The 56234-nt window shown below is 72.4% G+C and carries 52 protein-coding genes and 1 pseudogene (1 of these 53 running past the window's edge); 26 read left to right on the forward strand and 27 right to left on the reverse strand.

The genetic code is table 11. The annotated features are described in order from the left end of the window. The coding region (locus Apa02nite_RS36050; RefSeq protein ID WP_203829040.1) for a hypothetical protein at window positions 1–651 on the forward strand (651 nt) is incomplete at its 5' end. Window positions 652–728: 77 nt separating this feature from the next. On the opposite strand, the gene Apa02nite_RS36055 is transcribed toward Apa02nite_RS36050, so the two are convergent. Genes Apa02nite_RS36055 through Apa02nite_RS36065 form a run of 3 tightly spaced genes read right to left on the reverse strand, consistent with a single transcriptional unit; the run spans window position 729 to window position 2807 of the window. Beyond that, the gene (locus Apa02nite_RS36055) at window positions 729–1805 is read right to left on the reverse strand and encodes a hypothetical protein (protein WP_203829041.1); all 1077 of its coding nucleotides are present in this window, start codon (window positions 1803–1805) and stop codon (window positions 729–731) included. Between the two features lie 49 nt (window positions 1806–1854). Further along, window positions 1855–2361: a hypothetical protein gene (locus Apa02nite_RS36060; RefSeq protein ID WP_203829042.1), complete on the reverse strand. Its 507-nt coding sequence runs from the start codon at window positions 2359–2361 to the stop codon at window positions 1855–1857. Beyond that, window positions 2358–2807, reverse strand: a complete 450-nt coding sequence (locus tag Apa02nite_RS36065) for a hypothetical protein (protein WP_203829043.1) — start codon at window positions 2805–2807, stop codon at window positions 2358–2360. The genes Apa02nite_RS36060 and Apa02nite_RS36065 overlap by 4 nt, the downstream gene beginning before the upstream one ends. A gap of 63 nt (window positions 2808–2870) precedes the next feature. Between Apa02nite_RS36065 and Apa02nite_RS36070 the strand changes: the two genes are divergently transcribed. Then, window positions 2871–3860 carry a helix-turn-helix transcriptional regulator gene (locus tag Apa02nite_RS36070; protein ID WP_203829044.1) on the forward strand — a complete coding sequence of 330 codons (990 nt, stop codon included), beginning with the start codon at window positions 2871–2873 and terminating at the stop codon, window positions 3858–3860. On the opposite strand, the gene Apa02nite_RS36075 is transcribed toward Apa02nite_RS36070, so the two are convergent. Beyond that, window positions 3848–4585, reverse strand: a complete 738-nt coding sequence (locus Apa02nite_RS36075) for a class I SAM-dependent methyltransferase (protein WP_203829045.1) — start codon at window positions 4583–4585, stop codon at window positions 3848–3850. The genes Apa02nite_RS36070 and Apa02nite_RS36075 overlap by 13 nt on opposite strands. A 22-nt stretch (window positions 4586–4607) precedes the next feature. On the opposite strand from Apa02nite_RS36075, the gene Apa02nite_RS36080 reads away from it, so the two are divergent. Both Apa02nite_RS36080 and Apa02nite_RS36085 read left to right on the forward strand, forming a co-directional pair. Then, window positions 4608–5588 (forward strand): hypothetical protein, encoded by a 981-nt coding sequence (locus Apa02nite_RS36080; RefSeq protein ID WP_203829046.1) that lies wholly within the window; start codon window positions 4608–4610, stop codon window positions 5586–5588. A 109-nt stretch (window positions 5589–5697) separates the two neighbouring features. Then, complete coding sequence (locus tag Apa02nite_RS36085) at window positions 5698–6873, forward strand: PP2C family protein-serine/threonine phosphatase (protein ID WP_203829047.1); 1176 nt, start codon at window positions 5698–5700, stop codon at window positions 6871–6873. Window positions 6874–6877: 4 nt separating this feature from the next. Here the strand turns inward: Apa02nite_RS36085 and Apa02nite_RS36090 are convergent, their stop codons facing one another. The 5 genes from Apa02nite_RS36090 to Apa02nite_RS51365 all read right to left on the reverse strand — a co-directional run bounded on the left by Apa02nite_RS36090 (window position 6878) and on the right by Apa02nite_RS51365 (window position 11468). After that, window positions 6878–7441: a DUF305 domain-containing protein gene (locus tag Apa02nite_RS36090; RefSeq protein ID WP_203829048.1), complete on the reverse strand. Its 564-nt coding sequence runs from the start codon at window positions 7439–7441 to the stop codon at window positions 6878–6880. Window positions 7442–7469: 28 nt separating this feature from the next. Then, entirely contained in the window at window positions 7470–8777 is a 1308-nt protein-coding gene (locus Apa02nite_RS36095; protein WP_239164777.1) for a copper amine oxidase, read from the reverse strand. Window positions 8778–8785: 8 nt separating this feature from the next. Continuing rightward, window positions 8786–9535, reverse strand: coding sequence for a hypothetical protein (locus Apa02nite_RS36100; protein ID WP_239164778.1), 750 nt, complete (start codon window positions 9533–9535; stop codon window positions 8786–8788). Between the two features lie 413 nt (window positions 9536–9948). After that, a complete protein-coding gene (locus Apa02nite_RS36105) occupies window positions 9949–10857 on the reverse strand; it encodes a S1 family peptidase (protein ID WP_239164779.1) in 909 nt (302 codons plus the stop codon). 71 nt (window positions 10858–10928) lie between these two features. Then, entirely contained in the window at window positions 10929–11468 is a 540-nt protein-coding gene (locus tag Apa02nite_RS51365) for a hypothetical protein (protein WP_239164780.1), read from the reverse strand. Between the two features lie 105 nt (window positions 11469–11573). Here Apa02nite_RS51365 and Apa02nite_RS51370 point away from each other — a divergent pair, with 105 nt between their 5' ends. Next, on the forward strand, window positions 11574–12710 hold the full coding sequence (locus Apa02nite_RS51370; protein ID WP_239164781.1) for an NAD(P)-binding domain-containing protein: 1137 nt from the start codon (window positions 11574–11576) through the stop codon (window positions 12708–12710). Here Apa02nite_RS51370 and Apa02nite_RS36115 read toward each other — a convergent pair. Next, complete coding sequence (locus Apa02nite_RS36115) at window positions 12674–14074, reverse strand: LysM peptidoglycan-binding domain-containing protein (protein ID WP_203829051.1); 1401 nt, start codon at window positions 14072–14074, stop codon at window positions 12674–12676. The genes Apa02nite_RS51370 and Apa02nite_RS36115 overlap by 37 nt on opposite strands. Before the next feature lie 207 nt (window positions 14075–14281). On the opposite strand from Apa02nite_RS36115, the gene Apa02nite_RS52040 reads away from it, so the two are divergent. Beyond that, entirely contained in the window at window positions 14282–18577 is a 4296-nt protein-coding gene (locus Apa02nite_RS52040) for an FtsK/SpoIIIE domain-containing protein (RefSeq protein WP_275412565.1), read from the forward strand. 45 nt (window positions 18578–18622) lie between these two features. Here Apa02nite_RS52040 and Apa02nite_RS36125 read toward each other — a convergent pair whose 3' ends face one another. Genes Apa02nite_RS36125 through Apa02nite_RS36135 form a run of 3 tightly spaced genes read right to left on the reverse strand, consistent with a single transcriptional unit; the run spans window position 18623 to window position 19854 of the window. Continuing rightward, entirely contained in the window at window positions 18623–18919 is a 297-nt protein-coding gene (locus Apa02nite_RS36125; RefSeq protein ID WP_067697096.1) for a WXG100 family type VII secretion target, read from the reverse strand. Between the two features lie 29 nt (window positions 18920–18948). Beyond that, window positions 18949–19551, reverse strand: a complete 603-nt coding sequence (locus Apa02nite_RS36130) for a hypothetical protein (RefSeq protein WP_067697099.1) — start codon at window positions 19549–19551, stop codon at window positions 18949–18951. Window positions 19552–19554: 3 nt separating this feature from the next. Continuing rightward, window positions 19555–19854, reverse strand: a complete 300-nt coding sequence (locus Apa02nite_RS36135; protein ID WP_203829052.1) for a hypothetical protein — start codon at window positions 19852–19854, stop codon at window positions 19555–19557. 136 nt (window positions 19855–19990) lie between these two features. On the opposite strand from Apa02nite_RS36135, the gene Apa02nite_RS36140 reads away from it, so the two are divergent. Continuing rightward, window positions 19991–24475, forward strand: coding sequence for a DUF6531 domain-containing protein (locus Apa02nite_RS36140; RefSeq protein WP_203829053.1), 4485 nt, complete (start codon window positions 19991–19993; stop codon window positions 24473–24475). A 10-nt stretch (window positions 24476–24485) separates the two neighbouring features. Next, on the forward strand, window positions 24486–24944 hold the full coding sequence (locus Apa02nite_RS36145) for a type VII secretion system-associated protein (RefSeq protein WP_239164782.1): 459 nt from the start codon (window positions 24486–24488) through the stop codon (window positions 24942–24944). 4 nt (window positions 24945–24948) lie between these two features. On the opposite strand, the gene Apa02nite_RS36150 is transcribed toward Apa02nite_RS36145, so the two are convergent. The 3 genes from Apa02nite_RS36150 to Apa02nite_RS36160 are packed head-to-tail and all read right to left on the reverse strand — an operon-like array spanning window position 24949 to window position 26496. Further along, window positions 24949–25329, reverse strand: a complete 381-nt coding sequence (locus Apa02nite_RS36150) for a PPOX class F420-dependent oxidoreductase (protein WP_067697105.1) — start codon at window positions 25327–25329, stop codon at window positions 24949–24951. A gap of 10 nt (window positions 25330–25339) precedes the next feature. Further along, window positions 25340–25675, reverse strand: coding sequence for an STAS domain-containing protein (locus tag Apa02nite_RS36155; protein WP_203829054.1), 336 nt, complete (start codon window positions 25673–25675; stop codon window positions 25340–25342). Then, window positions 25672–26496, reverse strand: coding sequence for an ATP-binding protein (locus Apa02nite_RS36160; protein ID WP_203829055.1), 825 nt, complete (start codon window positions 26494–26496; stop codon window positions 25672–25674). The genes Apa02nite_RS36155 and Apa02nite_RS36160 overlap by 4 nt, the downstream gene beginning before the upstream one ends. 263 nt (window positions 26497–26759) lie before the next feature. Between Apa02nite_RS36160 and Apa02nite_RS36165 the strand changes: the two genes are divergently transcribed. From Apa02nite_RS36165 to Apa02nite_RS36190, 6 genes are all read left to right on the forward strand, one after another. Further along, window positions 26760–28118, forward strand: a complete 1359-nt coding sequence (locus Apa02nite_RS36165) for a YcaO-like family protein (protein ID WP_203829056.1) — start codon at window positions 26760–26762, stop codon at window positions 28116–28118. An 8-nt stretch (window positions 28119–28126) separates the two neighbouring features. Continuing rightward, entirely contained in the window at window positions 28127–28756 is a 630-nt protein-coding gene (locus Apa02nite_RS36170; protein WP_203829057.1) for a TOMM precursor leader peptide-binding protein, read from the forward strand. Further along, on the forward strand, window positions 28753–30375 hold the full coding sequence (locus tag Apa02nite_RS36175) for a hypothetical protein (protein ID WP_203829058.1): 1623 nt from the start codon (window positions 28753–28755) through the stop codon (window positions 30373–30375). Before Apa02nite_RS36170 ends, Apa02nite_RS36175 begins: the two co-directional genes overlap by 4 nt. After that, window positions 30372–31094 (forward strand): nitroreductase family protein, encoded by a 723-nt coding sequence (locus Apa02nite_RS36180; RefSeq protein ID WP_203829059.1) that lies wholly within the window; start codon window positions 30372–30374, stop codon window positions 31092–31094. The genes Apa02nite_RS36175 and Apa02nite_RS36180 overlap by 4 nt, the downstream gene beginning before the upstream one ends. A 221-nt stretch (window positions 31095–31315) precedes the next feature. Beyond that, window positions 31316–31492 carry a hypothetical protein gene (locus tag Apa02nite_RS36185; RefSeq protein ID WP_203829060.1) on the forward strand — a complete coding sequence of 59 codons (177 nt, stop codon included), beginning with the start codon at window positions 31316–31318 and terminating at the stop codon, window positions 31490–31492. 75 nt (window positions 31493–31567) lie between these two features. Beyond that, the gene (locus Apa02nite_RS36190) at window positions 31568–32680 is read left to right on the forward strand and encodes a site-2 protease family protein (RefSeq protein ID WP_203829061.1); all 1113 of its coding nucleotides are present in this window, start codon (window positions 31568–31570) and stop codon (window positions 32678–32680) included. A gap of 777 nt (window positions 32681–33457) precedes the next feature. On the opposite strand, the gene Apa02nite_RS36195 is transcribed toward Apa02nite_RS36190, so the two are convergent. Together Apa02nite_RS36195 and Apa02nite_RS36200 are read right to left on the reverse strand one after the other, a co-directional pair. Continuing rightward, window positions 33458–36196: an ATP-binding protein gene (locus Apa02nite_RS36195; protein ID WP_239164783.1), complete on the reverse strand. Its 2739-nt coding sequence runs from the start codon at window positions 36194–36196 to the stop codon at window positions 33458–33460. Then, complete coding sequence (locus tag Apa02nite_RS36200; RefSeq protein WP_203829062.1) at window positions 36163–36366, reverse strand: hypothetical protein; 204 nt, start codon at window positions 36364–36366, stop codon at window positions 36163–36165. The genes Apa02nite_RS36195 and Apa02nite_RS36200 overlap by 34 nt, the downstream gene beginning before the upstream one ends. A gap of 186 nt (window positions 36367–36552) precedes the next feature. Here Apa02nite_RS36200 and Apa02nite_RS36205 point away from each other — a divergent pair, with 186 nt between their 5' ends. Continuing rightward, window positions 36553–37308: a GNAT family N-acetyltransferase gene (locus Apa02nite_RS36205; RefSeq protein WP_203829063.1), complete on the forward strand. Its 756-nt coding sequence runs from the start codon at window positions 36553–36555 to the stop codon at window positions 37306–37308. Between the two features lie 310 nt (window positions 37309–37618). Here the strand turns inward: Apa02nite_RS36205 and Apa02nite_RS36210 are convergent, their stop codons facing one another. Together Apa02nite_RS36210 and Apa02nite_RS36215 are read right to left on the reverse strand one after the other, a co-directional pair. After that, the gene (locus tag Apa02nite_RS36210; RefSeq protein ID WP_203829064.1) at window positions 37619–38329 is read right to left on the reverse strand and encodes a CPBP family intramembrane glutamic endopeptidase; all 711 of its coding nucleotides are present in this window, start codon (window positions 38327–38329) and stop codon (window positions 37619–37621) included. Further along, window positions 38326–39237 (reverse strand): NAD(P)H-binding protein, encoded by a 912-nt coding sequence (locus Apa02nite_RS36215; RefSeq protein WP_239164784.1) that lies wholly within the window; start codon window positions 39235–39237, stop codon window positions 38326–38328. The genes Apa02nite_RS36210 and Apa02nite_RS36215 overlap by 4 nt, the downstream gene beginning before the upstream one ends. Before the next feature lie 169 nt (window positions 39238–39406). On the opposite strand from Apa02nite_RS36215, the pseudogene Apa02nite_RS51385 reads away from it, so the two are divergent. After that, a pseudogene (locus Apa02nite_RS51385) lies at window positions 39407–39790 on the forward strand (Ig-like domain-containing protein); the annotation flags it as partial. Here the strand turns inward: Apa02nite_RS51385 and Apa02nite_RS51390 are convergent. After that, window positions 39772–39909 (reverse strand): hypothetical protein, encoded by a 138-nt coding sequence (locus Apa02nite_RS51390; protein ID WP_239164787.1) that lies wholly within the window; start codon window positions 39907–39909, stop codon window positions 39772–39774. The pseudogene Apa02nite_RS51385 and the gene Apa02nite_RS51390 overlap by 19 nt on opposite strands. 212 nt (window positions 39910–40121) lie before the next feature. On the opposite strand from Apa02nite_RS51390, the gene Apa02nite_RS51395 reads away from it, so the two are divergent. Genes Apa02nite_RS51395 through Apa02nite_RS36230 form a run of 3 tightly spaced genes read left to right on the forward strand, consistent with a single transcriptional unit; the run spans window position 40122 to window position 42057 of the window. Then, window positions 40122–40583, forward strand: coding sequence for a PQQ-dependent sugar dehydrogenase family protein (locus tag Apa02nite_RS51395; protein ID WP_239164788.1), 462 nt, complete (start codon window positions 40122–40124; stop codon window positions 40581–40583). A gap of 44 nt (window positions 40584–40627) precedes the next feature. Continuing rightward, on the forward strand, window positions 40628–40984 hold the full coding sequence (locus Apa02nite_RS36225) for a PadR family transcriptional regulator (RefSeq protein ID WP_203829066.1): 357 nt from the start codon (window positions 40628–40630) through the stop codon (window positions 40982–40984). After that, a complete protein-coding gene (locus Apa02nite_RS36230; RefSeq protein WP_203829067.1) occupies window positions 40981–42057 on the forward strand; it encodes a hypothetical protein in 1077 nt (358 codons plus the stop codon). The genes Apa02nite_RS36225 and Apa02nite_RS36230 overlap by 4 nt, the downstream gene beginning before the upstream one ends. 141 nt (window positions 42058–42198) lie before the next feature. On the opposite strand, the gene murQ is transcribed toward Apa02nite_RS36230, so the two are convergent. Continuing rightward, on the reverse strand, window positions 42199–43185 hold the full coding sequence (gene murQ, locus Apa02nite_RS36235; RefSeq protein WP_307872013.1) for an N-acetylmuramic acid 6-phosphate etherase: 987 nt from the start codon (window positions 43183–43185) through the stop codon (window positions 42199–42201). Then, complete coding sequence (locus Apa02nite_RS36240; RefSeq protein ID WP_203829068.1) at window positions 43182–44036, reverse strand: MurR/RpiR family transcriptional regulator; 855 nt, start codon at window positions 44034–44036, stop codon at window positions 43182–43184. The genes murQ and Apa02nite_RS36240 overlap by 4 nt, the downstream gene beginning before the upstream one ends. Window positions 44037–44084: 48 nt before the next feature. Here Apa02nite_RS36240 and Apa02nite_RS36245 point away from each other — a divergent pair, with 48 nt between their 5' ends. Next, window positions 44085–45164, forward strand: a complete 1080-nt coding sequence (locus Apa02nite_RS36245) for an N-acetylglucosamine kinase (protein WP_203829069.1) — start codon at window positions 44085–44087, stop codon at window positions 45162–45164. On the opposite strand, the gene Apa02nite_RS36250 is transcribed toward Apa02nite_RS36245, so the two are convergent. Continuing rightward, complete coding sequence (locus tag Apa02nite_RS36250; protein ID WP_239164785.1) at window positions 45143–46408, reverse strand: exo-beta-N-acetylmuramidase NamZ family protein; 1266 nt, start codon at window positions 46406–46408, stop codon at window positions 45143–45145. The genes Apa02nite_RS36245 and Apa02nite_RS36250 overlap by 22 nt on opposite strands. Beyond that, window positions 46405–48087, reverse strand: coding sequence for a glycoside hydrolase family 3 protein (locus Apa02nite_RS36255; protein ID WP_203829070.1), 1683 nt, complete (start codon window positions 48085–48087; stop codon window positions 46405–46407). Before Apa02nite_RS36255 ends, Apa02nite_RS36250 begins: the two co-directional genes overlap by 4 nt. Window positions 48088–48196: 109 nt before the next feature. Between Apa02nite_RS36255 and Apa02nite_RS36260 the strand changes: the two genes are divergently transcribed. Genes Apa02nite_RS36260 through Apa02nite_RS36275 form a run of 4 tightly spaced genes read left to right on the forward strand, consistent with a single transcriptional unit; the run spans window position 48197 to window position 53123 of the window. Continuing rightward, a complete protein-coding gene (locus Apa02nite_RS36260) occupies window positions 48197–49978 on the forward strand; it encodes a serine hydrolase domain-containing protein (protein ID WP_203829071.1) in 1782 nt (593 codons plus the stop codon). Next, window positions 49975–51384, forward strand: a complete 1410-nt coding sequence (gene ngcE / locus Apa02nite_RS36265; RefSeq protein ID WP_203829072.1) for an N-acetylglucosamine/diacetylchitobiose ABC transporter substrate-binding protein — start codon at window positions 49975–49977, stop codon at window positions 51382–51384. Before Apa02nite_RS36260 ends, ngcE begins: the two co-directional genes overlap by 4 nt. Continuing rightward, window positions 51385–52290: a carbohydrate ABC transporter permease gene (locus Apa02nite_RS36270; protein WP_067697139.1), complete on the forward strand. Its 906-nt coding sequence runs from the start codon at window positions 51385–51387 to the stop codon at window positions 52288–52290. It begins immediately after the preceding gene. Continuing rightward, complete coding sequence (locus Apa02nite_RS36275; RefSeq protein ID WP_203829073.1) at window positions 52287–53123, forward strand: carbohydrate ABC transporter permease; 837 nt, start codon at window positions 52287–52289, stop codon at window positions 53121–53123. Before Apa02nite_RS36270 ends, Apa02nite_RS36275 begins: the two co-directional genes overlap by 4 nt. A gap of 956 nt (window positions 53124–54079) precedes the next feature. On the opposite strand, the gene Apa02nite_RS36280 is transcribed toward Apa02nite_RS36275, so the two are convergent. After that, window positions 54080–54508 carry a hypothetical protein gene (locus Apa02nite_RS36280; RefSeq protein ID WP_203829074.1) on the reverse strand — a complete coding sequence of 143 codons (429 nt, stop codon included), beginning with the start codon at window positions 54506–54508 and terminating at the stop codon, window positions 54080–54082. A 153-nt stretch (window positions 54509–54661) separates the two neighbouring features. Here Apa02nite_RS36280 and Apa02nite_RS36285 point away from each other — a divergent pair, with 153 nt between their 5' ends. After that, window positions 54662–55480: an ATP-grasp domain-containing protein gene (locus tag Apa02nite_RS36285; protein WP_203829075.1), complete on the forward strand. Its 819-nt coding sequence runs from the start codon at window positions 54662–54664 to the stop codon at window positions 55478–55480. After that, a complete protein-coding gene (locus tag Apa02nite_RS36290; RefSeq protein ID WP_203829076.1) occupies window positions 55477–55986 on the forward strand; it encodes a GNAT family N-acetyltransferase in 510 nt (169 codons plus the stop codon). Before Apa02nite_RS36285 ends, Apa02nite_RS36290 begins: the two co-directional genes overlap by 4 nt. Here Apa02nite_RS36290 and Apa02nite_RS36295 read toward each other — a convergent pair. After that, window positions 55981–56234: the 3' end of an FxsB family cyclophane-forming radical SAM/SPASM peptide maturase gene (locus tag Apa02nite_RS36295; RefSeq protein WP_203829077.1), read on the reverse strand. 919 nt of this gene lie beyond the right edge of the window; the window shows 254 of its 1173 coding nt (coding positions 920–1173); its start codon lies beyond the right edge, outside the window; it ends in the stop codon at window positions 55981–55983. The two genes, Apa02nite_RS36290 and Apa02nite_RS36295, sit on opposite strands and share 6 nt — an antisense overlap.

Here is a 56234-nt window from a genome sequence, read left to right on the forward strand (position 1 = left end):
GGGCGGAGAGGATGTCAAGACCTGCTGAACAACCCGGAGGCCGCCCGCTTCCTCAACGCGCCGGACCGGCAGACCAACGCCGTGTTCATGGCCCTGCTCAACCGGGCACCCGACCCGAGCGGCTGGGCGACGTACCTGGCCATGAACCGGGCGGAGGGCATCGACCGGTCCACCGTCGACATCATGAAGTCACCCGAGTACCGCAGCCGCCTGAACGCGATCTGCGCCGGCCGGACCTCGCCCAGCCGGGTCGGTGTCTACAACGGCGCCGAGGTGGCCGACATCGTGCAGAACCTGCTCACCGCCGCGTCGATCGGCATGCTCAACTGCGGGGTCACGTCCGTCGTCAACAAGATGAAGAAGAAGGCCAAGGGCGCCGTGGGCCTGCCCGCGATCGCCGCCTACTCCGCCGAGATCAGCTCGATGGCCGCCGGCACCAGCGCGTCCTGCAAGCTCGCGAAACAGCTGGCCCTCGGCGCGGCCTGGGCCGCCTACATCGGCAGTCGCAACCACCCGGTCTACGTGTACGACCTGCAGACCGAGGACAAGGCCGGCACCATCAGCAAGACCGTCCGGTCCACCTACAAGATCGGTTGGACTCCCGCCGACACCCGGACCTTCGCCGGAAGCGTCAAGGTAGCCCCGTTCTGAGCAGCACCCCGCCACCCGGGCCGGCCGTCCTCGACGGCCGGCCCGGGTGGCGCCGTGTCCTGGATCGGGAGGGGCGCCTACTCGGTGGGGACCACGGCGCGGAACGCCGTGGGGTCGTCGGTGGGGTAGAGGGCCCAGCGGCGGATCGGGCCGGCTGCTCGGGTGAGGAAGGACGGGATCCGACGGGGGTTGATCTCCTGGTACCAGAGGGCGCCGTTCTCCCGGCCCTCCAGGAAGCCGTGGTACTCCTGCGCCTTGACCGGGGAGTATCCCTCCGTGGGGCGTTCGACCGGCGGGTCGGTGAAGACCGTGACGACGGTGCCGGGCCGCAGTGTCGTCCGGATCGAGGTCAGGTCGGCGCCGGCCGGCGCGAGCCGCCATTTGTGCGCTCGGGCGCCGGTGGTGACCAGCAACGCCAGGTCCGCGGCGGCCGCCGCTGTCCGAATCTGATCCCAGAACGCGTCGTCGGCCGACGGGAGTCCGTCCGATCCGGGCACCGGCTCGAGGGGCTGGAGCGCAGCCGGGGTGACGTCTGCGGGCGCCACGCCCTGGCCCGCACCGACCGCGCCTGCGCCGGCCGCTACCGGGGCGGGTGCTCGGACGGGGGTGAACGGGAGGATCGGGCGGGGCGTGGCGATTGCCTGGCGGACCTGGTCGCTGATCTGGATCACGCCGGTCAGCAGCACGACCAGGCCGGTGATGCGCAGGGCGCACCGGAGGGCGTCGACTCCCAAGGCGTAGACGAGCTCGTCCAGGGTGTCGGGCTGGTCGCCGAGGCCGGCCAGGGTGACGACCGCGGCGGTGCCGATCGCCGCGTTCCAGGCGGGGATCGACCAGTGCCGCATCGGGGTGTGCGCGTCGGCCACGTAGCGGCCGAGCATGTCCCTGGTGCGGTGGCGCCAGAGCAGGAAGCCGCCGAGGTAGCCGACGATCAGGAACAGGTTCAGCGAGGAGAGGCCGTCCTGGTGGTCGCCGACCCAGAGCAGCGCCGGGGAGACGCCGTCGACGCCGCCGGTCTGCAGGGCGTGCCGCAGGGCCAGGTCGCAGATGAGGTAGAGCACGCTCAGCACGGTGGTCGCCCCGACCGCCAGGAGCAGGGCAAACGTGCCCAGCTCCCAGCCGCGCGGCGGTCGTACGACGGCGGTGTTCGTCATGGATCTTCCCGGTGATCGATGAAAGACGATCACCCTAGTTGATCAACGGTCAGATCGTTCCGGTGCGGAGGGACTCGGTGTAGGCGCGCTTGGCGGCGGTGTCCCGGGTGGAGCGCAGGTATCGGGTCCACGCCGCGTGCTCGTGCGCCACCACCCCGAACTCCCACACGCAGATCACCCCGCGGTGGGTGGTCGGCGGCATCAGGGCGAACGTGTCGTCCCGCCGGATGTCCCGGACATAGACCGTCTCCCACATCTCGTTGTCGTCGCGCCACGTGCACACCAGCAGCAGGTGGACGTGCTCGCCGGAGCGGTGGTGGATGACAAAACCGAGATCGCCCGAGATCGGCAGCCGCCCGGCGGTGATCTCCGCGGTGAGGAAGGCCCGCGCCCCCACCTCGTGCACGGCCTGATCCGTCCGCCGCAGGTCGTACCACTTGAGGTAGGTGGCCGGCAGGGCCAGCGGGGCACCGGGCGAGAACTGTTTGGTGACGTGGCGATATCCCGGGTGGACGACGTTCCCGGTCGAGGCGAGCTGCTCGTCGGTGACGGTCATGTGCGGCTGAACTCCATCACCCAGTTGGACTCCCACGTCAGCCCGCCGTCCGCGGAGAACTCCTGCTCCCACCGGGCCGATCGGGGCGTGATCCCGGACCAGACGAAATGCGCCCGGATCGGCTTGCCCTCGTGCGTGTCGTCGCCGTAGAAGTCGCCGCGGCCGTCGGCGAACGTGCCCGTCACCGGCGGGAACAGCACCCCGGACCGATCGTTCGCCCAGTAGAGCGACCACTCGGCGCGCTCCACGTCGTACAGGCGAAGGGTGAAACCCCGGGTGCCCAGCGTCGGGAAGAGGATCTCGTCGGTGTTGCCGCCGCCGTTGAAGATCGACCGGCAGGTCGTGGTGCCGGGGAACGTCTGCCAGTCGTCGCTCCCGGCGAACAGCGTGGTGAGCCGATGGTTGACCACGGACCAGGAGCCGACGAGGAAATCGAAGTCGTTCATGCCGGCCATCCTGGGGCGCTACCCCTGACATCTTCTGTCAGTGATGCCTGACAGACTCGGTGGATGCGCGCCAGCCGACTGCTCTCCCTGCTGATGCTGCTGCAGAACCGGGGCCGGATGAGCGCGCCGGCGCTCGCCGCCGAGCTCGGCGTGAGCGTGCGGACCGTCTACCGCGACGTCGAGGCGCTGGCCGCCGCGGGCGTGCCGGTCTACGCCGAGCCCGGGCCGACCGGCGGCTACCAGCTGCTGGACGGCTACCGCACCCGGTTGACCGGGCTGACCGCGGACGAGGCGGAGACGCTGTTCCTGACCGGCCTGCCGCAGCCGGCCGCCGAGCTCGGCCTCGGTGCCCAGGTGGCCGCCGCCGAGTTGAAGCTGACCGCGGCGCTGCCCACGCCGTACCGGGTGGCGTCGAGCCGGATCCGGCAGCGGTTCCACCTGGACACGCCCGGCTGGTTCCGTGAGCCGGACGCCGTCCCGCACCTGCTGGCCGTGGCCGAGGCGCTGTGGCAGGACCAGGTCGTCGAGGTCCGGTACCGCCGCTGGTTCCCGGAGCCGGGCGAGGTGACCCGCCGGCTGCACCCGCTCGGCCTGGTGCTCAAGGCCGGCACCTGGTATCTGGTCGCCGCCGGGACCGACCGGCCAGGTGACCGGCCGCGCACCTATCGCGTCTCGTCCATCCGGCGACTGCGGGCGCTGCCCGAGCACTTCGTCCGACCGGACGGGTTCGACCTGGCCACCACGTGGCAGGAGCACGTCGACCGGTACGAGTCGGCGGACACCGGTGCGGTCGCCGTCGTACGCCTGACTGCTCTGGGGGTTGATGCCCTCCCGGAGGTCCTCGGGCCGAAAGCCGCCCGGACCGCCCTGACCACCCTCGGCCCCGCGGATCCGGACGGCCGGCGGCGCGCCACCATCCCGATGGAGAGCGTGCCGCACACCGCCGCGACGGTGCTCCGGCTCGGCGCGCAGGCACAGGCGCTCTCGCCGCCGGAGCTCGTCACCTACCTGACCGAGCACGTCCGCGCCCTGGCCCGGCTCTATCCCGGCTGACGCGTCCGCAGCACGCCGGTCAGCATCGGCAGGGTGAACTCGCCGGTCGCGGTCTCCGGCCGGCTCGCCAGGTAGTCGCGGATCCGGCCGAGTGCGGCGGCCCGCTCCGGCTCCGGCATGACCAGCATCCCGGCGCGCGTGCCGAGCGTCGCGACCAGCGAGCCGGCGGTGCGCCGCTGCCCGTGCCCGAACTCGGCCTGCTCCGGCGCGCTGAACAGGTGCGACGTCGCGGCCCGCCAGCTGCTGAGGGTGTCCCGGGGGCCGATCGCCGCGCTGCCGCTGACCCGTTCGAGGCCGGCGACCCAGTCCACCCGGTCGTCCAGGACGTTCCACAGCCCGGCGAGCACACCGCCGGGCGCGAGCACCCGGGCGATCTCCGGGCCGGCCACGGCCATGTCGAACCAGTGCATGGCGTTCCCGGCCAGCACGGCGTCGACCGAGCCGTCCGGCAGCGGGATCGCCTCGGCGCCGCCGGCCACGGAGCGGACGCCGGGCAGCGCGCGGCGCAGCTCGGCCAGCATCGCCGGGTCGGGTTCGGCCGCGACCACGTCAAGCCCCAGCGCGCGCAGTGTGCCGGTGAGTTTGCCGGTGCCGGCGCCGAGGTCCAGTACCCGCGGGCCGGGCGCGTGCTCGAGGGCCCAGCGCGCCGCGGCGGGCGCGTAGTCCGGGCGGTGTTCGGCGTAGGCGACCGCGGCCGCCCCGAAGGAGGATGCGTGCTGATCCATGCCCAGACCCTAAGGTGTGCCGATGATCAACAGGCGGGGCAGGCGTTTCCTCACGGCCGGCGTGATGCTCGCGGTGACTGCCGCCGTGCTGCCGGGCCGATCGTACGGGTCACCGCAGCCCCCGGTCGGCCACACCTGGGGCTGCTTCGTCGTCGCGTCCGGGCCCGCCGACCTGCCCTGTCCGGAACCGATCATGCCCAGCCGGGGCCCGGTGTCGCCTCCGCCACGGCCCACCGGCCTGGCCACCGACGGTGTCCCGGGCTGCGTGACCGGCCCGGACCGCCCGGTGGTCGGCACCACCCGCCCGAGCCTGACGGTGTCGTTCGCGCCGGACGGCCCGCAGCCCACCGAGGTCACCGTCGAGCACGAGTCGCTGGACGGCTCGGAGGAGCCGTATCTGAGCTGGACGCCGGCCGAACCGGGGAAGCCCGTCGTGCTGGAGGCGGACGAGGAGGGCCTGGCCCCGGGCGTGTCGTACCGGTGGCGGGTCAAGGGGACGTCCGCCGACGCGGCCGAACCCGGCTGGTCGGCCTGGTGCGAGTTCACCGTCGTGGCCGGGCTCCTCGACCTGCGTGAGGCCACGGACCTGGACGCGGTCCGGGAACTCGGCGTCGACCCGGGCCGCCGCTACCCGGTCACGCTGCCGGTGCGGCAGTGGCGGCTGCTCCTGGACGCGCTCACGCCCCCGGACGACGGTGTCGCCCTGGACGACGAGTTCGACGAGGGCGCCGACGAGGTGACCGAGCGGCTCCGCGGGATCGGCGCCGCCGTGCGAGCACAGATCGCCGGACGGTCCACCGGCCAGGTGGCGACGGTCACGCTGACCGGCGACGAGTGGGCGTCGGCGGCGATGGAGCTGGCCATGATGGCCGGGGTCTGGGACGAGACGGCCGAGGAGGACCCCGAGGTCGACGAGGACGGCGCCACGCGCTGGGAGGCGGTCGACCGGCTCTCCGCGGCGCTCGGCGGCCCGGCTCACCCCCGACTCGGCCACGATCGCTGAGGCCACGATCGCTGAGGTCGCGGGGCTGAGGCCGCCGATCCGCAGGCGCGTCGACCTCGGGAGTGGGGCGGTGCTGCGCTTTCGGCCGCAGGGTTGGAAGATGGTTCCGATGCTCTCGTCAATGGAGGCCGTACGCCGGCTCATGGATCTGCGGCACCGCGGCCGGGCCGAAGACCTGCCCGCGGTTCTCGCGGCGACCGCGCCGCTGCTCGACGTGGAGTCGGCGACCGTGCTGCTCGTCGACTACGCGCAGCTCGCGCTGCACCCGCTGCGCGGCACGACGCTGGACATGGCGACCGCGCGGGGGGTGGAGGACACCCCGGCCGGGCTGGCCTTCACCACGGCGGTGACGCAGTGGGCCGACGCGGGTGACGGCGGGCTGCTGTGGCTGCCGCTGCTGCACGGTGCGGAACGGCTTGGTGTGCTGGAGTTCCGGGTCAAGGCGTATCCGTCGGAGGCCACCCGGCACGACCTCGAGGTGATCGCCGCCCTGGTCGCCGAGCTGATCGCGAGCCGGCGCTTCTACGGCGACGCGGTCGAGCAGACCCGCCGGAGGCTGCCGATGCAGCTGGCCGCCGAGATCATCTGGAATCAGCTGCCGCCGCTGACGTTCGCGGTCGACGGCACGATCGTCACCGCCGTGCTCGAACCCTGCTACGACGTGGGCGGCGACGCGTTCGACTACGCGGCCAACGACGATGTGCTGCACGTCGCGATCTTCGACACGGTCGGGCACGGGATCAGTGCCAGCGCGCTGACCACGCTGACGCTGAACTCCTACCGCAACGCCCGCCGGTCCGGGCTGTCGCTGGCCGACACGTGCCGGTCGATCGACAAGTGGATCCGGTCGCAGCACCCGGGCGCGTTCGTCACCGCGCTGATGGCCGAGCTGGACATCCCGACCGGGAGGTACCGGCGGATCAGCGCCGGCCACCCCGCCGAACTGTTCCTGCGCGACGGGGTGGCGCTGCCGTCGCTGCCGACGCCCAACACGCTGCCGCTCGGGCTCGGCCACATGCTCACCCGGCCGCCCACGGTGATCGAGGTGCAGCTCGAGCCGGGCGACACGCTGGTGCTCTACACCGACGGGATCACCGAGGCCCGGGACGCGGCCGGAGATCTGTTCGGGGTGGACCGGCTCAGCGCGTTCCTGCTGGCGGAGTTGCGCCAGGGCGCGGCCGCCCCGGAGGTGATGCGCCGCCTGATCCAGACCATTGTCTCGTACGAGAACGACGACCTGCGCGACGACGCCACCGCAGCGATGCTCCAGTGGCGCCGGCGCTGACCGGTCACGACGCCAGCAACGCCGCCATCGCCTCGTTCTCCGCGGTCTGCTCGTTGATCACGTGCTTGGCCAGGCTGTGGACGTACGCGTTGCGCCCCGGCCCGTCCAGCAGCGACCGGGACATGGTGATCGCACCCCGGTGGTGCTCGATCATGAGCCGCAGGAACACGTCGGGTGCGGCCTTGGCGTCGGCGTGGTCCAGTTCGGCCAGCTGCGCGGTGGTCAGCATGCCGTGCCCGTCGTCGCCGTCGCTGTCCCCGGGCGGCTGATGCCACGCGGTCAGCCAGTCGTTGGTCTGGTCGATCTCGCGTTGCTGGTCGTGGATGATGAAGTCGGCGATCAGCCGGATCCGCTCCGGCACCTTGCCCTTCGCGATCAGCGTGCGGCTCATCGCGACGGCCTGCTCGTGGTGCTCCACCATCATCTGCGCGTAGTGCACGTCCACCCCGGCGGGTCCCGCCGCGGCGACCGGCTGGGGCGCCGGTGGCCGGGCGGGCTGCCGCAGCAGGACGACGGCCACGGCCGCCAGGACCAGGACCAGCCCGGCGGCGAGGCGACGGGACGTCACTCGGGTACGGGCCGGTCCGGTCACCGGGTCAGCCCTGCGAGCCGTCGTCGCTGGTGTTCCCGTTCGCGCCCTCACGGCCGGCCGGGGTCAGCGGGTTCATCTCGGTGAAGTCCCGCGGGACCAGGTCGAAGCCCTGCCAGTGCATCGGCATCGGGCTCTGGTCCTCGTCGCGGGGCACGTGGTGGAAGCCGACGCGGACCCACATCACCGGGTCGGCCAGCTTCTCCTTGTCCTTGACGAAGTCCACGACCGTCTTGATGTCCAGCGGGCACTCCGGGTCGGCGGCGTTGTCGCTGGCCCACTTCTCGCACAGGTTCTTCTGGCTGAAGGTCACGTCCGGCTTGGTCTCCGGGTGGCCCTCGTACTTGTCGCTCGCGCCGAGTGCCAGCTCGTACGACCGCTGATGTCCGTCGGCGTTCTTGCTGGTCGGGCTGACCAGTCGCCAGAAGCGCTGGTTCGCCTTGGTGAACGTGCCCTCGGTGCCGAGCGTCTTGTGCGTCGTGGTCAGCGCCGCGGCCATCGAGCCCCGGCCGGACGTGGTGGTGTCGAACTGCTCGACCTTCTCGCCGCCCTTGCCGGCGATGTTGAAGTCCACCCGCCAGAACGCGTTGTGGTAGTGCATCGTCGAGTAGTCCTTGGCCTCCTTGCCCAGCGGCCAGCCGTTGTCGGCGGTGGAGTACTCGCTCGGCGCCAGGTCACCGGTGGCGCCCAGACGCGCGGAGATCTGGCCGTCGTCGTGCAGGCGGTACTCGGTCACGTACTCGTACCAGCCGAGCTTGCTGATCGTGCGCAGGACCAGGTCGTGACCCTCCTGGGAGTAGACCTTCTCGGTCTGCTCCTCGGTGGTCTCGTCCCAGTCGTACTCGTGCAGGCGGTAGGCCAGGCCGCGCGGCTCGGCGCTGACGCAGAGCACGTCACGCACCTGCGGGTCGCCGCCGCCGTCCGAGCCCTGGCGCACCGAGCCGCCCTTGCAGTCGTCCCCGGTGATCGTCTCCAGGCCGTAGCTGCCCAGGCCGATCGCGGTCAGGTCGTTGTACTCGGTGTCGCCGGTGTCATACGGCACGTTGAGCTGGGCGAGCCGGATCGAGTCCAGCACCTGCACCTGCTCCGGGTAGCGCTTGGTGGCGACGAAGACGTGGTCCAGGACCAGCCCGGCCTTGTCGTTGATGCGCCAGCAGAGCTGCCAGGTGGTCCCGTTCGGCAGGGTCTCCTTGACCATCGCCGACGCGCCGCACGGTGTCGCCGCCGGGGCGGCCTGCGCCGCGGTGACCGCGGTCACGCTCAGCGTCGCCGCGGTCAGGAGCGCAGCGGCGCCGGCGATCTTTCGGTACCTCACAGGGGTCCTCACTTCAGACGGGCGATCTTGCGACCGGACAGGTCGACGATCAGGTCGGTGACGTTGATGAAGTGACCGTCGCCGGTCTTCACGATCAGTTGCACGCAGCGGCTCGTCCCGCACTGGCTCGCGCCCCGGTCGGCGGGCTTGGCCGTGTAGATGTGCGCGGTCGGCACCAGACCGTCAGTTCCGGTCAGCTGCTCGCCGGTGGCCTTCTGATAGGCCGTCTTGAAGTCCGCGCTGAGCGGGTCGGCAATCAGCAGGTCCAGCGCGACCTTGGCCTCCTGCTCCGACGCCGGCGGCTGCATGCCGGTCGCCGCGAACGATCGGGCCAGCTTGCCGGTGGCCAGGTCGACGACCTGTTTGTGCAGCTTGCCGGTCTTGTAGTCGTAGAAGTACAGCTCGGCCTCGCGCCCGGTGCCGTCGGTGTCCAGGTCGGCCGCCAGGTACTCCGGCCCGGCCTTGCCGGTCACGTCGGTGGCGTTCGCGGCCAGTTCCGGCGTGAGCGCGATCGCGCGGGCCTTGTCCACCTCGCTGCCGGTCAGCGGATCACTTCCGGTCCCGGCGGCGGCCTCCGGCACCCGGCTCGGGTCGGACACCCGGGGCTGCTCGGCGGTGTTCGCGGCGCTTGTCGTTCCGGGCGTGCTCGGCGTGCTGGGCGCGGCGTTCGCCTGCCACGAGGCGACCCCGAAGGAGGTCACCGCGGTGACAGTCGCGATGCCGAGCCCCCAGCCCCATTTTCGGTAACGATCCTCCACGTTTGCCATTCCTCCCCATCGGTCGACAGTGCGCCGCAAACCATTACGAGGGGCAGGTAAAATTCACGTGAGGTGATGCCTGACATTGACGCCTATTCGCCGCGTTCTACCTGGTAGGGACGATCTTTGAAAACATTGAAATTCCTTCCAAGACATTCATCGAAATAGCCGGAAAATGGCAGGCGTCAACAACGGACAACCCCTATTCGGTACGAATACGGAGCGCCCGTCCGCAGGCTACGAGCCACGTCCCGCCCGTGCGGCCGCCGCGAGGTGGCTGCCCACCCCGGACCACCGCGCGCCTCCCGGCCCCGGCTGGCTCTCAGGGGTGCCTCGAGGGCTTCGAGGCACCCCTGACGACCAGCCGGGGATGCGGCAGTCGCGCCGCGGTCCGGAGTGGAAGCGGTGTGGCGTCACCTTCCGGTCAGTTGCGTCGTGCGGCGTCTCCTTCCGGCGGGCCGTGCGGTGCGGCGGCGGGCGGCCACCAGGACGACGCCCGCGAGCGGCAGGGCGAGGGTGGTCAGCAGCAGCGGGCGGGCCCGGCTCCAGGCCGACGTGCCGGCCACCGTGTCGGTGATCCAGGCGTTCAGGTTGTCGACGCGGGCGCTGTAGTCCGGGCCGGTGTGCGGGCAGCCGGGACCGTTGCTGACCACCGCCACCAGCACCGGCGCCGCGCCCCGCGACTCCCGGAAGTACGGGCCGCCGGAGTCGTGCGGGCACGGGCTGGTGTCCGGGCGCGGGGCGTGGCCGGACGTCTCCAGCAGCGTGTCCCGCACCGCGTCGACGGTGAACTGCCCGGTCTGCATCCGGGTCGTCGGCGCCACGTCACCGCCGTGGGTGGTCAGCCCGAACCCGGCGAGCCGCAGCACGTCACCGACCTCCGGCGGCGCGGTGGCGAGCGGGATCGGGGTGATACCGGTGACCGGTGAGGCCAGCTCGGCAAGTGCCACGTCCGCGTCCTCGGCCTGGTGCACGCCGATCACGTCGATCACGTAGCCGTCCCGGCTGTCCAGGTCGGCGCGCCCGATCGTGGCGGTGGTGCGCTCGGCCACCGTACGGTCCACGTGCTTGTCACCCTCCCGGAAGCAGTGACCGGCAGTGATCACCCAGCGGGGTGCGATCAGCGCGCCGGAGCAGGAGCTGTCCCGGGTGCCGCCGTCGTCCGCGGGCAGCCCGGTCATGGTGAGCTTGACCGCGAACCGGTACCCGCCGTCCGGCGCGTCCGTGCCGTACGCGATCGCCGCCGCCGGTCGGGCGCACCAGGGCACGGCGAGCACGGCCACCACCAGGACGAGCAGACAGTTCTTCAGAATCACGAGCACGATGGGACATGCTGCTGATCGCGCCGTCGGGGGAGCGTCAGCGCCGTCTTTACGGTTTCTTTATCCACGCGCTAGTTCTTCCTCGCCACCTCTCGCTGACATTCGTCGAGGTGGTTGCCGGTGGCCGTCACCGAATCGTCGCCGGCCTCGATGCCGGTGCCGTTCTCGCCGACGGTCACGTGCTTGACACCCTTGGCGCGCAGGCAGGCCACCACGTCGTGGGCGAAGTCCTTGGCCGCCGGATTCGCCGGGTCCAGCTCCCAGGCCGGCAGCGGCCAGAACGGCAGGCAGGCGTCCTGCGCCGCATCGAGTTCCGGCGGAACGTCGTCGCCGGCCATGAACGAGCCCTGGGAGTCCACCCCGTGCTCGCCCATGCACTTGTCGAACGCCTTGTTCAGCGCGGCCAGGTCGGCCGCGGTCTCGTCGAGCCGGTGCCGGGGCCGCTCGACCTTGGCCTTGGCCGCGGCCGGACCGGACGCCGACGGCGACACGGTGACCAGCGAGGCGATGGTCGGCGCCGCGGCCGGCGGTGGCTCGGCGGCCGAGCAGGCTCCGAGTCCGCCGACGACGAGCGCCGCGGACAGGCTCCAGCGAAAAACCGATTCCCCCACGTGACTCCTCCGCCCGGTGTGCTGTGCCGGACCAGCTTCGGCGACGAGTGTCAGGAACTTGTGAGGCCCGGAAATACCGGCGCCGGTGGAAGGGTTGCCGTGCTCGTGAGCGACGCGACGATCGTGGTGGTGGGTGCCGGTCAGTCCGGACTCTCCGCGGGATATCACCTGAAACGACGCGGGTTCGTCAGCGCGCTCACCGACCCGGCCGGCGCCCGTACCTTCGTGATCCTCGACGCCGCGCCCGCACCCGGCGGCGCCTGGCGGAACCGGTGGGAGTCGCTGCGGATGGCGACGGTCAACGGGATCTTCGACCTGCCGGGCTTCCCCAAGCCGCCGCTCGACCCGGCCGAGGCCAGCCGGACCGCGGTGCCCCGCTACTTCGCCGCGTTCGAGCAGGCGACCGACCTGCCGATCGTGCGTCCGGTTCAGGTCACCGCGGTGCGCCCGGCCGACGGCGGCGGGCTGATCGTGGAGACCGACCGGGGCACGTATGCGACCGCGGCGATCATCAACGCCACCGGCACCTGGGACAACCCGGTCCGCCCGCACTATCCGGGGCAGGAGACGTTCGCCGGGCTGCAGCTGCACACCCGCGACTACGTGTCGGCGCAGCAGCTGGCCGGGCGGCGGGTCGCCGTGGTGGGCGGCGGGATCTCCGGCCTGCAGCTGCTCGAGGAGATCTCCCGGGTCGCGAAGACGTTCTGGTACACCCGCCGGGAGCCGGTCTTCCGGGCCGGCGAGTTCGACCCGGAGGTCGGCCGCGAGGTGATCGCGAAGGTGACCGCGGACGTCGAGGCGGGCCGGCCCACCGGCAGCGTGGTGTCCTACACCGATCTCGCCTGGACGCCGTACGCCCTGGCCGCCAAGGCTCGCGGTGCACTGGAGCGCCGGCCGATGTTCACCGCGATCGAGCCCTACGGCGTACGGGAGGCGGACGGCTCGTTCACCTCGGTCGACACCATCCTCTGGGCCACCGGGTTCAAGGCCGCGCTCACCCACCTCGACCCGCTGGGCCTGCGCACCCCGGGCGGCGGCATTCGGATGGTCGGCACCCAGGTCGCCGCCGACCCGCGGGTGCACCTGATCGGTTTCGGCCCGTCGCAGTCCACCGTCGGCGCCAACCGCGCCGGCCGAGACGCGGTCGCCACCCTGATCAGGTACCTGTCCCGCGGCGGCGGTGAGGCCGCCGCGGGATCACGCGGTCAGTTGCCGGCGCGGGCCGGCGAGTTGCCGGTGTAGACGGTGAGGCCGAGCGCCCCGGTGTCCAGCTTGCCGTCCGGGCTGACCGTGAAGCGCCAGCGGTCGTACCGGGTCTGACCGAGCACGATCACCACCCACGCGGCGTCGGCGCGGTTCACCAGCGACTGCGCGCGCTCCAGCTCCCGGTTGCCCGGCGTGGTGCCGAGGATCAGCACGCCGAGCTTGCGGTCGGTGTCCGAGCCCCCGCCGCGCAGCGTGTACGCGGTGTCCGCGCCCTCACCCTCGGCCAGCGAGATCGCGTCCCGGATGGTGACCCGCTCGCCGCCGGTCAGGTGCGGCCGGATGTCACCGGCGACAACCTGCACACCGCCGGCCCACGGGCTGCTGCTCAGTTCCTCGGTCCACGACGCGACGAGCTCACGGGCCGCCGCCTTGTCACCCTGGATGCTGACCAGGCCGGTCGCCTGACCGAGGTCGATCAGCTCCCGTACCCCGCCGGCGGTGCCGAGCGTGACCAGCCGCGGGCACGGGCTGGCGATGTCGTTGCTGGCCGGCAGCGCCTGCAGGTCACGCAGCGAGGCCTGCCAGACCCGGCCGTTCTCCAGGGCCTCCCACGGCTCGCTCGGCTCCTCGTCCGGGGCGGCCAGGCGCAGCGCGATGCGGCTCTCGTCGAGGGACACGCCGTACACCGACGGGGTCGGGCGCCCGGCCGCCTCGGCGCCGGTGACCAGCACCTGCAGCGCGCGGTCGATGGTCCAGGCGGCAGCGGTGTCGAAGGTGCGGGCCGGTGCGGCGGCCGCGGGCTCGGCCGGCTTCCCCGGCTTCGGCGCCTTCGGAGCGCCGCCGGTCGTGGTGGGACGACGGCGCAGGAACCACCAGGCGCCGCCGGCCAGAGCGGCGAGCAGCAGCACACCCACGATGATCCATACGAGAGCGCCGGAGGAGGAGTCCTTGGCCGGCGCGGCCGCGGCGGGAGCCGTGGTCTCGGCCGGGGTGGACGCGGCGTCCGACGGCGCCACCGGGGTGGTCGCCGGCAGCTCACCGGTCTGCACACCCTCGCCCTTGGCGTCCGGCGGCAGGATCAGGTACCAGCCCGGCGTGATCACCGCCGCGTCGGTCAGCGCCCCGCCGTCGGGCTGCTTGCGTCCCTTGTTGAGGTCGAAGATCTCCTGCCAGCGGTCGCCGTTGCCGAGCACCCGCTTGGCGATCGCGTAGAGGAACTCCGGCTGGCCCTCGTACTCCGGGAGGACCTGGTACCACTTGGTCTCGGCGCGCAGCTCAAGAGCGGCGGGCCGGGCGGCGAGCGGAGCCGCGACAGCCGGGGCAGCGGTCATACCCACCGCCGTGGAGAGCATCAGTCCCAGCAGGACAAGTCCGCCGCGACGGAATGTTCGACGGTGCATATGGCATCTTCCTCGCGCAGAGTCGATCGTGACGCCGACACCTTACATTCACCGTGTGCGATAACGTTTGGCGACTTTCCGCGCTCCTCGGCACCCCCTGCGGCCACCGTCACGACGGCGTCACGAGGCGTGCGGATCACCGTTCCTGGAGGCCTTGTGCAGCTCTTATTAACCATTGTCGACCCCGTGACGGGGGATGCCGCAGACGTGGCGCTGGTCACAGACGGTGATGCCACCGCGGAAGCGCTCGCACACTCTGCGCAACACCTGCTGCGCGACGCCAGCCAGCGTACGAGTGCTCCGGTCCTCTATGCCGACGGCAAGCCGCTCGACCCGGCACTGTCCCTGACGGACTCCCCGGTCCGTGACGGCGTGGTGCTCGGCCTGGACGCGGCACCCGGCTGGCCGGCGCCGGAGCAGCCCGGCCTGCTCGAGATCCGGGTCGTCGGCGGCCCCGCCTCCGGCAGCTTCGTGCGGCTCAGCGCGGGCAGCGGCGACCTCGGCGGCGACCGGGACGCCTGGGTGGTGATCGGCGACCCGGCGTTGCCGGCCGTGGCCGCCGCGATCAACGTGGACGTGCGGGCCCGCTGCACGATCGAACCGGCCGCGGGCGTGGCGCTGACCCTGGACGGCGAGGCGGTCACCGACGCCGTCGAGTGGCGTCCCGGCCAGCTGGTCCGGGTCGGCGGCTCGCTGCTCGACCTGGCCGGCTACACCCGGCCGGACGCGTCCCTGGTGCCCTCCGCGGACGGCACCGGCCTGGACTACAACCGTCCGCCGCGGATCCGCCCGCAGCGGCACCAGACCAAGTTCCGGCTGCCGATGCCGCCCAAGGAGCCGCAGCGCAGCCCGGTGCCGTGGCTGATGGCTATCGTCCCGGTGGTCGGCGCGGTGGCCGCGATGCTGGTCACCGGCAACAAGACGCTGCTGCTGCTCGCGCTGCTCAGCCCGATCTCGCTGTTCGGCAACTGGCTGATGCAGCGCAAGCAGGGCAAGCAGTCGTACGGCCAGCAGCGCAAGGAGTACCTGGAGCGCAAGGCCCGGATCGAGCAGGACGCCCGGGAGGCCCTGGACCTGGAGAAGATCGAACGGCGCGGACTGTGCCCCGACCCGGCGCTGATCGCCGTGATCGCCACCGGACCCCGCCGCCGGTTGTGGGAACGCCGCCGCCGCGACACCGACCACCTGCTGATCCGGGTGGGCAGCGGCGAACTGCCCGCCGAGGTGGCCCTGGACGACCCGGAGCAGGACGAGCACCGGCGCACCGTGCACTGGTCCATCCCGGACGTGCCGGTGACGCTGTCGCTGCGCGAGCACGGCGTGATCGGGTTCGCCGGCCCCGGCGACAGTGCCCGGGCGCTCGGGCGCTGGGCGGTGCTGCAGACCGCGGTGCTGCAGAGCCCGGCCGACGTCCAGGTGACGCTGCTGACCGACCCGGCCGGCCGGGCGTCGTGGGACTGGGTGCGGTGGCTGCCGCACGCGCGCTCCGGCAACCCGAGCGCCCCGCCGGTGCTGATCGGCCACGACGCCGACTCGGTCGGCCGCCGGGTCGCCAGCCTGCTCGAATTGGTCGAGCAGCGCGCCGCGGTCCGCAAGGAGACCGGCTCGGCCGGGTTCCGCGAGCCGGACATGCTCGTCGTGCTGGACGGCTCGCGCCGGCTGCGGTCGCTGCCCGGCGTGGTGCAGCTGCTGCGCGAGGGCCCGGCCATGGGCGTGTTCGCGATCTGCCTGGACACCGACGAGCGGCTGCTGCCCGCCGAGTGCCAGGCCGTCGCGGTGGTCGAGGGGTCCCGGCTGCGGATCTCGCGGACCGGTTCGGATCAGCTGACCGACGTCGAGCCGGACTTCCCGGCCGCCGACTGGTGCTCCCGGGTGGCCCGCTCGCTGGCCCCGATCCGGGACGTCAGCGACAACGAGGACGACGCGGCGCTGCCCTCGTCCAGCCGGTTGCTCGACGTGCTGGCCCTGGACCCGCCGCGGCCCGAGGACATCCTGGCCCGCTGGGCGATCCGGGGCGCCAGCACGTCGGCGGTGGTCGGTGAGTCGTTCGACGGGCAGTTCGAGATCGACCTGCGCCGCGACGGCCCGCACGGCCTGATCGCCGGCACCACCGGCTCCGGCAAGTCCGAGCTGCTGCAGACCATCGTGGCGGCGCTCGCGGTGGCCAACCGGCCGGACGCGATGACGTTCGTGCTGGTCGACTACAAGGGCGGCAGCGCGTTCGGCGACTGTGTCCGGCTGCCGCACACCGTCGGCATGGTCACCGACCTGGACGAGCACCTGGTCCGCCGGGCCCTGGAGTCGCTCTCGGCCGAGCTGCGCCGCCGCGAGCACGTGCTGGCCGCGGCCGGCGCCAAGGACATCGAGGACTACACCCGGGTGGCCGCCCGGCAGCCGGGCGCCGACCCGCTGCCCCGGCTGATGATCGTCATCGACGAGTTCGCGTCGATGGCCCGGGAGCTGCCGGACTTCGTCACCGGCCTGGTCAACATCGCGCAGCGAGGCCGGTCGCTCGGCATCCACATGCTGCTCGCCACCCAGCGGCCCAGCGGCGTGGTGTCACCGGAGATCCGGGCGAACACCAACCTGCGGATCGCGTTGCGGGTCACCGACGCGTCGGAGAGCCAGGACGTGCTGAACGCCCCGGACGCGGCCCGGATCGCGAAGAGCACGCCGGGCCGGGCGTACGTACGGCTCGGGCACGCCTCGCTGGTGCCGTTCCAGGCGGGCCGGGTCGGCGGGCGCCGTCCGGGCACCGCCGGGCCGGCCGAGGTGGCCGCGCCCGACCTGCAGGTGCTCGACTGGGCGGACCTGGTCCGGCCGATCGAGACCACCAAGGCGTCGCAGCAGGTCCGCCAGGAGGAGGTCACCGACCTGCAGGTGCTGGTCGAGGCGTTGCGGGTGGCGTCCGAGCAGGCCGGCGTGCCGGTGCAGCACAGCCCGTGGCTGCCCGCGCTGCCGCCCTCGGTGCTGCTCGGCGACCTGGACGCGACCGACGGTGTCGCGTACGGCGTGGAGGACCTGCCGGCCCAGCAGCTGCAGCGCACCGCGGCACTGCGGCTCGACCAGTTCGGTCACCTGATCGCCGCGGGCGCGCCGCGGACCGGGCGTTCGCAGCTGCTGCGCACCCTGGCCGGTTCGCTGGCCCGCAAGTACTCCAGCGCCGACGTGCACCTCTACGGCCTGGACTGCGGCAACGGCGCGCTGCTGCCACTCAACGGCCTGCCGCACTGCGGCGCGGTGGTCACCCGCACCGAGGTGGAGCGGGCGCTGCGCCTGATCGACCGGATCGGTGAGGAGATCCGCCGCCGGCAGGGTGTGCTGGCGGCCGGCGGTTTCGCCGACGTCACCGAGCAGCGCAAGGCGGCCACCGAGGGCGAGCGGCTGTCGCACGTCTTCCTGCTGCTGGACCGCTGGGAGGGCTTCCTGTCCACCCTCGGCGAGCTGGACAGCGGCACGCTGACCGACAAGATCTTCACGTTCCTGCGCGAGGGCGCCAGCGTCGGCGTACACGTGGTGATCACCGGCGACCGGTCGGTGCTCAGCGGCCGGATCTCCACCCTCACCGAAGACAAGATCACGTTCCGGCTGGCCGACAAGACCGACGTGGCGATGCTCGGCCTGCACCCGCGCAACCTGCCGGACGAGATCGCTCCGGGCCGCGCGTTCCGCGCCGAGACCGGCATCGAGGTGCAGGTGGCGCTGCTGACCGCGGATCCCAGCGGTGCGGCGCAGGCGGCCGCGCTGTCCGCGATCGGCCGGGAGACCACCGAACGCGACGCCGCGGTGCCCGGCGCGCTGCGGCCGTTCCGGCTCGGCGAGGTGCCGACCCAGATCGGGTACGCCCAGGCAGCCGCCCTGCCGCAGGCTTCGACCGGCGACGGCTGGCTGATGGCCGGCGTCGGCGGCGAGAACCAGCTGCTGCAGTACGGCCCGGACCTGGCCACCGGAGTGCCGGCGTTCGGCATCGGCGGCCCGTCCAAGTCGGGTCGCAGCACCATGCTGCTGAGCATGGCCCGGTCCGCACTGGACCGCGGCCAGCAGGTCATCGTGCTGGCCCCGCGCACCTCGCCGGTCCGCGACCTGGCCGGCAAGCCCGGCGTGATCACCGTGCACACCGGCACGGACGTGACACCGGACGAGCTCACCGCGGCACTGGCCCAGGTGACCGGCCGGGCGCTGATCGTGGTCGACGACGCGGCCGCGCTGCGGGACATGGCGGCCTCCGGCGAGCTGCGCGACGTGATCCGCAACGGTGAGGCCAAGCGCCTCGCGGTGATCTACGCGGGTGACCCGGAGGACCTGGGTGTCGGGTTCAGCGGCTGGCTGGTCGACGCGCGGCGCAGCCGGCGGGGTGCGCTGCTGTCCCCGCAGAACCGCACCGACGGCGACCTGATCGGCCTGCGGCTGCAGCGCACCCAGATCGGCCAGCCGGTGAAGGCCGGCCGGGCGATGCTGCACCTCGGTGACGGCGAGCCGCTCACCGTGCAGGTCCCGGAGTAGCGAAAGGGGCGGGCGCCGAAGCGCCCGCCCCTTTTTCAAAGACGATCAGCCGCGCAGCGCCTTGGCCAGCTCGTCGTCGGCCTGCTGGAACGTGTCCGCGGCGGTGGTCAGGTACTTGCCCATGCCCTCGAGGCCCTCGAGCATCTTGCTAGCACCGTCGTTGAACTCGGTGTACGACTGGTCGAACTGCTTGCTCGACGAGTCGGTCACGTAGCCGCCGTTCACCAGGCCGTTGACCATGTTCTTCAGCTCGCTGAGCTTGGAGATGATCTCTTCTTTGCCGTTGGTGAGCTTGGTCGCGGCGTCGCGCATCTCCTGGTACGTCACATTGACGTTAGCCATGTCAGTCTCCTTCTCAGGCTGGGTGAATCTCAGGCTTCGGTGAATTGAAAAGTGCCGGTGACCGCGTCGAAGACGTCGAAGAACTCGGTCTCCAGCGCCAGCACCGGGGAACTGCCGGTGATCAGGGCCACCCGCGAGGGGTCGGGCCCGGGGAACGGCACGAAGGTCTGCATGATCAGCGACCGGACCCAGCCGGCGCCGTCGGGCAGCGTGATGTCGTCCACGCCGCGGGTGCGGGGCACCCGGCCGGCGCCGGTGAGCTCGACCGACTCGACCTCGCGCCAGATCGAGTCGGTGCCCCGGCGCGGCTGGGCGGTCAGGTGCGGGGTGATCGCGTCGGCGGCGGCCTGCCCGTCCGGGGCGTCCACGATGGTCACCGTCACGGTGGCCGACATGATCGCGTCGCCGACCGGGGTGACCAGGGTGCCGCAGAACCGGGCGCCGCTGTCGTACGCCCGGCGGGCCGTCTCGCGCAGCACCTTGGCCAGCGCGGACCGGTGCTCGTAGAGGGCGGGGACGTCCTTGAGGCGCGCCTCGACCAGCTTGCCGACCGCGGCGTTGCGGGCGTCCGGGTGCAGCTCGAGCTCGAACCACGAGTCCGGGACGGTGATCGAGAAACCGGTCACGGTCATGGGTCAGCCCTTCGTGCTCTCGCGCAGCTGCGCGGCCAGGTCGTCGTCGGCCTTGTGCAGGTTCTCGACAGCCTGTTTCGCCATCTTGATCAGCGCGTCACAGTTCTTGTCGACCTGTCCGCGTCCGTCGCGCCAATGTGACTCAAAGTTACCAATAGCGCCGTCGATCTCACGGCCGCCGAGGTCGCCGGAGTACTCGTTCATCCAGGACCGGGCCGAATCCATACCGGCTCTAATGTCTTCCAACTGGACAGCGAAGTCCGACAGGCCGTCCAGATTGACCGTTACGCGGTCGCCAGCCATGGGTCTCCGTCCCTGTCGATCTGTTGCGCCCCGGGCAGAGTACGCGGCCCGGTCCAGATCATCCACTCCCATGATCGGAACACTGCGTGACGAGGCACGTTAGACTCCCGGCGTCGTACGCAGAGTGGAGGCACCAATGGCGAGGCCGACGGACTGGTATGTCCTCGACATGGACGGCGATCCCACCCCTGGCGACCCGGACCGGGTGCGGCAGCTCGCGTCCCGTTTCCACGACTTCGCCGAGCACGCGCACCGGGCCAAGCTCGCCGTCGACTCGTTGCAGGGCGACGGCGCCGTGCTCACCTGGATCGGCAAGTCCGGCGACGCGTTCCGCGAGCAGTTCGGCGCGTTCCCCGACCAGGTCAACAAGCTGTACCGCTCGCACCTGATGGTCGGTGACGCGCTGGAGACCTTCGCGCCGGTTCTGGAGAGCGCGCAGGCCCAGGCCGACCGGGCCCTGGCCGACGGCCGGGTCGCGGCCGACAAACTGAAGTCGTTGCAGGGTTCACTGAGCCTGGCCGAGACCGATTTCACCGGTGCCGCGCAGGCCGCCGACCGGGCCCGCGCGCAGACCCAGGCGCCCGACCCGGAGCAGGTCAAGCAGGCGGTCCGGGACTCCGAGGCGGCACAGCAGAAACGCGACCAGGCGCGCAGCGCGGTCTCCGGCGCGCAGGGTGAGCTGGACCTGGCCAAGCAGCTGGCCGACCAGGCCAAACAGCTGCGCGACGGCGCGGCCCGCACCTGCGCCCGGGAGATCGACGACGCGTCGGACGCCGGCATCCAGCCGCGCTCGTTCTGGGCCAAGCTGGCCGAGGCGTTCAAGGAACTCTGGGACATCATCTGCGAGGTCGCCAAGTGGGTGGCCCTGGTCGCCGGGATCATCGCGATGATCATCGGTGGCCCGCTGGCCTGGGTGGCCCTCGCCGCGGGAGCGATCCTGCTGATCAAGGCGGTGGTCGACTTCGCCCAGGGCAAGGGGTCGGTGATGGACCTGGTCTTCGGCATCCTCGGGGTGATCCCCGGGGTCAAGGGCCTGACGTCGCTGACCAAGCTCAGCGCGCTCTACAAGGCCGGTGGCCTCAAGGAGATCGGCAAGGCCGCGCTGACCGGCATGAAGACGATGGCCAACGACATGGTCAATATCGTCAAGCAGGCCGGCGTCGGCGCGGTCACCGTGGTCAAGAACCTCGGCGGGCTGGCGACGCTGGGCGCCGCGAAACTCTCCGACCTGTTCCACGTCAAGGTGCCGCCGGTGCCCAAGGACGTATCCCGGTCGATCAACATCCGGGAGTGCGTCACCGACCCGATCGACGTGGCCACCGGCGAGATGGTGCTGTCCGAGATCGATCTCGAGCTGCCGGGACCGCTGCCGTTCCGGCTGGAGCGCACCCACCTGTCGTCGTACCGCGGTGGCGGGCTGTTCGGCGCCTCCTGGGCGTCCACCCTGGACCAGCGGATCGAGACCGACAGCAAGGCCACGCTGTTCTTCGCGGCCGACGCGATGGTGCTCGTCTACCCGATCGGCGCGCCCGGTGCCGCGGTGCTGCCCGAGGAGGGCCCGCGCTGGCCGCTGACGATCGCCGCCGACGGCAGCGCGCGGCTGGACACCGGCACGCAGGTGCTCGGGTTCACCGCCGAGGGCCGGCTGGCCACGGTCGCCGACCCGGCCGGTGACCTGCTGCGGGTCGAGCGCGACGGGGACGGTGTGCCGCGCGCGCTGCACCACCCGTCCGGGCGCCGGGTCGTGTTCACCGCTGCGGACGGCCGGATCACCGGGATCACCCTCGCCGCCGCCGGGTCCGGCCGCCGGACGGCGATCGCCGCTTTCGGGTACGACGGTGACGGCCACCTGACCACGGTGCGGAACATCTCGGGGGAGCCGGCGACGTTCCGCTACGACCACGAGCACCGGATCACCCAGTGGATCGACCGCACCGGGTACGGCTACCGCTACACCTACGACGAGGACGGCCGCTGCGTCGGCACGGTCGGCGAGGACGGTTACCTCAGCGCCACCCTCGCCTACGAGCCGGGCGGCACCACCTGGACCGACTCGCTCGGGCACACCACGGCGTACACGTTCGACGAGTACCACCACAAGACGAGCGTCACCGACCCGCTGGGCAACACCACGCGCTACGTCTGGGGCCGGCACAACCAGCTGCTGTCCGAGACCGATCCGCTGGGCCACACCACCAGCTACGCCTACGACGAGCAGGGCCGCCCCACCACGGTGGACCGGCCGGGGGTCGCGCCGACGCTCGACCTGGGCCGGCTGCGCGGCGGCCGCCCCCGTAATCCGGAACGCGTCGAGGCCCTCGCGGGCTGGGTCGCCACCACCGCGGACGGCGAGACGATCAGTTACGACCCGGAGGGCTACCCGATCGAGCGGGCCGGCGCCGCCGGGGGAGTCTGGCGCGGCGAGTACGGGCCGTTCGGCATCCTGCTGGCCACCGTCGACGCCGAGGGCCTGCGCACCGGCTACACCTACGACACCGAGCTGCGGGTCACCTCGGTCACCGACCCGCGCGGGCTGGTCTGGCGCTACGTCCACGACCCGGCCGGCCGGCTGGTCGCCGAGACCGACTTCAACGGCCGGACCCGGACGTTCACCTACGACGCGGCCGGCCGCCTGACCGCCACCACGAACGGGCTCGGCGAGACCGTCGACTACGTCCGCGACCCGGTCGGCAACCTGCTCGAACGGCGGACCCCGACCGGCACCACCACCTACCGGTACGACACGGAAGGCCACCTGATCGCGGCCACCGGCGACGACGCCGAGCTGACCTTCGTGTGGGACGGCGCGGGCCGCCGGATCGCCGAGACGGTCAACGGCCGGACCGTACGCCTGGACCTCGACGAGACCACCGGCACCATCACCCGGCACACCCCGGCCGGAGTCACCGGCGCGTGGACGCTCGACCCGTTCGGCCGCCCGTACGCGCTGCGCAGCGGCGGCCACGAGCTGACCGTCGCGCACGACGCGCGGGGCCGGGAGATCCACCGGGCGGTGGACGGCCGGCCGGTGCTGGCCCAGCGGCACGACGACGGCGACCGGCTGCTCGAGCAGGACATGCCCGGTGTCGGCATCCGCGCCTTCGAGCACCGGGGCGACGGCGTGCTCAGCGCGATCACCGACGGGACCGGCCGCCGCGAGTACGGCCTGGACCGCACCGGCCGGGTCACCAGCGCCGGCGACGAGACCTACCACTATCCGCAGGGCCGCCTCGACGGCGAGTACGACGGCACGGACCTGCTCGCCGGCAACGGCGTCACCGCGACGTACGACGGGCACGGGCGCATGCTCACCCGTACCGTCGAAGGTTGTGGATCGTGGGTTTTCACCTGGAACGCCGACGATCAGATGGTGGCGGCACGGACCCCGGCCGGCGCGGTCTGGCAGTACCGGTACGACCCGCTGGGCCGCCGGATCAGCAAGCAGAGCGGCGCCGAACGCTACGACTTCGCCTGGTCCGGCAGCAGCCTGGTCGAGCAGGCGCACGTCGGCGCGGACGGCACCCTGCGGGTCACCACGTGGGATCACCACCCGGCCGACGGGCGCCCGGTGGCCCGCACCGTGCGGGTCGGCGCCGACCTGGACTACGCCACCGTGGTCACCGACCGGGTCGGCACGCCGACCGAGCTGCTCGGCGCGGACGGCGCGCTGCGCTGGCAGAACACCGCCACGCTGTGGGGCGCCACCGGCGCACCGGCCGCCGCGCAGCCGCTCGCCTTCCCCGGGCAGTACCGCGACGACGAGACCGGGCTGCACTACAACGTCTACCGGTACTACGACCCGCTGACCGGGCGGTACCTGAGCCAGGACCCGCTCGGGCTGGCGCCCGCCGTCGACCCGGCGGCGTATGCGGCGAACCCGCTGCTCTGGGCGGACCCGCTCGGCCTGATGTGCACCGGGCCGGGCAGCACCGCCGGCCTGAACATCCCGAAGGGTCTGAGCCCGACCGACATCGCCGCGATGATGGACACCGCCGGTGACATCAGCCTGATCAACACGTTCAAGCAGCCGCTCGAAGTGATCCCGGACCTCAAGCTCAACCAGTCGAAGCCGCAGTGGCTCTTCCACGGCTCGGACGTCCCGCCGGACAAGATCTTCAAGGAGGGTCTCGTCTCGAACGCGGTCTACAACAAGGCCGGGTCGCACTACGACATCAAACTGCACCAGCAGAACAGCTCCAAGGTGCGCGACGGCGGCACCTACAGCGGGTTCGTCTCGACCACCGAGGACTGGAACACCGCGCTGCAGTTCGTCCGGGACAAGGACATCTCGTTCCAGCTGCAGAAGCTCGATCCCACCGGCGTCGACTTCGTCAAGAACGTCGGCGGCAAGGACTTCAAGATGCACTTCGGCTACGTCTACGTGGTGAAGGCCGACAGCCAGCCCTTCGTCGAGCTGAACGTCCAGGCGATCAACGACATCAGCAAGATCTCCCAGAAGGAGTTCGCCGCGCTGGACCACATCCCGGGCTTCAACATCTCACACGCGTTCAAGATCGATACGCCGTACAACGTCGGGATCAAGAACGGTGTGCAGCAGCTGGACATCCCGCCGGGCAACTTCCAGATGGAGCAGTTCGACAACCCCGGCTTCGCACGTTAGGACATCGGTTATGCAGTGGATGTATGCGATCGACCCGGCCTACGACGGCGTATCGGACGTTCCGCCGTACGCGATCGCCGGGGCCTACCCGCTCGACGCCGACGGCACGCCCGCGGCGGAGATGATCCCGAACCCGGACTACCGGCCGTCGCCGCGGGTCCTCGGCCTGCCCGCGCCCGCCAACGACGTCGAGGCGGCCATCCAGAACGCGGCCACCGGGCACGGTGACGACGCCGCGGTCCGGGCCGCGCTGCTGGCCGGCACGGTCTTCGTCGACCCGGCCGCGCCCGCCGACGACCTGGAGCTGCGGGCCTGGACCTCGGACCGCCACCTGCCGGCCGCCGGGCACGACCAGGTCTGGCGGCGGCTGCCGGTCGCCCGGTTGGCCGCCGAGCTCGACGACCGGGCGCTGCTGCTCAACCCGGGCACGGACCTGGAGGTACGGCTGCCCGCCGCGGCGCTGCGCTGAGACCTCAGAAGCTGACTTCGATGCCCATCAGCGGCGGGCGCTTGACGTGGAACGTCCGGTTGAACCAGGCGCCGATCCGCGAGGTGATGTAGCGGCGCTGCAGCAACCGGTGGGCCGCCAGGGTCTCCTCCGGCGACAGCAGCCGGGCGGTGCCCTGGATCGGCTGGGCGCCCGCCGGGACCTTGCCGCGGATGTCGCACGCGACCACCTCGACCCGGGGGTTGCGGCGGATCCGCTTGACCTTCCAGGCCTCGGCCTCCGAGACGGTGGTCAGCACGTCGCCCTCGGTGACGTGCCAGACCGGCGTCGCGACCGGGGTGCCGTCCTTGCGGAACGTGATCAGGCTGACCTGCTTGCTGGCGACGATCTCTGCGGGGACGCTCATGACGGCGATCCTAGTGCTCGTCCGGCAGCAGGACGGTGGCGCTCTCGCTGAACTCCAGCAGCCAGAGCACGTGCGGCTGCGGCTCGCACAGCCGCAGCGTGACACCGCGCTCGGCGCACCACTGCTGGGCGCGCAGCAGCACCCGCAGGCCGCGCAGGTCGACGAAGCTCACCTGGGCCATGTCCACCTCGACCCGCCGGACACCGTCGTGCACCGCGTCGTCGAGGAACGCGGCGAGCAGCGGCCCGCCGGTCAGGTCGAGCTCACCGCTCAGCACGATGGCCAGCCGGTCGTCGAGGGCGTCCTTCACCGCGGCGTGCAGCCGGGCGCCGCCGTCGGCCGTCACGACGCACTCTCCGGACGGGTGGCGACGGCCGGCTGGGGGGCGACGGTCGCCCAGACCACCTTGCCGAGCCGGCAGGGCAGCACGCCCCAGGTCCGGGCGGCCGCCGCGACCAGCCGCAGGCCCAGCCCCCGGCGGCCCAGCCAGTCACCCGGCCGGCCCGGATCGTCCTCGACCAGCCGGGGGAACGTGGCATCCCGGTCGTGCACGGTCAGGTGCAGCACGGCCCCGCGCAACGACACCCGCACGTCGAGGTCGGTGGCCGCGTGTTCGATGGCGTTCATGACCAGCTCCGACATGATCAAACGGGCCTGATGGGTCAGCTGCGGCACCCCGAAGGCCAGGCACGCGTCGCCGGCCAGGGTGCGAGCCAGGGCGTTCGAGCGCAGTTCCGGCGGCAGCGCCAGGTGCCAGTGCCGGCGCTGCCCGGTGGCGCCCCACACCGCGGCGCCGTCCAGCGGGGCGGCGGCGGCCAGCGCCTCGCCGACGCTGGCGGCCAGGCGGATCCGGCTCTCCGGCATCCGCCGGGCCACCGCCGGGGGCGCGCCGATCAGCACCAGCACGGTCGGTGAGCCGGTCTCCCGGACGTACCGGGCCGCGGTCTGCCAGGTCGGCGCGGACTCGCCGGCCGGATCGTCCAGCCGGGCCAGATCGACGATCAGCAGCTGGGGTGTCTCGGCCAGGCAGCCGCGCAGTGCCGCGGCGGTCTCGGTGCGCAGCCGGCCGTCCCAGCCGCCGTGCACTTCCACCTGTGTCACCGCGTGGTCCGGGTCGTTGACGCACACGACCTGGGCCACACCGGAGACGAGAAAAGCGTTGGTCATTACTTCGAGTCTTTCGAAGGGCCGTCGCGGGAACCGTCCGAGCATGGCGTGCTCCGTGGCCCCCGCGCCAGGCACATCCCCTGATCGGGTCGTCCGTTCGGCCTATGTAGATCCACTCGAAAGGCGGGCTGAAGCGCTTACCCGCTCGCAGTTTCCGCAAACCCCGGCGACGGTCCCAGTTGAAGATCAAGACTGGCGGCGTCGAGTTCCCGGCTGGCCGGTGGGCTCGCGATTCCATCGGACCTGACGGAAAGAGCGGGCCTATGAGCGCGGTTGTCGCGGAGCAAGCCCTCAACGGAGCGGAAGCGGCCCGGCGGGACGCGTCGGCGCCCCGGCTGCGGGACCTGGTGTCCCCGCTGGGTGGCCTGGTCAACAACGTCTACCAGCTGCCGGTCGAGTCCTCGGACCCGCCGCTCGCGGTGTTCTCGGCCGACCTCGGCGACGTGTCGACGGTGCTGCCGAACCTGTGCGGCCCGGACTGCCTCGGCACCCTGGACGGCACCGGCACCGGCGTGGACCCGGAACGCTCGGCGATCGTCGGCATCGCCGAGGGCCTGGAACGCTACGCGAACTGCGTCTACGACGACCGCCAGCTCCGCTGGGCCACCGCCGACGAGCTGGCCGCCGAGGGCGCCGCGGCGCTCGACCTGGACAGCCTGCCGCGCTGCTCGCCGGCCGAGCTCGAGGACCCGCACAGCCCGCTGGTGCTGCCCGAGCGCACCGCGCGGATGCGCTGGATCCGCGGCCTGGACCTGGCCACCGGCACACCGTCCTGGGTGCCCGCGTCGCTGGTCTTCATGCACTTCTCGGCACACGACGGCGAACGGATCACCAACCCGATCTCCACCGGGGCGGCCACCCACCCCGACCCGGCGGTGGCGGTCCGCGGCGCGCTGTGCGAGGTGATCGAACGGGACGCGATCAGCCTCACCTGGCTGCACGAGCTGCCGCTGCCCCGGATCGAGCTCGACACGGTCGGCCCGGAACTGCAGCGGTACCTCGACCTGTGTGCCGGGCGGGACGTCGAGATCCAGCTCTACGACGCCACCACCGACCTGGGCATCCCGACCGTGTACGGCGTCTCGATCGCCCGGAATCACCCGACCTGTCGTACCGTCGTGTCCTGCGCGACCAGCCTCGATCCGCAGACCGCGGCGGCGAAGGCGATCTGCGAGACCGTGTCGGTGCGGATCGCGCTGCGCGGAGCGCAAGCGCCCAGTGAGGACGTCCGGACGTTCACCGGGGTGTCCGACGGCGCGGCCTACATGGCGATGCCGGAGCGGGCCGCCGCCTTCGACTTCCTGCTGACCAGCCCGGCCCGGCGCCGGCTGTCGGAGATGCCGGTGCTGTCCACCGGGGACGCCACCGCCGACCTGCGCCTGGTGCTCGACCGGCTGGCCGAGCGGGACATGGCCGCGTACCTGATCGACCTGAGCACCGACGAGGCGATCCGGGCCGGGATGACCGTGGTCCGCGCGGTCGTACCCGGGCTGCAGCCGCTCTGCTTCAACTACCGGGCCCGCTACCTCGGCTCGCCCCGGCTTTACCGGGCGCCGGTCGCGATGGGTTACCCGTCCAGGACCGAGGCGTCGTTGAACGCCTGGCCGCAGCCATTCGCGTGAGGATCGCCATGTATCGCCTGTTCGTCACACCCGTCGGTCCGTTCGGCTTCGCCGTCGCCGAGCGGCTGCGTGACCTGGTCCACGACGTCGAGATCGCCGGCGCGCCCGGCGCGGTGGTCCGGCCCCGGACACCGGAACCCCGGCTGCACGTGCTCATCGCCTGGCGCCGGATGCCCGAGCTGGAGCGCGAGTGTGACGAGGAGTCGTTCCGCACCGGCCAGCCCTGGCTGCCGGTGATCCTGGACCACCCGGTGCTGGAGATCGGCCCGGCCGTGGTGCCGGGCGCCGGCGCGTGCCAGGGCTGCTACCGCGGCCGGCAGGCGCAGCACGACCCGGCCCGGACCGTCCGCGCCGCGGTGGACCGGCACTACACCGCGGACGCGCAGGCCGGTCCGGCCGGATACCTGCCGTCGACCGCGCTGCTCGCGGCGGCCGCCGTCGCCGAGGCCGTCGAACGGCTCCGGACCGCTCCGGAGGACGAGGCCGGTCGGGTACGGCAGATCGACGTGCCGACCCAGCAACTACGCGCCGGCCGGGTGGTCGGCGTGCACGGATGTCCGCGGTGCGGCCTGGGCCGGGACGAGACCACCCGGTCGTACGTACGGCTGCCCGACCTGCTGCAGGGAGTGTGGGGATGATCGGAACCGAGGAAACGACCCGGCACGAGGGCCGGATGTCGGCCGCCACCATGGCCTACGTCACCGGCGTCGACCCGCAGTTCCAGGTGCCGGACCGGCCCTGCCTGGTACCCGGCCTGGTGACCGTCCCGCTCGACGACGGCCTGGCGTTCGCCGGCGGCGGCAACCGCACCACCGCGCTGCGTGGCCGGACCGCCACCACGCTGATCCCGCGGCTGCTGCCGGAACTGGACGGCGCCCGCACCGTCCCGGAGCTGGCCGCCGCGCTGCCCGGGGTGTCCGAGCGCACCCTGTACGCCTGCGTCTCGATGCTCTACGTCAGCGGCCTGCTGCAGAACGGCCCGGCCGGCGACGAGCTGACCCTGATCCCGGCCGAGGTGATCGACTACCTGGGCCGGAACCTGGACACCACCCGGGTCAACCGCAGCCGCAGCGAGGCCGGCGACCGGCTGGCACAGACCCGGGTGCTGCTCGCCGGGCCCGGTGCGCTGACCGGCGTGCTGCGCGCCGAACTGGCCGCGTCCGGCGTGGACGTGCACGGCTGGACCGGTGCCGACATGCCGATCGGGGCCGGTGACTTCGTGGTCGCCGTCGACGACGGGGACGCCGCGGCGATGGCCCGGGTCGACGAGGCGTGCCGCCGGGCCGGGATCGGCTGGCTGCGCACCGCGGCCGGTGAGCGCACCGCCGAGGTCGGGCCGCTGTTCGACGCCCGGTACACCGGCTGCTACGACTGCTTCGCCGGTCCGTTCGATCGCGGCGAGCCGTCGCCGGCGCGGGTCGCGGCCTGGGCCGCCCTGATCACCACGGAGATCGTGCACCTGCTGTCCCGGGTCGGCCAGACCCCGTCGCTGACCGGCTGCGCGGTGTACGACCTCGTCGACTGGACCCAGTCCACGCGCAGCGCGTACCGCCTGCCGGGCTGCCCGGTCTGCCTGCCGTCCGAGCTGCCGGGACCGGCCCTGGCGCACGTGTACGAGCAGGCGGTGGCGTTCCCGCCCCGCGAATGGCTCAACCCCAAAGACCACCAGATGCACTTCAAACCGTCGAACGTGGCGCTGCAGCGCTACAACCGGGAGTTCCCGGCCGCCGTGAAGGTCTCTCTCGGCGAGGAGCAGACGATCGGGGCGCTGCTGCGGCGTACCGCCGGGCTCCGCGAGGAGCGGGACGGGCAGGTCCGCCGGTGGGCGCCGACCGGCGGGAACCTCGGCTCGGTGCAGGCCTACCTGCTCGCCCTGGACGTGCCCGGGACCGACCCCGGCTGGTACTTCTACCAGCGCGGCGACCACAGCCTGGCCCGGATCCGCGCGCTCGACGACGCCGGCGGCGTGGTGGCCGCGGTCAGCCCGGCGCTCGCCGTGGACCGGCCGTCGGCACTGCTCGTGCTCACCGGCGCGCTCGGTGTGGTCGCGGCCAAGTACCACGAGTTCGCCTACCGGATTCTCTGCCTGGACGCCGGCGCGGCGCTCGCCCAGCTGACCGCGCTCACCGACGAGCACGGCGCCACGGCCCGGATCGCCGACCGCTGGGACGACACGGCGATCGCCGCCGCGCTGCGCCTGGACGACAGCGAGCCGGTCACCGCCGTGGTCGCCCTGACCCTGAGGAACGACGCATGAGCGTGGACACCGCCGACGAGCGCCTGCACCTGCTGGAACGGCTGCTGGCCGACACCAAGCGGGACCCCGGGCCCCGGATCCTGGTCCCGGCACACCTGCAGCCGCCGCCGCACGAGGGGCCGTCGATCGCGCTGCCCGCCCCGGCCGGCCCGCGCCTGGCCCTGGACGACGTGCTCGCCGAACGCACCTCGACCCGCGACTACGCGCCCGCCGCGATGTCCGCCGAGGACCTGTCCGCGCTCTTCGCGGCCGCCGACCGGATGGACGCGCGTGGCTGGGCGGGGGAGCGCGAGGCCGGTGTCGGGCTGGAGCTGTACTGCGCGGCCTGGCGGGTCACCGGCGTGGACACCGGGCTGTACCGGTACCTGCCCGGGGAGTCCGCGCTGCGCCGGGTGGCGAGCCTGCCCTCCGGCGCCGAGGCCGAGGAGCTCGTGCTGCAGCGGGAGTTCGCCCAGGCGCCCGCCCTGCTGGTGATCACCGGGAACCTGGCCGGCGCGCTCGCCCGGCACGGCAGCCACGGTCACCGGCTGCTGCTGTCCCGGGCCGGCGCGGCCGGGCACGCCGCCTGGCTGGCCGCCCTGCGCCTCGGGCTGGTCGGCACGGTCTTCGCCGGTCTGCTGCCGCACGTCCTGCGGGAACGGGTCGGCGCCGACGGCTACCACCGGGCCCCGCTGTTCGCGTTCGCCGCCGGTCACCCGGCGCCGGAGTGGACGGCGTAGCCCGGCACAGAGCTGGGGTCCGCGCTCCCGGAGCCCGGGCCCCGGCCGGCGGCGACCGCCGACCGGCAAGACACATCAAAGGAGATGAGTCGCGTGAAGAGTGACCTACCGATGCCCGAGATCCACGATGAACTGGACCTCTGGCTCGAGGACGACCTGACCGCCGAGCTGCTGCCGACCGTGGTGAGCGCGTCGCTGCTCGGCACCGGTGGCTGTGGCCCGTGCCACGGCTGCGGTCCGTGTGGCGGGTGCCGCGCCAGCGGCGGCTGCGCCCCCTGCGGTCCCTGTGGCGGTTGCCGGGGCTGCGGTCCCTGCGGCGGCTGCGGTGGCACCCGGGGCTGTGGCGGCTGTGGCGGCTGCGGTGGCACCCGGGGCTGCGGCGGCTGTCGCTGATCTGAGGGTCTGACCCAGCCGGGGGCGTGCTGTCACCAGTGCGCCCCCGGCGTCCTACTGCCCGTTGGAGAACGACACCCATGTCTGCCGAACAGAGCACGCTCGACTGGCTCGACGAGCCGGTGGAGCTGGCGCCGGAGGTCGAGCTGGTCGACGGCGCCGACGGCCACCCGTTGCTGTTCAACGCGGCGTCCGGCACGTATGTCCGGCTCAGCCCGACCGGGGTGCGGGTGGTGCCGTTGCTCGACGGCAGTCGTACCGGCACCGCGCTGCTGGACGCGGCCCGCCGTTCCCGGGGACCGGACGGCACCCGGGACCGGTCGCCGGTGCTGCTGTCGTTCCTCACCGACCTGCGCGCGGCCGGGGTGCTGTGCGTACCGCCGGAACCGCTGCGGGGCCGGCACCTGGCGCTGTCCTGGCTCTTCCGGCTCACCCCGCGCCTGCGGATCCCGGCCCGGCACCTGAACCTGCTGCTGCGCCCGCCGGCCAAGCTGCTCGCCCGCTTCCCTCGATCGTCCTTCGCCGTCGCGGTGCTGGTCGCGGTCGCCGCCACGGTCGCCATCGTGCTGGCGATGACGCTGCCCGCCCCGATGGTGTTCGCCGGCCCGTCCTGGCTGCTGCTGATCGCGGCGCTGCTGGTGCAGGCGACCGTGCACGAGATGGGGCACGCCGCGGTGTGCCAGTCGCTGGGTGTGCCGGTCCGCGAGGCCGGGGTGAAACTCTTCTTCTACCTGCTCCCGCTGACCTACGTGGACCGCACCGACGCCTACCGGGTCCGCTCCCGCACCGCCCGCAGCGCCGTCGCCCTGGTCGGCCCGCTCGTCGACCTGGCCGCCGCCGGCCTGTCCGGCGCGCTGATCGTCGTCGACCCGGTGCAGTTCGGCTGGCTGCGCTGGCTGCTCGGCATGCAGCTGTTCGTCATCCTCAACAACCTCAACCCGCTGCTCCCGCTCACCGACGGCCACCACGCGATGGAGGCCGCCCTCGGCGAGTTGAATTTGCGCCACCGCGCCTTCGCCTACCTGGGCCACCTGCTGTTCCGCATGCCCCTGTCCGCGGCCCACCGCGCGGTCACCCCCGCCCGCCGCCGCCTGTACCTCACCTACGGCCTGATCAGCGCCACCTACCTGCTCCTGGTCCTGTCACTGATCGCCATGAACTACTACCGCCTACTGGCCCAATTCACCCATTAACCCCATTCGGTACGAATACCGAGCGCCCCGCCGCAGGCTACAAAGCCACGCCCCGGGCCGGTCCCGCGCCACGCCCGCGCCCCCACCGACCCAGCCGCGCCTCCCGGCCCGCGTCGATCCCCGCGCGACGCCCGCGCCACCGCGGACCGCAGCGCGCCTCCCGACCTCGGCTGGTGCTGAGGGGTGTCTCAACGCCGTTGAGACACCCCTCAGCACCAGCCGGTCTCGCTGGCTGGGTTGCTTCCGGTTGGCGGGTGGCCGGGGTCGGCCGCCAGGCCGGGCGGGCGCTGGGTTGCGGTGCGCCACGCCGCCCGCGGCCCGTCCGGGTGCGCGGCCGTCCCGCAAGGTGGCCGGCTCGTCCCGGTAGTCGGTCGCCCTCCGGGCCCGGCTGGTCCTCACGGCCGCCAACCCGCCCCGATCCGGCCGTCAGGCCCAGCCGGAGTCGCCGGGCTGGTCCTGGCGGCCGTTGTGGCGTCCTCATTAGGGCTGTCAGAGCCAGCCGCGGTCGACGGGCTGGTTCTGACAGCCGTTATGGCGTGCTCATCAGGGCCGCAAGAGCCAGCCGGGCTTGTTCGGGTGCGCGCCTCCCGGCACCGGCTGGTGCTGATGGTTGTGTGTCGGCGGCCGGGAGGCAGCCGCCCGCGCCAGCCGGGTCCGTGGGCTGGTTCTGAGGGGTGTCTCGGGGGTGCCGAGACACCCCTCAGAACCAGCCGAGGTCGGGGGCGCGCTGCGGTCTGGGGTGGGGCGGGTCTCGCGTGGGCCCTACGGGCGGGAGGGTCAGGGGCGGGCGAGCAGGTCGCTGACCTCGGTGCGGGAGGAGACGCCCAGCTTGCGCAGGATGTTGGAGACGTGGACGGCGGCGGTTTTCGGGGAGATGTAGAGGCGGCGGGCCAGCTCCGTATTCGTCAGGCCATCGCTGATCAGGACGGCGACCTCGCGTTCGCGCGGGGTCAGGGCGGCCGGGCCGGTGACCGCGGGCGCGCCGCCGGCCGGGGCCATCCCGAGCTGCGCGCGGACCGCGTCGAGCTGGGCCACCCGCCAGCCGCCCCACCCGGCCAGCAGCGCCGCGGCCGCCTCGGCCTGGGCGGCGGCCTCGCTACGACGATCCGCGGCCAGCAGGCAGCGAGCCGCCCCGAGCCGCACCGTGCCCCGCACGAACGGCGCCAGGATGTGCGCGTCCGTGATCGAGAGATACCCGGCCAGCGCCTCGGCGTGCCGGCCGTGCGCCTCGGTCACCTGGGTCTCGACCAGCGTGCGCAGCGCGTCCCACACCTCGGCGTCGAGCAGCGCCTCGGCCATCATGTCCAGTCGCCCGGCCGGCAGTCCGAGCTGGAGCGCCGCCGAGATCAGGTCGTGGGCCTGTTCACCGCTGCGCCACGGCTGCGGGGCGATCAGCGTGATGAACTCGTCCAGGGCGGCCTCGGCACCGGCCAGGTCACCGCGCCGGCAGGCCAGGTTGAACACCAGCCCGGGGATGGTGGTCGGCATGTTGCTGGGCAACGTGGCCAGGTCGGTGATCAGCTGCTCGACCCGGTCCAGTTCGTTGGCCTCCAGGTAGAGCCCGGCCAGGAAGACGCCGTGGTAGTCGGCCCACCGGCCCCGGCGCTGGTAGCCGTGGTCGTGCTCGCGGCCCTCCTCCAGCGCGGCGATCGCGGCGCGCAGGTCACCGGAGCGCAGCGCGAGCCGGGCCCGGCCCTGGAAGTACGTGGCCACGGCGAGCGACTCGAACCCGGCCCGTTCGGCGTCGACCCGCATCCGCTCCAGGGTCTCGGCGTGCTCGACCGGCGAGGCCGGCGGCTCGCCGTGCACCAGGGCGTTCAGGGCCCGGGCGGCGAGCACCCACTCGCCGGCCTGCTCGGCCTCGTCGACCAGCCCGGCGAGCATCTTGCGGCCGTCGGCGGCGGTGTGCGGGCGCTCGGTCAGCGTGGAGCCCTTCTCGACCAGGGCGGCCAGGCGTACGGACGGCAGGTCGAACTCGTCGGCCAGTGCCAGCGCCCGGTCCGACCAGTGCAGGGCCGCGTCGAGCTCGTCACGCAGATACGTCGACTGGGCGATCGCGGTCATCGCCCGGGCCTGGTCGGCGCCCGGCGGCAACTCGGCGATCAGCGTCTCGATGTGCTGGGTCAGGGCGCGCATCTCGCCGGTCTCCCGGGACTCCCAGGCGATCCGGACCAGCAGGTACAGCGACTCGGCCCGGTCGGTGCTGGTGCCGGCCAGGTCCCGCCAGCGCCGGCCGTGGCGCAGCGCGTCGTCGAGCAGCCCGGCCAGCCACGCGGCCCGGGCCGCGGACGCCAGCAGATCGGTGTCGTCGGGCGCCTCGTCGAGACCCATCTCGGCCAGCTGCAACGCCTGGTAGGCGGAGCCGATCGACAGATACAGCGCGGCACCCCGCCGGGCTGCGGTGATCATGTCGTCGTACCGGCCGGCGCCGCGGGCGTGGTGCGCGACCATGGCCGGGTCGGAGGCGCCGCCGCGCAGCAGCACGTCGAGGGCCGCCTCGTGCAGCCGGCGCCGCTGCCGGCCGAGCAGCTGACCGGCGATCGCCTCGCGGACCAGCGCGTGCCGGAACGCGAACTCGTCCTCGCCCGCCTCGACCAGCACACCCCGGGTGACCAGGTCGCGCAGCACCGCGATCAGCGCGTCCTCGCCGGCCCCGGTCACGTCGGCGAGCAGGTCGAACGGGATGCGGTGGCCGAGCACGGTGGCCGCCTCGACGATCCGGTGGCTGACCGGGTCGAGGTCGTCGACCTGCCGGCGCAGCACGTCCGCGAGGCTCCACGGCAGCGGCTGCTCGACGAGCGCCTCCACGTCGTAGCCGGGCAGTGCGCGGAGCAACTCCTCCAGGAAGAACGGATTGCCGCCGGTCCGATGATGCAGAGCGGTCGCGGCACGCAAGGCCACGGGTGCACCGGTCGCGGCCGCGAGCAGGGCCGCGGTCTGCGCGGGGGACAAGCGATTCAATCGTACGTGGGTGACCGCGTGCCGGCGCTCCAACCGGGCCAGCAGACCGGCCACCGGCTGGCGGCGGGTCACCTCGTCCGGCCGGTATGTCCCGATCAGCAGCCGTGGCCCGGGCTGGTCGGCGATCCGCTCGAACAGTGCCGCGCTCTCCGAGTCGGCCCAGTGCAGATCTTCGAAGACGATCACGGCGGGGGCGTCGCCGATCAGGTCGGCCACCACGGCCAGGCCGGTGTGCAGCCGCTCGATCGGGCTGCGCCGCGGATCGCCGAGCGCGTCCAGCTGCGCCTCGTCGACCCCGGCCCGCCCGTCGATGGCGTCGAGCAACACCTCGTACGGCCGGGACAGCGAGCCGGGCTCGGCCTGGCCGATCAGCACCACGGCCTGCGCCGGAAGGGTGGACAGCAGCTCCTGGACCAGCCGGGTCTTGCCGATGCCCGGCTCGCCCGCGATGATCGCGACGGCCGGCTCACGCGAAGCAGCGAGCCGCGCCAACCGGCGCAGCTCGCTGTCCCGACCGATCATCACCGGGCTGGCACCGCCGCGGAGGGTTCGCACGACGCCAGGGTACCGGTGGGGTGTCCGCGTACCGCCGAGGCTTTCCCGGCCCGGCGGGACAGGCGGTTGCGCCGGGCGCCGGCGAGTAGGCGCTCCTTGTCGGCCTCGGCGATCAGCTCGCGCTGCCGGTCGTTCGCCAGGGCCAGCATCAGTTCCGGGTGCATCAACATGACTTGTCTCCTCGTTCGTGGCTGATGGGTCAATCCTCGGCCGGAACGGGACCCGCCACATCGGAAGCTGTTACCTATCTTCGCTGGTCAGAACGGTTTAGTCGGCGACGCGCGGGTGGACTAGGCATACCTAGACGGAACCCGATGACCTAGGGTGGCGGCGACCACGAGCACGGGGGTACGAGCATGGGAACGACCGCTGACCGGCTGGCGGCGGCGTATTTCGACGCCATCGCGACGCTCTGCACGGTGACCCCGAAGGGCTGGTACGCCGAGCGCGGCACCGCCCGCGCGGCTCTCACCGGCGCCAGCCTCGCCACCCTCAACTGCGTGTACGACACCACCCTGGACCCGGACCCGGAGTCCCTCGAGGAGCTGGCCGCCGACGTCAGTGACCGCACCGCCGACTGGTCCATCATGATCCGCGGCGCGGCCAGTCCGGAACTGATCGCCCTCGCGGCCCGCCACGGCCTGACCCGGCACGGCGACGTGCCGCTGCTGGGCTGCGCGATCGGCGACGTCGAGTTCCGCGACGACGAACGGCGCGTCTCGGTCCGCCGGATCGGCGCGGCCGAAAGTGACCTGTACACGCAGGTGCTCGCCGAGGGGTTCGAGGCGCCCGCGGCGGCGTTCGGCTCGCTGATGGGCGGCACGGTGCTGGACGCCGGCCCGGTCACCGGCTATCTGGCCGAGTCCGGCGGCCACCCGATCGGCACCGGCCTGGCCATGACGTCCGGCGACGTGGTCGGCGTGTTCAACATCGCGGTACGGCCGGCCGCCCGCAGCCTGGGCGCCGGCCGCCGGATCACCGAGGCGGTGCTGCACGGCGCCCTGGTCTCCGGCGCCACCTGGGCCTACCTGCACCCGAGCGAGATGGCCCGCCCCCTCTACGAGTCGATGGGCTTCCACCTGGTCGAGACCTGGACCGCCTTCACCGCCTGACCCCGCGGAGCCGCCGCGCCGAGCCGGGCGCTGCCCGCGCCGCGCACAGCGCGCCCCGCGGCACCGCGCGAGACCGAGGCCACTCAAGGCTGCGGCCGCGTCGAGCGGGGGTTGGCTGGCTCTCAGGGGTGTCTCCGCATGGCGGAGACACCCCTGAGGCCCAGCCGGTGACCGGGAGGCGCGCTGCGGTCCGGGCCGGGAGCGGGTCTCGCGGCGGCCTCACGGGCGGGACTCGGCTCGTAGCCTGCGGACGAGCGCTCCGTATCCGTACCGAATAGGGCTGACCGGAAGCCGAAGCGGACCTGGCGCGTCAGGGATGGACCACCGCGGGCAGGACGAAGAGCATCGTGGTCGACCAGGTGATGTGGGTGAGGATCGGGGCGAGGATGCCGCCGGTGGCGCGGCGTTGCAGGGCCAGGATCAGGCCGAGCAGGGCGGCCGCGAAGACCAGCATCGGGTTGCCGGTGGCCAGCGTGGCGGCGGCGTAGACGACCGTGGAGATCGGGACGGCCCAGCGGCGGCCGATCGCGGCGAACAGCGCGCCGCGGAAGAAGACCTCCTCGGCGATGCCGTTCAGGACGGTGATCGCGGTGATCGGGACGATCGCGCCGTAGCGGGCGTGCGCGAGGACGCTGTTGACCGGGTCGCGCAGCGCCGGCACCTCCCGGACGACAAGCGAGCCGGCCACGAAGACGGCCGCGATGACCAGGCCGGTCAGCACCGGTACGACGATCGGGCGGCGCAACCGGCCCCGGAACGGCGTCCAGCCCAGGTGCAGCGGGCCGGACAGCAGCGCGCCACCGATCCAGGTGAGCGCGACCAGCACGGTCAGCGGGTAGAAGACGGCGTCGCCGGGGCGCACCGAGAGTGAGACGCCGAGCAGGATCGCGCCGGCCACCAGGGTGAGCGCGGCGACGATCCGGCGGCGGCGGAACTCCCGGTCGGACTGCTGATGATCGCGCTCAACCCGGTCGACGAACGACGAGGCGAGCACGTCGCGGGTGTGGGTCAGCCAGGTCATCGGCCCGGCCGGACCTGGTCGTGTCGCTGTTGCGAGGCCAGCGCCAGGCGGACCGCTTCGTCGTAGCCGATGGTCGGGCCGGGCAGTAGCGACGTGATGCTGCGATCCCGGACCACCACCTCGGTGGCCATCGAGTCGACCAGATTCCGCGCGGTCGCCAGATCAACATCGGTCACGAAGCGCAGCCACGCCGACGACAGCCGCGGGGTCAGCAGCGGCACGGTCAGGTTCGGCAGCCGCTTGCCCATCACCGCGGCGGCCCGCTGCAGCATGTCGAGATAGCGCAGCACCTCCGGCCCGCCGATCTCGTAGACCCGGCCGCGCGCCTCGGCCGGCTCCAGCACGCCGATCAGGTACCGCACCGCGTCCGGCAGCGCGATCGGCTGGGTGCGGGTCCGGACCCAGCGCGGCGTCACCATGATCGGTAACCGGCCGGCCAGTTCGCGGGTCATCTCCCAGGAGATGTTGCCGTGCCCGATCACCACGGCGGCGCGCAGCACGGTGACCGGCACCGGCCCGGCCTGCAGGATCTTCTCCACCTCGCGGCGGGACCGCAGGTGCGGCGACAGGCGCCGGCCGTCCGGCCCGAGCCCGCCGAGATAGATGATCCGTTCCGCGTGCGCGGCGGCCGCGGCCTCGGTGAAGTTCCGGGCCGCCTGCGCGTCGCGCTGCTCGAAGTCGTCCGAGTCCAGCGAGTGGACCAGGTAGTAGGCCGCGTCGACGCCCTGGAACGCGGCGCGCAGCGACGCGGGATCGCCGACGTCACCGCTGACCGGCTCACCCGCGCCGGTGTACTCCGCCGGGTTGCGGGTCATCGCCCGCACCCGGTAGCCCTGTTCCACGAGACGGGCCGCGACGTGCGAGCCGATGAACCCGGAAGCGCCACTGACCAGCACAGTTTTCGTCACGGTCCTGCCCATACCCGATTCGGCCGGTCTGAGTCGGCCCTGTGGAGATCTGCACATGATCGCCCGGCGTTCCACATTTCCCGCCCAGGCGAAGATCTCCTTGGGCACGGATTTCCGACAGCGTCGCCACCCGGCCGCCGGGCAGAGCGACCCGCGGCTCGCCACCTTCATGCATGCCCAGCTTCCCGCCGGGTCGGCCGGCGTGCACACCCCGGGCGCCTGGGAGGCGGCCGTGCCGAACGGCGTCTACACGGTGACCGTCGCGGTCGGCGACGCCGGCACGGCGGTCGACAGCGTGCACTGGGCCAGTGTCGAGGATCAGAACGCGATCGCCGCTTTCCGGCCGACCGCCGCGGTCAAGTTCGCCACCGCCACCCGGACCGTGCGGGTCACCGACGGCAAACTCACGCTCAGCCCGGCCGGGGAGTCAACACCAAGCTCGGCTACATCGACATCGCCGGCGTCCACGATCACCAGCGGCGGCGGTGACGTGATCAACCTGTCGCCGACCGGCCCGCTCGCCGCGAACACCGCCTACCGGTTCACCGTCACCAGCGGGGTCACCGACGTGACCGGCGCGCCGTTCCTCCCGTACTCGATCGTCTTCACCACCGGCGCGGGTGGCACCCCGGGCGGGCCGGTCGCCTTCGACAAGACCGTCGGCGTCGCCACCGTCGTCAAGGGCCCGGACGGGCGGCTCTACGCCGGCACCCTGGACGGGTACCTCCACCGCTTCCCGATCAACGCGGACGGCACCCTCGGCCCGGCCACCGTGATCGGCACGGTCCGGGCCAACGCCACCGCGCTCGGCCTGCCCGGCGCACCGGCCCGCCTCGTGCGCCCGGCGCGGCTACACCGGCCCGGCGGTCCCGGCGCTGACCAGCGTGCCGACCGCCGAGACCGATTACGTGTTCGACGTGAAGCCGGGCCGGTACTACGGCCACCCGAACCCGGTCCGCTGCGAGTGGGTCCTGGCCGGTGGCAACCCGACCGCCGGCACCGACCCGTTCCAGGTGCCGGCGTACCCGGCCGGCACCGCGCCGGACCCGAACCTCGACCTGGCCGGCATCTACGACGCGGGCCTGCACGCCTCGGCGAATGGCGCGATCGAGTACCGCGGTGGCGCGCTCGACGGCAAGCTGCTGGTGGTCCGCTACTCCGACGGGCAGGACATCGAGACGTTCGACGTGGCGGCCGACGGCACCCTGTCCGGCCGGACCACCGGCATCACCGGGCTGACCGGGTTCAGTCAGCCGCTCGACGTCACCCAGGACCTGGCCACCGGCAATCTGTACGTCACCGAGCTCGGCGCCGGCCGGATCACCCTGCTGAAGCCGCGGCCCTGATACTACGTTTGACGTTATATAACGGCGGCGGTACTGTCCCGGGCATGCAGGAGCCGACGTTCTTGATCCTCACCGCCCTGGCGGCGGAACCCACCCACGGCTACGGCGTGATCCGCGCTGTGCAGGAGTTGTCGCAGGGTGAGGTGGTGCTGCGGCCCGGCACCCTCTACGGCGCCTTCGACCGGCTCACCGAGCAGGGCCTGATCGTGGTCGACCGGGAGGAGGCGGTCGACGGCCGGCTGCGGCGGTACTACCGGCTCACCGAGGCGGGCACGGCGGCGCTGACCGCGCAGGTCCAGCGACTGCGCCGCAACGCCGACGCGGCAGCGTCCCGGCTGCGCCTGGCGTTCGACGGTGTCGCCTTCGGTGGAGCCGGCGCCGCCGTCGGTGGTGTCGCGTGAGCGCCGAGCTGGAACGGCGGTATCGGTGGCTGCTGCGGGCGTTTCCCCGGGCCTACCGGGAGCACCGCGGCGTCGAGATGCTCACCACCTACCTCGACCTCGCCGCCGAAGGCGACGGCCGGCTCGGCCGGCGGGAGTCGGCCCATCTGATCCTTTGCGGACTGCGGCAGCGCTTCCGGCTACCGGCCCGGCGGCCGCTGGCGTGGATCGGGGCGCTGCTGGCGGCGGTGGTGCTGGGCGCGTTCGGCGCCGCGGCCGGCACCTGGGCCGGCTGGCAGACCGCCACCGCCATCCCGTCCGACGAGAATCTGCGCGATCTCAACGCGGCGGCCAGCGGCATCACGGCGCCCACGCTCGTCGCCGTCTATCCGGACGACTCCTCGGCGATACAGGGCCCGAGCGCGCTGGCGCGGACGTTCGGCACCAGCGACTACTCCGCCGAGCGGATCCGGGCCGCGCTGACCGCCGACGGCTGGCGGATCACGTCGTTCCGGGACGAGGCCGGAGCCACCATGGCCTTCCCCAGTGACACCGCGGTGGACATGGTGACCATTCCCACCACCTTCGTCTATTACACGGCGGTCAAGGACGGTCTGAAGCTCTCCGGATCCGGCGACGTCGTGACTGGCGCCGAACTCGGACTGGCCGGACAGACCAACTTCGGCACCATGGTCTGGCCGGTCGAGGCGGCGGCGGTCCGCCCGCTGACCATCGCCGGAGCGCTCGCCGGTGCCCTCGCCGGATGGCTGCTGGCCGCGGCATTCGTCCGCCGGATCCGCGCCGACGACCGGCGGCGGCGCTGGTCGGCGACGGTGGTGGGCGCTGCCGGGTTCGCCGCGGTGGCCGTCCCCGCCTACCGCCTCTACTGGGACGCCTACCAGGTGCTGGTCTACGCCCACGGCTCACCGGAGCCATATGTCGTCTACAGCCCCACGATCAGCTTCCCGATCCCCGCCTACGCGGCCCTCGGCCTGCTCGCCGCCCTAGCCGTCGCCGCGAGCCGTCCCTCGGCAAGCCGGCGCCAGCCGCCCCACGGTGAGCCGACCGACAGCCGAACCCCGCTGAGCCCCTGACCAGCTCGCGTGTTGCGGTCTGTCCCTGTCGGCCCGGCGGTTGCGGTTCGGCCCTGTCGGCCCGGCGGTTGCGGTTCGGCACGGTCGGCCGGACCGCAGCGAGCCGGGCCGGGCCAGCCGGACCGCGGAACTCACGGCGGGTCAGCCGGGCGCCGGCAGCTCGTCGAGCAAGCGCAGCGCTCGATGCACATGCCCCCCGCTCGCCGCGAGGGCCCGCTCCGCCTCCTCCGCGCTCGCCCCGGCGATCAGCGTCACCACCGCCACTTTCGCGTCGCCGCCGGCCTCGAGCAGGGCCTCCCGGCACTGTTCCGGGTCGGCGCCGGTCGCCTCGGCCAGGATCCGCAGCTGACGATCGCGGAGCTTGGCGTTGCTGGCCAGCATGTCGGTCATCAGGTTCGAATACGTCCGCCCGAGCCGCACCATGGTCGCCGTCGAGAACGCGTTCAACACCAGCTTCTGCGCGGTGCCGGCCTTCATCCTGGTCGAACCGGTCAGCACCTCCGGCCCGGTGTCCGGCGCGATGTGCACGTCGACGAGGGGCGCGATCGGGGAGGCCGGGTTCGCCGAGACGAGCACGGTGCGCGCGCCCCGGGCCCGGGCCACGATCAGCGCGGCCCGCACGTACGGCGTACGCCCGCTCGCAGTGACCCCGACGACCACGTCTCCCGCGGCGACGTCGGCGACCACCGCCTCCCCGGCGTCCTCGTCGTCCTCGGCCGCCTCGGACGGGTTGGTCAGCGCCCGGGTCCCGCCCGCGATGTGCGCCACCACCCGCCCCGGTTCCAGGCCGAACGTCGGGATCAGCTCGGCCGCGTCCAGCACCGCGATCCGCCCGGACGTGCCCGCGCCGACGTAGTGCACCCGGTGCCCGACGGCGAGCGCGGCCACCGCCAGTTCGACCGCGTCGGCCAGCTCGGGCAGCACCCCGGCGACCGCGATCGGCACCTGCCGGTCCTCCGCGTTGATCAGGTGCAGCAGCTCCAGCGAGGACATCCGGTCGATCGTGGCGCTGTGCGGATTGCGCTGCTCGGTGCGCGACAACGGCGCCTCGCCCGAGGAGCCGCGCGGATCGCCCGGAGAGGAACCTGGCGGCGTGCGCGACAGTGGCACCTCGTCGACCGGCCTCACCCGCGCCTCCGGTCGGTGATCGCGGAGTAGGTGACCTCGAGCGCGGTCCGGGTCGCCTGATAGGTGCGCTGGGCGACACCGACGAACACGCAGTCGATAACGGTCAGCTGGGCGAGCCGGCTGGCCATCGCGCCGGAGCGGAACGTGGTCTCCCGCGCCGCGGTGGTCAGCACCAGGTCGGCGACCCGGGTGATCGGCGACTTGGGGAAGTTGGTCAGCGCGACGGTCCGCGCCCCGCGCCGCCCGGCCTCGGCGAACGCGTCGATGGTGTCGCTGGTCGTGCCGGTGTGCGAGATGCCGAACGCCACGTCCCGCTCGTCGAGCAGCGCCGCGCTGGTCAGGGCCAGGTGGGTGTCGCTCCAGGCGTACGCGATCCGGCCGATCCGGAACAGTTTCTGCTGGAAGTCGGTGGCCACGAACGCGCTCGCGCCGACGCCGTAGATGTCCACCCGCCGCGCGCCGGCGACCAGGCCGACGACCTGCTCCAGCACCGCGATGTCGATCTGCGCGGCGGTCTCCTCGACCGCCCGGGCGTCCGCGAAGGCGATCTTCCGGACCACCTGGGCCAGGTCGTCGCCCTCGCCGATGTCGCTGCCCACCACCGGATCGTCCGGATCGGAGCGCCCGGCCTCACCGGCCAGGGTCAGCCGCAGCTGCGAATACCCGTTGAAGCCCAGCGCCCGGCAGAACCGGATCACCGTGGTCTCGCTGGACCCGGCCCGCTCGGCGAGGTCGGTGATGGTCAGCCGGGAAGCGGTGGCCGCCTCCTCGATGATCACCCGAGCCACCCGCTGCTCGGCCGGCGAGAGTGACGGCAACAGACCGCGCGCCCGGACCGTGGTATCCGACATGGTGGAAATTTTCCTTTGTTCAGCATCAGTGGTCAATATTCTTCACCCATGAGCACGACGATGGTGGTCGGAGTGGATGCCGGGGCCACGAGCACCCGGTGTGTGGTCGCCGATCTCGACGGGGTTGTGCTGGGCCGGGGCACGGCCGGCGGGGCCAACCGCAACAGCAGCGGGGGCGAGGTGAGCGCGTCCCTCACGGCCGCGTTGGGTGCGGCATTGCAGGCCCTTGATCGTACGAAGGTGAGCTGCGGCGTGCTCGGCGCGGCCGGTTCGGCCGGCGCGGGACGGGCCGCGTTCCGTGCCACCGCGACCAGGGCCTGGGCCGACGCGGGCCTGGCCGGCGAGCTGGTGACGGTGACCGACCTGGAGGTGGCGTACGCGGCCGGCACCGCCGAGCCGGACGGTGTGCTGCTGCTCGCCGGGACCGGCGCGCTCGCCGCCCTCTTCGCCGCCGGGCAGCTCTCCCGTCGCAGCGACGGGTACGGCTGGCTGCTCGGCGACGAGGGCTCCGCGGTGTGGATCGCGGTGCGGGCCCTGCGCGCGGTCCTCGCCGCCCTGGACGGCCGTGGCGAGCCGACGTCCCTGCTGGACGCGGCCTGCCACCACTTCGCCGTGCCCGACCTCCTGCAGCTGGCCGGTGACCACGGCGGCGAGCCCGAGCTTTTGCAGTCGGCCCGTGACCACAGCGGCGTGCCCGACCTCCAGGAGTCCCGTGACCACGCCGGCCTGCGCGGCGAGGACGTCGCTCAGGGGCTGATCGCGGCCACCTTCGCGGTTGCGCCGGCCGCGCTCGGCGGGTTCGCGCCCGCGGTCAGCGCCGCCGCCGAGCGCGGTGACCGGGTCGCCGGGCGGATCTGCGCCGCGGCCGCCGATCGTCTGCTGCACACCTTCGACAGTGTCGGGCCGCCACCCGGCGCTGCCGTGGTGCTGGCCGGTTCGGTGCTGCTCAGCCCGGGTGCGGTCAGCCGGGCGGTGCGTGCCGGACTGCTGGCACGCACCGCCGCGACTCCCCGGACGGCGCTGGACGGCGCCGCCGGGGCGGCCGGGCTGGCCATCGCCCGCATCACCGGAGCCCCCGTGCCGCCGGTGGTGCACGCGAGGCTGACTCACGCCCCGGACCGTGGATAGAGCAGGTATTTGCGCCGCTGCGCCTCGAACGTCGCGAGTTCGCCGGCCCACGCGCCGACGACGTCCGCGACCGAGCCGCCCGCGTCGATGGTGGTGCGCAGCCGGGCCGACCCGGTGAGCAGGTCGATCCAGTAGCGGCTGCCGTCCAGCCGCCAGCGGAACGCCGCCTCCTTCCGTGCTTCGACGAGCATCCCGACCGCCGTACGAATGGGATCAAAAGCGGTCCGGTCCACCACCTTGACCTCGACCCCGGCGCACAGCTCGCCGGCGAACTTGTTGAACGTCGGGGTGAAGTACGCCTCCCGGAACTCCACGCCCGGCAGGTTCAGCGCGGCGACCCGGTCACCCCAGCGGTAGTCGAAGCCCGGCCCGCCGATCAGCTCGAACGGCCGGGTGGTGCCGCGCCCCTCGGACAGCGCCGAGACGCCCTCGAACATCCCGGTGCCGGGGTAGACCAGCGCGGTGTCCGGGGTGGGCACGTTCGGACTCGGCAGCACCCACGGCAGGTCGCGTTCGCCCGCGAACCGCCGCGCGTCCCAGCCCCGGCAGGTGACCAGTTCGAGGTCGACCTTGCCGCCGAGGAACTCGCCGTTGTAGAAGCGGGCCAGCTCACCAACGGTCATCCCGTGCTGCTGGACGAGCTTGAGCCGGCCGACACCGGAGGTGAAGCCGTCGGTCATCATCGGCCCGTAGGCGCGCCCGCCGATCGGATTCGGACGGTCGAGCACCAGGTAGCGCAGGCCGAGCCGGGCCGCGGCGGCCATCGAGTCGTAGAGCGTGTAGATGTAGGTGTAGAACCGGGCGCCGATGTCCTGGATGTCGAAGACGATCACGCGTACCCCGGCCGCGGTGAACATCTGCGCCCACGTGTCCACGGTGGCCAGGTAGGCGTCGTAGACGGTCAGCCCGGTGCGGGCGTCGACACCGGTGCCCTCGCTGCCACCGGCCTGCGCCGAGCCGCGGAAGCCGTGCTCCGGGCCGAAGATCCCGCCGATGCTCACCCCGTCGGCGTGCATCCGGTCGACCAGGTGCCGGTATTCGCGGTCCACGGCGGTCGGATTGGCGACGATCCCGGCCCGCTCGCCCCGCAGCGCCGCCCAGCCGTCCGCCGCAAGCCGATCCATGCCGGTCAGCAGCCGCTGGCCGGCCGGAGCGGCGGCGCCCGCCGGTCCAGCGCCGCCGGCGCCCATCGACACGCCGCCGGCGCCCGCCAGGGCTGCGCTGAGCAGTCCGCGGCGCTTCACCGGACGTCCCAGGTCAGTCCGTGCCCGTACGGGTAGAGCCCCGGAATCGCCACGGGCAGCTTGCCGCGCGGGGGAGTGGTGCCGAGCAGCACCTTGGCGAGCGACCGCATCGACACTCCGGTGTAGCTGTAGGTGGCCAGGTAGGTGCGGACGCCGGGCAGCTGGGTGAGGTCGTAGGGGTTGCGCACCGCGACCACCAAGATTGGCTTACCGGTGGTCAGCAGCGCCGCCACCAGTGCCTTCTGTCGCCCGGCGGTGTCAAGATTCGTGAGCATCACGGTCACGTCGTGTGTCCGGGCCGCGGCCACCGCGTCGTCCGGCTGGTCCGTGACCAGCGCGTCACCGCCGAGCGCCCCGGCCAGCGCCGCGACGTTGCCGGTGGCGCTGGAGTTCCACCCGGTGACCAGCACCGACTTGTCGGGGCCGAGCGGCAGCAGACCCGCGTCGTTGCGGATCACCGTGACGGTGCGGTCGGTGACGGCCTGTGCCACCCGCAGGTGCTCGGCCGAGCCGATGCCGGCCGCGTCGACCGGCTGCCACGGCGTGAGCAGGCCGCGCTTCTGCTTGAGGGTCAGGATCCGTCGCACCGACTCGTCGATCCGGGCCTCGGTGAGCTCGCCGGACGCGACCGCGTCGAGCACGCTGCGTTGGGCGAGGGGCAGGTCCGGCGGCATCAGCAGCTGATCGACCCCGGCCTTCAGGGCCAGCACCGGCACCCGCGCGTCGCCGTACTTCTGCCGGACCGCGGCCATTTCGAGGGAATCCGTGACGATCACGCCCCGGTACCCCAGCTCGCCGCGCAACAGTCCGGTGATGATCGGTTTCGACAGGGTGGCCGGGTCGCCGGACGGATCGAGCGCGGGCACCACTATGTGCGCGCTCATGATGGCGTCGACCCCGGCGGCGATCGCGGCCCGGAACGGCGGGGCGTCCACCCGCTGCCACTCGGCGCGGCTGTGCGTGATCACCGGCAGGCCGGTGTGACTGTCGGTGGCGGTGTCGCCGTGCCCGGGGAAGTGCTTGGCGGCGGCCGAGACGTTCGCGCCGGTCTCGAACCCGAGCACCTGGCTCGCGGTGAGCGCGGCGGCCAGGCTCGGGTCGCTGCTGAACGAGCGCACCCCGATCACCGGGTTGGCCGGGTTCACGTTCACGTCGGCGTCCGGCGCCCAGGCCTGGGTGATCCCGGCCGCGCGCAGCTCGGCGCCGGTGACCTGCCCGGTGCGGTACGCGTCGGCCGGGTTGCGCCCCGCGCCGAGCGCCATCCCGCCGGGGAACTGCGTGGCCGGCGCCGGCATCCGGGTGACCACGCCGTGCTCCTGGTCGGTGGAGATGGTCAGCGGGACGCCGGGCGCGGCCGCCTGCAGCCCGTTGCTGAGCGCGGCGATCTGCCGGGGGTTCTGCAGACTGTTCGTCCAGGCGAAGTAGATCACGCCGCCGAGCTGGTATTTCGCGACGACTTCGGCGGGGGTGTCCACGCCGTAGAGGCGGCGGTTCTCCGGCGACGGAGTGTTCGCGTCGCTGCCGTAGACGTACGTGGTGAAGAGCTGGCCGATCTTCTGCGGCAGCGTCATCCCGGCCAGCACGCGGTCCACCGGTGACGCCGCGGCGGCCGGGAGCGCAGCGGGCACCGCGCCGCCCAGGGCCGCGACGGCGAGAAGAGCTACGGAACGCGTGCGCATGGTTTCGGAAGGTAGCCGGATCCGCGGGTCATGGCAATAACCTTCGCCCCCCTTGCGAGTTGTGAAGGAAACCTCCATTCTCAACGGATCGACGTATAGAGGGGCGTTGATGATCAAGCTGTGGTTCGCACTGCCGATCTGCGCGATCGCCTGCGTGGTGGCCGGCTCGCCGGCCGCCGCCGTGCCCGCGAGCGCACCGGCGGTCACCCCCGCTGACCTGGTGTTCCGCCACGACGTGCTGCGCGCCGGGACCGCCCGGCAGGCCGGGCTGCGGCCGGAGCCGATCGCCGCGCTGCCCGGTCTCGCCGCGTCCTACCTGGCGCCGACCCCCGATCACCCCGACCACCCGGCATACGCGGGGGCTGCCGTGCTCGCCGCTCACCATGGGATCGTGGTGTCGCGGTTCGCCGTCGGTGACGCGGTCCGGTATACGGCGGACGCCGGCGGGATCGTCGAAATGCCCCCGGACCAGCGTGTTCCGGCCCGTACCGACACGCTGTGGGACCTCGCCTCGATCTCCAAGTTGTTCACCACGATCGTGGTGCTGCAGCAGGCCGAGGCCGGTCGGGTCGACCTGGACGCGCCGGTCGCGAGCTTTTTGCCGGAGTTCGCGGCCGGCGGCAAGGACGCCGTCACGGTCCGACATCTGCTGACCCATACGTCCGGGCTGCCGCCGTTCTTGCCGTTCTACTCGCGGTACGCCACGCCCGCCGAACGGTTCGCCGCCGCGCTGACCACCCCGGTGGTGGCCGGCTCCACCCCGGGCGGGCAGTACGCCTACTCGGACATCGGGCTGATCGCGCTCGGCGTGCTGGTCGAGCGGATCACCGGCCGATCACTCGCGGACGTGGTCCGGGACGGGGTGACCGGTCCGCTCGGGATGGGCGACACCGGCTACACCCCCGGGCCGGCCCAGTTGGAGCGGGTCGCGGCGACCGAGTACCAGCCGTACGTGAAACGGGGTGTGGTCCGGGGTTCGGTGCACGACGAGAACGCCTGGTCGCTCGGGGGCGTCGCCGGGCACGCCGGGGTCTTCTCCACCGTCGACGACCTGGCGATCCTCTGCCAGACGCTGCTCGACGGCGGCAGTTACCGGGGCCGGCGGATTCTGTCCGAGGCGATGGTCCGGGCGGCGCTGGTCAACTACAACGCCGACCTGCTGCCGCGGTTCCCGGACAGCGCGCGGGGGCTGGGTTTCGAGCTGGCCAAGCATCTCTACATGGACGGGATGGCGTCGCCGGTCACTTTCGGCCACACCGGGTTCACCGGCACGTCCGTGGTGATCGACCCGATCGACCAGTCGTTCCTGATCCTGCTGAGCAACCGGGTGCACCCGGACCGGGGCTGGGGCACGAACACGGTCGCCCGGCGCGCGCTGGCCCGGGCGTTCGCCGCCGCCCACCCGATCCTCGCCGGGCCCGGCGGTGGTGAGCCGTGGCGGACCGATCGGCGCGACAGTGCCGCCATGACGCTCACCGCACCGCTGCGGCGCGCGGCCGGTGATCAGGCGCACGGTTCATTCCTTCTCTGGTACGACACCGAGCCCGCCGCCGACACGCTCGCCCTGGAGTCCTCGCCCGACGGCGTGACCTGGACGCCCGTGCCGATGACCCTGCGCCCGGCTCGGCCCGCGCGCACCGGCGGCGACGTGTTCACCAGCGACGGCACGCTGACCGGCTTCGGTGGCCGTCGCTGGTGGCGGGTCACCGCCGACGTGCCACCCGGCACCACCGCGCTGCGCCTGGCCTATCGCACCGACTCCGCCGCGCAGGGCCGCGGCGTGCTGCTCGACCAGCTCCGCGTGGTGGAAGCCGGCGCGACCCTCGTCGACAGCCGGACCACGTTCGCCGCCAACGGCTGGACCAACTCACAGGTGGGAGCGGAGACATGAGTTCTGCCATCAGCCGGCGCGGGCTGCTCCAGGGCGCGGCCGGTGTCGCCGCCGCGAGCGCCCTGGGCGGGTGCGCGATGGGCGGCGCCGACGACGACGGCACCACACCCGATGCCAAGGGTTCGACCAGCGCCGACAACCCGCTCGGTGTGAAGGAGGACGCGCCCCTCGAAGTGGTCATCTTCAACGGCGGCTTCGGCGAGGAGTACGCCAAGGCGCACGAGGCGATGTACGAGCAGCGCCACCCGCAGGCGCACGTCAAGCACTCGGCCACCCAGCAGATCGCCGAGACGTTGCAGCCCCGGTTCGTGGCCGGCGACCCGCCGGACGTGGTGAACAACTCCGGCGGCAGCCAGATCGACTTCAACGGCCTGGTGTCGCAGGGCGCGCTCACCGACCTCGGTGAGCTGCTCGACGCGCCGAGCCTGGACGACCCGGCCAAGAAGGTCCGCGACACCCTGCTGCCCGGCATCGTCGACGTCGGCTCGTACGACGGCACGTTCCTGTCGCTGAACTACGCCTACTCGGCCTACGGCATCTGGTACTCGCAGAAGCTCTTCGACGCCAAGGGCTGGGAATACCCGAAGACCTGGGACCAGATGATCGCGCTCTGCCGGACGATCAAGGCGGCCGGGATCGCGCCGTGGACCTATCCCGGCGTGCACGCCCGCTACCTGAGCTGGGCGATCCTCGCCTCAGCCGGCAAGCTCGGCGGCCTCGACGTGATCAAAGCGATCGACAACCTGGAGCCGAACGCCTGGAAACACGACGCGGTGAAAACGGCAGCCGAGGCGTACTACCAGCTCGCCGTCGACGGATTCCTGCAGCCGGGCGCCGAGGGCATGGACCACATCCAGTCGCAGACCGAGTGGTGCCGGGGGCACGCCGCGTTCCTGTCCAACGGGTCGTGGCTGGAGAACGAGCAGAAATCGGTCACCCCGCCGGACTTCCGGATGGCCGTCGCGCCCACACCCAGCCTGACCACGAGCGACACGATGCCGTACGAGGCGTTCCGCGGCACCGGCAGCGAGCCGTTCATCGTGCCGGCCAAGGCCAAGAACGTCCGTGGTGGCCTGGAGTACCTGCGGATCATGCTCTCCCAGAAGGGCGCCGCCGACTTCACCCGCAAGGTCAGCAGCCTCACCGCCGTGCAGGGTGCCAGCGCCGGCATCCCGCTCGGCCCCGGACTCACCTCGGTGACGAAGCTGATCGACGCGTCGAAGGGCAGCGCGTTCACCTGGCTGTACTCGTCGTACTACCGCAAGCTGGAGCGCGAACGGGTCAACGCCGCGTCGCTCGAGCTGTTCACCAAGCGGATCACCGCGGCGCAGTGGTGTGACAAGGTGCAGAAGTCCGCCGACGAGTTCGCCAAGGACCCCGCGATCAAGAAGTACAAGCGGGCCTAGGTGCGTGGCAAACGGCTGTTCATCGCCGTCTTCCTGATCCCCGGCCTGCTGCTCTACGCGCTGTTCGTGGTCTCGCCCTACGCGCAGGCCTTTCAGATCTCCGGGACGGACTGGAGTGGGCTGTCACCGTCGTACGAATTCATCGGTCTGGAAAATTTCCGTCGTCTCGTCGGCGATGGCTATTTCTGGAACGCGCTGCGCCACAACGGACTGCTGCTGGTGCTGCTGCCGGTGGCGACGATCCTGCTCGGGCTGTTCTTCGCCTCGATGATCAGCGTCGGTGGCCGCGCGGACCGGGTGGGTGTGCACGGTGTCCGCGGCGCCGGCTTCTACCGGGTCGTCTACTTCTTCCCGCAGGTGCTGTCGGTGGCGATCATCGGCGTGCTCTGGAAGGAGATGTACGCCCCGCACACCGGCATGATCAACGGCCTGTTGCGCGGTGTGGGGCTGGACGGTCTCGCGGTCGCCTGGCTCGGTGACCCGCGGTTCGCGTTCTGGTGCGTGCTGACCGTGCTCATCTGGATGAACGTCGGCTTCTACGTGGTCCTGTTCAGCGCCGCCATGCAATCAATACCCCGTGACCTGTACGAAGCGGCCCTGCTCGACGGCGCGACCCGGCTCACCACGCTGGTCCGGATCACCGTGCCGCTGGTCTGGGACACCATCCAGGTGGCCTGGGTCTATCTGGCGATCGTGGCCATCGACGGTTTCGCCATCGTGCAGATCATCACGGACGGCGGGCCCAGTTCGTCGTCGGACGTGGTCGGGCTGCGGCTCTACAAGACCGCGTTCGCGGACGGCCAGTTCGGTTATGCCTCGGCGATCGGCGTCGCGATGTTCTTCCTGACCCTGACGGTCGCCGCGATGTTCCTGCGGGTCACCCGCCGCGACCGGGTGGAGTTGTGAAGGGCCGCTCGGTCCCGGCGCTCTCCCACCTCTTCCTGATCGTGTGGGCGCTGCTGACCACCCTGCCGCTGGTCTGGGCGGTGCTCAGCTCGTTCAAGAGCGACAACGAGATCCTCACCGACCCGTGGAGCCTGCCGTCCCGGCTGCGCTGGGAGAACTGGTCCCGCGCCTGGAACGACGCCCACATCGGTCAGTACTTCCTGAACAGCGCGATCGTCGTCACCGGCGCGCTGACCCTGACCATGCTGTTCGGCGCGATGGCAGCCTACGTCCTGGCCCGCTATCCGTTCCGCGGTCACCGCGTCGTCTACTACCTGTTCGTCGGCGGCATGATGTTCCCGGTCTTCCTGGCGCTGGTGCCGCTCTTCTTCGTGGTCCGCAACCTGGGTCTGCTCGGCACCCTGCCCGGCCTCACCCTGGTCTACGCGGCCTACTCGCTGCCGTTCACGGTCTTCTTCCTCACCGCGTTCTTCCGCACCCTGCCGACGTCGGTCGCCGAGGCCGCGCAGGTCGACGGCTGCGGCCACTTCGGCCTGTTCTTCCGGGTCATGCTCCCGATGGCCCGCCCCGGCCTGGTCGGCGTCGGCATCTTCAACTTCCTGTTCCAGTGGAACCAGTACGTCCTCCCGATCGTCCTGATGCAGGGCGAAGGCGCGGAACGAAAGTGGGTCCTCGCGCAGGGCCTGACAGCGCTGGCGGTCAACGAGGGCTACCGAGGCGACTTCAGCGGCCTGTTCGCCGGCATGACCATCGCCATGCTCCCGGTGATCCTCGGCTACCTGCTCTTCCACCGCCAGGTCCAAAGCGGCCTGGCCGCAGGTCAACTGCGCTGATGGTACGAAGGGACGCGCGTCCGCCCGCAGGCCACAAGCCCCGCCCCGCCCGTGAGGCCCCGCCAGGCCCGCCCCACCCCGACCGCCCCGCGCCTCCCGGCCCGCGGCTGGCTGCGCGACGCCCGTCGCCACTCCAGACCGCCGCGCGCTTCCGGGTCCGTGGCTGGTGCTCAGGGGTGCCTCCCGGGCATTGAGGCACCCCTGAGCCCCAGCCGCCGACCTCCCGCTGGCGCCACGGCCGGCCCCACGACGGCAACCGCCGGCGGCGCTCGCCCCGGCGGCGCTCGCCCCGGCGGCCCGAGCTGCGGCAATACCACGATGCGCGCTCGCCAAGACCGCCCGGCGAGCAACGGTGGTGGTTATGGCGGGCTCGTGACCACGATGGGCGCTCGCCGAGCGGCGGCGGGTGCTTCCCAGCCGCCATAACGGCCGCCATAGCCAGCCGCAACCGCCGGGCTGGTTCTAGCGGCCCTTATGGCGCTCGGATAGCGGCCGCCACGGCCAGCCGCGGTCGCCCGGCTGGTGCTGAGGGCCGTTATGGAGGGCGGATAAGGGCACTCAGGGCCAGCTGGAGCCTTCCGGCTGGTGCTGAGGGCTGTCATAGGCGGGGCTGAGGGGGCCGTGAGGGCCAGCCGGGCCGTGACGCGCGCTGGTACCGCCCCGGGACGCGGAACATTGCGGGCACCACGACGTACCGTGTGCTCGCATCGCCCCCGACGACCCGGACCGGACCACCTGCCGGGAACACCGCCCACCTCGCGGGACGACCGCGCCCGGCTGCGGTCGCGACCGGCGCAGCGGACTGCGACCACCGGCTTCCTCGCCTGGCAAGCCCCAGCCACCCACCACGACCGGCGCAGCGGACCGCGACCACCGGCTGCCTTGCCTGGCAAGCCCCAGCCACCGATCACAACCGGCCCAGTGAACCGTGACCCGGCACCCGCTGGCACCTGCCGTCAGCCGAGGCCGGCGGCTTGCAGGGAGTGCGGGTGCCCGGAAGTTCTGATCTCGTGCGCCACCTGCAGGACCAGGTTCTCCGCCGCGGCGAAGCCCGGGGCGTGACCGAGGTACTCCCGGCGCGCGTCGGAGCGGGGCCGGGCCACGACCGGGGTCGGCTGGCTGCCGTTCTTGCGGGCGCTCGCCACGAACGGTGTCGCCGCCAGCGAGCAGAGCCACCACGCCCAGTACCAGAGCAGGACCGGCGACACCAGGACCACGCAGATCAGGGACAAGACCAGGGCGAGCAGGCCGATGATGTTGTCCCCGGCGTCGGGGAGGAACAGCATCTTGCTGACCCGGCGCGGCAGCCACGGCCGCCAGGCCACCCGCCGCCGGAAGACCTGCCAGGTGCTGCCGTCCGGCGCCTGCACCACCACCGATCGCATCGATCGCCCCCTTTTGTGCCGCGGGCCAGGCTATCGCCCGTCACGGACCACCGCGGAGCCAGGCTCGACCTACGCATGACGAGTGCGTCGGTTCAGGCGGTTAGGTTGGGCGGGCGATGTGCGTGCTCACCGTCGTACCGAAAAGGGGTTTTTGTGCGGGTGCTCTATGTCAGTGACCTTGGGTATGAGGCGCGGGGGCGGCGGTATGGCGACGAGGACATCTATCTGACCGGGCGGCTGCGGGAGGGCTTTGACCTGGCCATCTGCCATCCGCTCGACGCGCGGGCGTTGATGGCCGATTTTGACGTGGTGGTCGTGCGCAACAGCGGTCCGGTGCTGGCCTACCAGGCGGAGTACGACGCGTTCCGGGCCGCTGCGATCGAGGCCAAGGTGCGGGTGTTCACTGAGCTCAGCGGCAAGGGGGACATGGCGGGCAAGCAGTATCTGCTGGACCTGTTCGCGGCCGGCTTCCCGGTGATCCCGACCGTGGACCGGCTCGCGGATCTGGGGCTGCTGCCGGTGACCGATTCCTACGTCGTCAAGCCGATGTTCGGTGCGGACTCGGTCGGGCTGACGTTCGTCGATCGGGCGGGTCTCGACCGGCTGACCATCAACGGTCTGCTGGTGCAACCGCGGATCGACTTCCGCTACGAGGTGTCGTTCTACTTCGTCGGCCACGAGTTCCAGTACGCCCTGTACGCGCCGGACCCGGACCAGCGGTGGCTGCTCGAACCCTACGAGCCCACGCCCGCCGACCTGGTCTTCGCGCAGCGCTTCATCGACTGGAACGGCATCCGGCACGGCATCCAGCGTGTCGACGCCTGCCGCACCCGCGACGAAGCGTTGCTGCTGGTCGAGCTGGAAGACCTCAACCCCTATCTCTCCCTGGACCGGATCAGCCCGGCGGCCCGCGACCGGTTCGTGCGCAGCATGGCGGCCGGGATCGAGCGGCTCGCCGAGGTCTCGCCATGAGCGCGATCCCCGCACCCACCGACCGGCTCGCCTTCCGGCAGATGACCGCGGATGACCTCGACGACATGGCCGCACTGCTCGGCGACCCGGTCGTGATGCGCCACTACCCGCGCCCCAAGACCCGCGACGAGGCGCTGGCCTGGATCGAGTGGAACCAGCGGCTCTACCGGCAGGCGGGCTTCGGGCTCTGGCTGGTCACGCTCCGTTCCACCGGCGCGTTCGTCGGCGACTGCGGTCTGACACCCCAGGAGGTCGACGGGACCGTCGAGGTCGAGGTGGGCTATCACGTCCGGACCGATTGTCAGGGTCAGGGGTACGCCAGCGAAGCGGCCGCCGCCTGCCGCGACCACGCGCGCGACGTGCTCGGCTCGCCGCGGCTGATCGCCATCATCGACCCGGCCAACCGGCCGTCCCAGCGGGTCGCCGAGAAGATCGGCCTGAGTCACGAGCGCGACACGGTCTACCGCGCCACCCAGCCGGTCCGGATCTACGCGGCGGCGTTATGACCCGCCGAGCCGGCTGGTGAGCCGCCCCCGGATGTGGCCGATCAGCCGGGACAGGTCGCGGCAGTAGACCGACGGGTGCCGGAACCCGGAACCGGGCGTGTACCGGTGCGCGTAGTGCCCGCCCCCGCACACCTGCACGACCGGGCAGCTCAAGCATGTGGCGGCCAGCGCCCGTACCCCGATCTGCCGGGCCGCCACGGCCGGGTTCCGCAGCGCGTCGTCGAGGTCGTTGGCCCAGACGCTCAGCC

The organism is Actinoplanes palleronii (genome assembly GCF_016862315.1).
GTDB lineage: Bacteria > Actinomycetota > Actinomycetes > Mycobacteriales > Micromonosporaceae > Actinoplanes > Actinoplanes palleronii.

Bases quoted from the DNA above. Each gene is read 5' to 3' on its own strand.
- Apa02nite_RS36140 (WP_203829053.1), top strand. From the start codon at position 19,991: ATGGCGAGGCCGACGGACTGGTATGTCCTCGACATGGACGGCGATCCC.
- ngcE (WP_203829072.1), top strand. From the start codon at position 49,975: ATGAGTTCTGCCATCAGCCGGCGCGGGCTGCTCCAGGGCGCGGCCGGT.
- Apa02nite_RS36290 (WP_203829076.1), top strand. From the start codon at position 55,477: ATGAGCGCGATCCCCGCACCCACCGACCGGCTCGCCTTCCGGCAGATG.
- Apa02nite_RS36175 (WP_203829058.1), top strand. From the start codon at position 28,753: ATGATCGGAACCGAGGAAACGACCCGGCACGAGGGCCGGATGTCGGCC.
- Apa02nite_RS36260 (WP_203829071.1), top strand. From the start codon at position 48,197: ATGATCAAGCTGTGGTTCGCACTGCCGATCTGCGCGATCGCCTGCGTG.
- Apa02nite_RS36135 (WP_203829052.1), bottom strand. From the start codon at position 19,854: ATGGCTGGCGACCGCGTAACGGTCAATCTGGACGGCCTGTCGGACTTC.
- Apa02nite_RS36055 (WP_203829041.1), bottom strand. From the start codon at position 1,805: ATGACGAACACCGCCGTCGTACGACCGCCGCGCGGCTGGGAGCTGGGC.
- Apa02nite_RS36070 (WP_203829044.1), top strand. From the start codon at position 2,871: ATGCGCGCCAGCCGACTGCTCTCCCTGCTGATGCTGCTGCAGAACCGG.
- Apa02nite_RS36075 (WP_203829045.1), bottom strand. From the start codon at position 4,585: ATGGATCAGCACGCATCCTCCTTCGGGGCGGCCGCGGTCGCCTACGCC.
- Apa02nite_RS36085 (WP_203829047.1), top strand. From the start codon at position 5,698: ATGCTCTCGTCAATGGAGGCCGTACGCCGGCTCATGGATCTGCGGCAC.
- Apa02nite_RS36080 (WP_203829046.1), top strand. From the start codon at position 4,608: ATGATCAACAGGCGGGGCAGGCGTTTCCTCACGGCCGGCGTGATGCTC.
- Apa02nite_RS36280 (WP_203829074.1), bottom strand. From the start codon at position 54,508: ATGCGATCGGTGGTGGTGCAGGCGCCGGACGGCAGCACCTGGCAGGTC.
- Apa02nite_RS36180 (WP_203829059.1), top strand. From the start codon at position 30,372: ATGAGCGTGGACACCGCCGACGAGCGCCTGCACCTGCTGGAACGGCTG.
- Apa02nite_RS36125 (WP_067697096.1), bottom strand. From the start codon at position 18,919: ATGGCTAACGTCAATGTGACGTACCAGGAGATGCGCGACGCCGCGACC.
- Apa02nite_RS36200 (WP_203829062.1), bottom strand. From the start codon at position 36,366: ATGTTGATGCACCCGGAACTGATGCTGGCCCTGGCGAACGACCGGCAG.
- Apa02nite_RS36210 (WP_203829064.1), bottom strand. From the start codon at position 38,329: ATGACCTGGCTGACCCACACCCGCGACGTGCTCGCCTCGTCGTTCGTC.
- Apa02nite_RS36255 (WP_203829070.1), bottom strand. From the start codon at position 48,087: ATGCGCACGCGTTCCGTAGCTCTTCTCGCCGTCGCGGCCCTGGGCGGC.
- Apa02nite_RS36130 (WP_067697099.1), bottom strand. From the start codon at position 19,551: ATGACCGTGACCGGTTTCTCGATCACCGTCCCGGACTCGTGGTTCGAG.
- Apa02nite_RS36245 (WP_203829069.1), top strand. From the start codon at position 44,085: ATGAGCACGACGATGGTGGTCGGAGTGGATGCCGGGGCCACGAGCACC.
- Apa02nite_RS36240 (WP_203829068.1), bottom strand. From the start codon at position 44,036: ATGTCGGATACCACGGTCCGGGCGCGCGGTCTGTTGCCGTCACTCTCG.
- Apa02nite_RS36115 (WP_203829051.1), bottom strand. From the start codon at position 14,074: ATGCACCGTCGAACATTCCGTCGCGGCGGACTTGTCCTGCTGGGACTG.
- Apa02nite_RS36165 (WP_203829056.1), top strand. From the start codon at position 26,760: ATGAGCGCGGTTGTCGCGGAGCAAGCCCTCAACGGAGCGGAAGCGGCC.
- Apa02nite_RS36065 (WP_203829043.1), bottom strand. From the start codon at position 2,807: ATGAACGACTTCGATTTCCTCGTCGGCTCCTGGTCCGTGGTCAACCAT.
- Apa02nite_RS36170 (WP_203829057.1), top strand. From the start codon at position 28,127: ATGTATCGCCTGTTCGTCACACCCGTCGGTCCGTTCGGCTTCGCCGTC.
- Apa02nite_RS36150 (WP_067697105.1), bottom strand. From the start codon at position 25,329: ATGAGCGTCCCCGCAGAGATCGTCGCCAGCAAGCAGGTCAGCCTGATC.
- Apa02nite_RS36225 (WP_203829066.1), top strand. From the start codon at position 40,628: ATGCAGGAGCCGACGTTCTTGATCCTCACCGCCCTGGCGGCGGAACCC.
- Apa02nite_RS36190 (WP_203829061.1), top strand. From the start codon at position 31,568: ATGTCTGCCGAACAGAGCACGCTCGACTGGCTCGACGAGCCGGTGGAG.
- Apa02nite_RS36205 (WP_203829063.1), top strand. From the start codon at position 36,553: ATGGGAACGACCGCTGACCGGCTGGCGGCGGCGTATTTCGACGCCATC.
- Apa02nite_RS36145 (WP_239164782.1), top strand. From the start codon at position 24,486: ATGCAGTGGATGTATGCGATCGACCCGGCCTACGACGGCGTATCGGAC.
- Apa02nite_RS36060 (WP_203829042.1), bottom strand. From the start codon at position 2,361: ATGACCGTCACCGACGAGCAGCTCGCCTCGACCGGGAACGTCGTCCAC.
- Apa02nite_RS36160 (WP_203829055.1), bottom strand. From the start codon at position 26,496: ATGACCAACGCTTTTCTCGTCTCCGGTGTGGCCCAGGTCGTGTGCGTC.